Here is a 56,556-nt window from a genome sequence, read left to right on the forward strand (position 1 = left end):
GTCGCCGCGCGTCACGCCCACGCTGCGCAGATAGTTCGCCATGCGCGAAGAGCGCTCCGACATCTGCGCGTACGAAAGCTTGAGCCCTTCGCTTTGCGGGTCGTCGACGATCCATAACGCCGGGTTGTGATTGCCGCGAGCAATGACATCGAAGTAGTCGAGTGCCCAGTTGAATTCGTCCATCGCCGGCCATGCGAACTCGCGATACGCGCGCTCGTAGTCGGTGCGATGGCGCAACAGCAGATCGCGCGCCTCGATAAACCGCTTCGCTGCAGCTCCGTCGTTCATCGTCGTCTCCTGATCGGCGCGAATGTGCGCTCTGTGCCGCTTATTGTGCGCCCGCGTGGGGTCGTTTAGGGTGGCTTACGGTGGCTAAGGTCTCTTTGGGGCCTTTTTCCAAGGACCCTTCTTTTATACGTGTCGCGCAATCACCATCCGCTGCACTTCGCTGGTGCCTTCGTAGATCTGCGTGATGCGGGCGTCGCGGTAGTGGCGCTCTACCGGATAGTCGGCAAGGTAACCGTAGCCGCCGTGAATCTGCAGCGCCTTCGAGCACACCTCTTCAGCCAGCTCGGACGCATAGAGTTTCGCCTGCGAAGCCTCGGAAAGACAGGGCTTGCCCGCCGTGCGCAGCCGTGCCGCGTGATGCACGAGCAGACGCGCGGCGTTGAGGCGCGTGGCCATGTCCGCGAGCATGTTGGCGATGGTCTGATGCTCACGCAACGCCTTGCCGAACTGGATGCGCTCGCTCGCGTAGGCACGCGCCGCATCGAACGCGGCGCGCGCAATGCCCACCGCCTGCGCGGCGATGCCGATACGCCCGCCTTCCAGATTCGCGAGCGCAATCTTGAGCCCCTCGCCGCGCTCGCCCAGCAGGTTGGCCTGCGGCACCGCACAATCGTCGAGCGAAATGGGACAGGTGTCCGACGCACGAATGCCGAGCTTGTGCTCCGGGCGGCCCACGTTGAAACCGGGCGTGTGGGTGGGCACGATGAAGGCCGAGATGCCGCGCTTGCCGAGATCCGGGTCGGTCACCGCGAACACGATAGCCACACCCGCGCGCGCGCCGTTCGTGACGAACTGCTTGCTGCCGTTGAGCACCCACTGGCCGTCGCGCAGCACGGCGCGCGTGCGCAGGTTGTTGGCTTCAGAGCCGGCCTGCGGCTCGGTCAGGCAAAACGCGCCGATGGTGCGGCCCGTGGCGAGGTCATGCAGGTAGTGGTCTTTTTGCGCCGGCGTGCCGAAATTCAGGATAGGACCGCAGCCCACCGAGTTGTGCACGCTCATCATCGTGGCGCACGCGGCACAGCCCGCGGCAATTTCTTCGAGCGCGAGCGCATACGCCACGTAGTCGGTGTACGAGCCGCCCCATTCCGCGGGTACCATCATGCCGAGCAGACCCAGCTCGCCCATCTGCTTCACCACTTCGTCGGGCAAGACGCCGTCGCGATCCCATTGCGCGGCGTAAGGCGCGAGCCGTTCTGCGGCGAATTCGCGCGCCGCGTCGCGAATCATGCGTTGCTCGTCGGTATGGAAATCGTCCATCGGCTGGCTCCTGTCTCCTCGATGCTGCGGCGGTGTGCTTGATGTCGTGCTGGATATCGCGCTTGATGCAGCGCATGCGCGAACATGGCGCGGGCCGCGTCAGCGCTTTAAACTGTCTCGCCCTCGCGCACGCCTACGCGCCACGCGCCGTATTCGCCGCGTTATGTGTTTCCGGTTGGGAAGGAGTGTAGGCATGCTCGTGTGCCGCTTCGATGCCCGCTTCGATCAATCGGCGTGAGCGGATTTGCCATGCCCCGGGGCGCGCAGCAGCCCACGCACATCCTTACCCGAACACGATGAAGAAAAACGAAAAAGGCACGATCTCGATGAGCCTCGTGGAGGAAACGCTGGCGCTCGCACGCGAGGGCGGGCTCGACGTGCGGCCGCTCGTCGCCGCGGCCGGAATCGCTCCGCAGATGCTGGCCTCGCCGAAGAGCCGCGTGTCGTCGGCACAGTACGGCGCGCTGTGGGTAGGCATTGCGCGTGCGCTCGACGACGAGTTCTTCGGCCAGGACTCGCACCCCATGCGCTACGGCAGCTTCATCGCAATGACGCACGCAGCGCTCACGGCAAGCACGGGCAAGCAGGCGTTGCAGCGCGCCGTGAGCTTCATGCGCCTCGTGCTCGACGACCTCGCGGTTCGCGTGGAGGCCGACACCACGCGCGTACGTCTCGTCTTCGAGCATCGTCCGGGCACCCCGGAGCCGAAGATGTTCGCGTATGCCACCTGGTTCATCATCGTCTACGGCCTCGTGTGCTGGCTCGTGGGGCGCCGCATTCCGCTCCTGTGCGCGCGCTTTCGCTGTGCGGCGCCGCCCGCCGAGCACGAATACCGGCTGATGTTCTGCGACGACATGGCGTTCTGCCAGGACGCGTCGTACGTCGATCTTTCGCCTGCGTTTCTCGACCTGCCTGTGATCCAGACGGTGCGTTCGGTGAAGGCCTTCCTGCGCGACGCGCCCGCCAGCTTCGTGGTGAAGTACCGCAATCCGGGTTCGTTTGCGGCGCGCGTGCGCAAGACGCTGCGCGCGCTGCCCATGTCCGCGTGGCCCGACGCCGGGTCCATGGCGGAGCGGCTCAACGTGGCCGAAGCGACCCTGCGCCGGCGCCTCAAGCAGGAAGGCCACACGTATCAGTCCATCAAGGACGACCTGCGCCGCGACATCGCCATCGGCGAACTGCAGGACACGGCACGCACGATCGCGGACATTGCCGCCGCCGTGGGCTTCGCGGAACCGAGCGCCTTTCACCGCGCGTTTCGCAAGTGGACCGGCATGCGTCCCACGGATTACCGGCTGACACGCACGCAACGGGCCGAATCGGACTAAGCTTTAGAACATCACCTTCCCGGCCGGCACCGCCAAAAACGCATGCCGGCCGCCAGCGATGAACACGCTGCCCGTTTTTTTGCGCCGTTTGCTGTGCCTTGCGCGCTTCGCATGGGTCATGCGCACTGCGCCGTCGCGCCGCACGCTGCGGCTCGCGCGGCGCATCCTCTACGGGTTTTCACTCACGTGGCCGCTGCTGATCAGCGCTCCTGCCGGTGCGGCCGTTGATGCGCGCATTCATGCAACCACGGCGCCCGCGCCGGTCATCGTGATTCCCGTGGCCGGCGCCATCGGCCCGGCCAGTGCGGACTTCATCGTGCGCGGGCTCGCCCGCGCCGCGCACGACCACGCCCAGCTCGCCGTCATTCAGCTCGACACGCCGGGCGGGCTCGACACATCGATGCGGCAGATCATCAAGGCGATCCTCGCCTCGCCCGTGCCCGTTGCCGCCTTCATCGCGCCAGGCGGGGCGCGCGCGGCGAGCGCGGGCACCTATATCGTCTACGCGAGCCACCTTGCGGCCATGGCGCCCGGCACCAACCTGGGCGCGGCCACGCCCATCCAGATCGGCATGGGCGGCGCCGAGCCGCCGGGCCAGCGCCCGAGCGACGCGAAGCCACCGTCCGCCGGCGACGAACGCGCAACCGAAACACGCAAGCAGGTGCAGGACGCCGCCGCCTACATCCGCGGCCTCGCCCAGCTGCGCGGACGCAACGCCGACTGGGCCGAACGCGCGGTGCGCGAAGCGGTGAGTCTGTCGGCGAACGAGGCGCTCGCGCAAAAAGTCGTCGACGTCATGGCGCGCGACGTGCCCGATCTGCTGCGCGTGCTGAACGGCCGTCATGTCGCCACCGCCGCGGGCGAGGCCACACTCGCCACCGCACACGCGCCCGTGCTCACGCTCGCGCCCGACTGGCGCAGCCGTTTCCTCTCGGTCATCACGGACCCGAACGTGGCCCTCATCCTGCTCATGATCGGCATGTACGGGCTCTTCTTCGAGTTCGCGAACCCCGGCTTCGTGCTGCCCGGCGTGGCGGGCGCCATCAGCCTGCTGGTTGGGCTCTTCGCGCTGCAACTGCTGCCCATCAACTACGTGGGGCTCGGGCTGATTTTTCTGGGACTCGCGTTTCTGATCGCCGAGGCTTTTCTGCCCACCTTCGGCACGCTGGGTTTCGGCGGCATCGTGGCCTTCGTGATCGGCGCGCTGATGTTGATGGACACCGAGGCGCCCGGCTTCGGCATTCCGTTGCCCATGATCGCCGCGCTCACCGCGTTCAGCGTGCTCTTCGTCTTCACGGTATCGAGCGTCGCGCTCAAGGCGCGGCGACGGCCCGTGGTGACGGGCTCGGAAGCGTTGATCGGCAGCGTCGGCGTGGTGCTGGACGAGGGCCTCGCAACGAAGGACATGGACGGGACGGGGGCGGCGGCCGAAGGCTGGGCGCGCATTCATGGCGAGCGCTGGCGCGTGCGCTGCGCCGAACCGCTTGCCGCGGGAAGCGAAGTGCGCGTGACGGGCCGCCAGGGACTCATGCTCACGGCGGAGCCTGCGCGCGAAGCGACGCACACGGCGGGACCATCGCCATCGCCGGGCACGAACACGGGTGTCGGGTCCATGCAAGCCAGGGCGCACGCACAGGCACAGGCACCGGCACCCCATGCATCGCCTCTACAACAAGGAGAACGTTCATGATGGGATTCACCTTCGGCTTCGGCAGCATCCTGATCGTGCTGCTGATCCTGCTCGTCGCTTCATCGATACGCATCTTCCGCGAGTACGAACGCGGCGTCGTGTTTCTGCTCGGGCGCTTCTGGAAAGTGAAGGGGCCGGGGCTCGTGCTGATCGTCCCCATCGTGCAGCAGGTCGTGAAGATCGACCTTCGCACCGTGGTGTTCGACGTGCCGCCGCAGGACGTCATCACGCGCGACAACGTGTCTGTGAAGGTCAACGCGGTGGTCTACTTTCGCGTGGTCGACCCCGAACGCGCCGTGATTCAGGTGGCGCGCTACTTCGAGGCCACCAGCCAGCTTTCGCAGACCATTCTGCGTGCCGTGCTCGGCAAGCACGAACTGGACGAACTGCTGGCGGAACGCGAGCAGTTGAACGCGGACATCCAGAAGGTGCTCGACGCACAGACCGACGCCTGGGGCATCAAGGTCTCCAACGTCGAGATCAAGCACGTGGACATCAACGAAACGATGATCCGCGCCATCGCGCGCCAGGCCGAGGCGGAGCGCGAACGCCGCGCCAAGGTGATTCACGCCGAAGGCGAACTGCAGGCTTCCGAAAAGCTGCTGCAAGCCGCGCAGATGCTCGCGCAACAACCGCAGGCCATGCAGCTGCGCTATCTGCAGACGCTCACTACCATCGCTGCGGACAAGAATTCGACTATCGTGTTTCCGCTGCCCATCGACGTGCTGCAGCAGGTGCTGGACCGCTGGGGCCCCAAGCCGCCGCAGGCCTGAGCGCGTCGTCTTTCACGGCGTTGTTGCGTGCCGCTTACGCACGCCGCGCGCAATCCTGATTACAATGCCGCCCGTGACAGCGCGGCCCACCCTGCCGCGCGTGCGGCCGGCCGCAATGGCCGTGCCCGCAGTGGCGGCGGCCCCAGGCCTCGCTCGCGCGAGCCGCACGGCACGTTCGCATGGCCATATCAAGAATCCACGAAAACCAAACCAAGAGGCCCTTCTTCATGGACTCCATCAAACGCTATTTCGGCTTCGACGAAGCGGGCACCAATCTGCGCACCGAATTGCTCGCGGGCTTCACGACCTTTCTCACGATGGCCTACATCATCTTCGTGAATCCGGCGATTCTGGGCGATGCAGGCATGCCGAAAGAGTCCGTGTTCGTGGCCACCTGCCTCGTGGCCGCGCTCGCCTCGCTCGTGATGGGCCTTTACGCGAACTACCCGATTGCGCTTGCGCCCGGCATGGGTCTCAACGCCTACTTCGCCTATACGGTGGTGAAAGGCATGGGCTTCACGTGGCAGGCGGCGCTGGGCGCGGTGTTCATCTCGGGCTGCCTCTTCATGATCGTCACGCTGATCCGCGTGCGCGAGGTGATCGTGAACGGCATTCCCCATTCCATACGCGTGGCGATCACAGGCGGCATCGGCCTCTTCCTCGCCATCATTTCGCTGAAGACCTCGGGCATCGTGGTGGGCAATCCGGCCACGCTCGTTGCGCTCGGCGATCTGCACAACGCGCACGTGGTGCTCGCGATCATCGGCTTCTTCGCCATCGTGACGCTCGACTTCCTGCGCGTGCGCGGCGCGATCCTGATCGGCATCGTCGGGGTCACGGTGCTCAGCTTCTTCTTTGGCGGCAACCAGTTCCACGGCGTGTTCTCCGCACCGCCTTCCATTTCGCCCACGCTTTTTCAGCTCGACATTCGCGGCGCGCTTTCGTCGGGCATCCTGAACGTGATCCTCGTCTTTTTCCTCGTCGAACTCTTCGATGCAACGGGCACGCTGATGGGCGTCGCAAATCGCGCGGGCCTGCTCGTGCACGGCAAGATGCACCGCCTGAACCGCGCGCTACTGGCTGATAGCACCGCGATTCTCGCGGGATCGGTGCTCGGCACGTCTTCCACCACGGCGTACATCGAAAGCGCTTCGGGCGTGCAGGCCGGCGGCCGCACGGGCATGACGGCGATCACCGTGGCCGTGCTGTTTCTCGCGTGCCTCTTCGTGGCGCCGCTTGCAGGCGTCGTGCCGGGTTACGCAACGGCGCCCGCATTGCTCTACGTGTCGTGCCTGATGCTGCGCGAGATGGTGGAACTGCCCTGGGAGGATGCGACGGAAGCTGTGCCGGCTTCGCTCACGGCGCTGCTCATGCCGTTCACCTATTCGATCGCGAACGGCGTGGCGTTCGGCTTCATCTCGTATGCGGGGCTCAAGCTGCTGACCGGCCAGGCGCGCAAGGTCAAGCTCGTGGTGTGGATCATTGCCGCGGTGTTCCTGTTCCGCTTCTTCTATCTTGGCGCGGAGTAGGCATCGGGCCTGACCTCAGGCCGGATATCGACCCAGGCGTCGGGCAGACGCCGAATGCACAGAAGCACCCCACGGGGTGCTTCTTTTTTTGCTGCACTGCATTCAGGCGACCGGTCATGCCAGAGCCGGGACGCGGGACGAATCAAGGCGGATCAAGACGGCCGCACGTTCGCTTCATAGAACCGCACGTAGCCGCTTCGCAGCACCGCGCACCGCCCGCGCGTTTCGGAGAGTAGCCGCCGCGCAGCCGCTTCGATGCGCTCGCGGTGGGCGTCGAAGGCACCCAGCATGTCCTCTGCGCGCGTGGACTCCGCACCAAAATGATCTTCCAGCGCCTCAGCCGTAATCACGCATTCGAGCCGCTCGCCGTCCACCATCGCAGCAAACGCCAGCGTGAGTTCGGGCCCGCAATACTCAGGAGGTTCTTTCGGAAAAATGATCTGCATGGTGAGGTCGCCTTCGGTTCACGGGTCATCGGGGCTGCGCGCTTATGCTGCCTCGCTCCTCCTCGGTGCGCCGCGCGCGCACGCGGCTCGAACGGCTTGAACACTGCTCAAACATCACGCGCCGGGAATCGTGCCCGGCGCGTGATCCATTCACTTTAGACGAGTTGCGGCAACCCGCAAGTTTTACGTGATGCCCGGCCGGGAGGGGGTCATAGCCTCGCAAGCCAGGCGTCGATTTAGTGATGACCGGCGCAAAGGCGAGGCCATGGCGCACGCGGGAGCCAACCCAAAGACCAGGGCATACCCCGATCCCGCGCAAGGCCCGACGGGCCCGTGCCCGCCGGCTCGTCCTGTAAGATGAACGCTGACTTGCGCGCCCCTGCTGCGCCGACATTGCGCGGTGCACCACGCGAGACCGGACGAAGCCATGCACTTCGTCGCGCGCCCGGCGCCTGCGCGCCGCACGAACTGGAGACACGCAGTGACTCAACCGCCCGCGATATCGGCCAACCGTACCGACGTCATCGCGCAGGCCCACGCGCGTTCGCGCGAGGTCGGTCTGCGTACCGGCGAAACGCCCGACTTCCAGCCTCTCGCGCCGCTCGCTCTGCGCGAGTTGATCGAGCGCAATCAGTCGCTCTATGCGCACGCGCTGCCGGTCATGGAGACACTGCATGCGCAGATCGTCGATACCCAGAGCATGGTGCTGCTGACCGACCGCCACGGCGTGATCCTGCACAGCCTGGGCGACAACGACTTCATCGAAAAGGCCCGGCGCGTGGCGCTCTGTCCCGGCGTTTCGTGGGCCGAAAGCGACCGCGGCACGAACGCGATCGGCACCGCACTGGTCGACGGGCAGCCCACCATCGTTCACGGCGGCGAGCACTTCCTGCGCGCCAACCACATCCTCACCTGCTCATGCACGCCCATCGTGGACCCGTTCGGCCAGGCCATCGGCACGCTGGACGTGAGCGGCGACACGCGCGGCGCCCACAAGCACACGCTCGCGCTCGTGCGAATGTCGGCGCAGATGATCGAGAACCATCTGTTCGCGAACCAGTTCGCCGACGCTGTGCGCGTGCGCTTTCACGCGCACGCCGAATTCATCGGCACCCTCTACGAAGGGCTGGCTGCGTTCACGCCTGACGGCACGCTGCTTTCGGCGAACCGCAGCGCGCTGTTCCAGTTGGGCCAGCCGCTCGCCACGCTCCAGCGGCAACCCTTCGCCGCGCTGTTCGGCGTACCGTTCCCTGTCCTGCTCCAGCACGCCGCACAGACGCCCGGCGCCTGCCTCACGTTGACGCTGCCGAGCGGCGTGCGCGTGATCGCCCGCGGCGAATTCGCCGCGTCGCGCGCCACGGCAGCGGCGCCGCGCGTCGTTTCGCCTCAGGCCGCGGTGCGGCCCGCGGGGTCTGCGGCGCAGGGCTCGCCGGGAGGGCCCGCCGTCACGCTGGCCTCGCTCGATACCGGCGATGCCCGCATGGCCGATGTCCTGCGCCGCGTCGAAAAGGTGCGGGGACGCGACATTCCGGTGCTGGTGCTCGGCCGCACCGGCACGGGCAAGGAATGGCTGGCCCGCGCCATCCACCAGGATTCGCCGCGCGCGGACGGCCCGTTCGTCGCAGTGAACTGCGCGTCGCTGCCGGACACGTTGATCGAAGCCGAGCTGTTCGGCTACGAAGACGGCGCCTTCACGGGCGCAAGGAAGCGCGGCAACACCGGCAAGATCGTGCAGGCCGACGGCGGCACTTTATTTCTCGATGAAATCGGTGACATGCCGCTCGCCCAACAGGTACGCCTGATGCGAGTTCTGCAGGAACGCACCGTCGTGCCGCTCGGCGGCACGCGGGCGGTTCCCGTGGACCTGCGCATCGTCTGCGCCACGCACCGCAATCTGCGCGAGATGATTGCGGCCGGCACCTTCCGGGAAGACCTCTATTACCGGATCAACGGCCTTGCCGTGACGCTGCCGGCCTTGCGCGAACGCACCGACCTGCCGGTGCTGGTCACCCGCATTCTGGAAAACCAGTGCACGCACCCGCATGCACCGGAACGCGTCAGTGCAGATGTACTGGATTGCTTCGCACGCTGCCGCTGGCCCGGCAACCTGCGCCAGCTCGCCAACGTGCTGCGCACGGCGAGCATCATGGCCGAGGGCGAGCACGAAATCGGCCTCGAGCATTTGCCCGAAGATTTCTTCGAGGACTGCGAGCCTGCGGCCAGCCCCGCAGCCGCCGTCGCCCCCGCCGCCGCCGCCGTTGCCGTTGCCGTGAATGGCAACGAAACACCTGCGCCCGGACGCCTCCAGGACTGGCAGGCGGCGCTCATCGAAGCCACGCTGACACGGCTGGGCGGAAACGTGTCGGCGGCGGCACGGGAACTCGGGCTCGCGAGAAATACCGTCTACCGGCATCTGCGCAGGCGCACGACGCACTGAAGCCGCAGGCGCGGGCGAAGCACCGTAGCAGCGGGTTTGCGGCACGTGGGTTAAGCTTGCGCCCGAACCTGCCCGAACCCACGCCATGGCCTCCCGACACGAACTCAAGCGCTATCGCAAGAATCTCGCCGACGAACTCGATAGCGCCGCCGTCTACGAAACGCTCGCCCACGTCGAAAAGGACGCCGCGCGCCGCAGCGTGTTCGAACAGCTCGCGGCGTCGGAGCGCGAGCACGCGCAGCTCTGGTCGGACAAGCTGCGCGCCAACGGCGTGCGTGTGCGGCCGCATCGGCACAGCATCAAGACGCACCTGATGCGCACACTCACCCGCACGTTCGGCCCCGCCTTCGTGCTGCCCACTCTGGCCGCGGCCGAGTACGCCGACCGCAACAAATACGCGCACCAGCCCGGCGCCGAAAAGCTCTCCGCGGAAGAACAGCATCACGCCGACGTTGTGCGCGCCGTGGTGGAGGGCCAGCATGCCGAGGGTATGTCGAAGGGCGCGCAGATTGCGAGTGCCGAGTCGTGGCACAAGGGCGTGACCTCGGGCAACGACCTGCGCGCCGCCGTGCTGGGCGCCAACGACGGCCTCGTCTCCAACTTCTGCCTCATCATGGGCGTGGCCGGCGCAGGCGCGGCCAATCGCACGATCCTGCTCACCGGGCTCGCGGGGCTGATCGCGGGCGCGTGCTCGATGGCGCTTGGCGAATGGCTCTCGGTCACGAACGCACGCGAACTGGCGCGCACGCAGATTGCGAAGGAATCCGATGAAATCGAGCAGACGCCCGACGCCGAACGGCACGAACTGGCGCTGATCTATCAGGCCAAGGGCGTAGAGGCCGAAGAGGCGCGCCGCGTGGCCGCGCAGATCATGCGCGACAAGGACAAGGCGCTCGATACGCTCACGCGCGAGGAACTCGGGCTCGACCCCGCGGAACTGGGCGGCAATCCGTGGACGGCGGCGGGCGTCTCGTTCTGCCTCTTCTCGCTGGGCGCCATCTTCCCGGCCATGCCGTTCCTGTGGGCGCACGGCATGTGGGCCATCGTGCAATGCGTGGCGCTGGCGGGCTTCGGGCTGGCCGCCGTGGGCGTCTTCACCTCGCTTTTCAACGGACGCGGCGCGATGTTTTCCGCCGGTCGGCAGATCGTGATCGGGCTCGTCGCGGCGGCCTTCACGTTCGGCGTGGGACGCTTGCTGGGCGTATCCATTTCGTGAACGGGCAAAGCGTCATTGAACAGCAACGATGTGAAGCAAGCCATGAGTGCGCATGACGTAGACGGTTCCGCGAGCGCAGACGTGAGCGCACATGCCGCCTCGACGAACGCCACGACGAACGAGCATCGCGACGCGGTGGTCCCACGCGTTCGCATAGAACCGCTCGGCCGCACCTTCGAGGCGCCCGATACGCTCACCGTGCTCGAAGCCGCCGGCTTCGCGAATCTGCGGTTGCCACGCTCCTGCCGCAACGGCACCTGCCGCACGTGCCTGTGCCGCGTGATCGAGGGCACGGTGCGCCATACGATCGAGTGGCCGGGTCTTTCGGCCGAAGAAACGGCGCAGGGCTACATCCTGCCTTGCGTGGCTGTTGCGCAGACGGACCTCGTGATCGAGGTGCCCGATGCGGTGGATCTCGATGCGAACCCGCAAGGCAAGCGAAACGAAAACGGCCGGTAGCGCCGGGCGTCTTGCCTGAGCGATCACGCTCCGGTGCTTTGGTACAGCCATGCTGTTGTTTGCGGCGAACCGTGTTCAGACGGCAACCACATGAGTCATCGTTACGTTGCCCGCCGGGACGTCGTGCCAGCGATGGCCGACTGCACCAGGCAGCGCGGCTTGCTCGCACACACATTCGAGTCTTGCGACCGCGCAAATCGCGTCGCCGTGCTGCACGTTCCACATCCGGTGGGCCTGTGAGCGCAGCGTGACCGCGCTGCCTGATCGACTGTCGGACTGTCGGACTGTCGCCATCGTCAACGCCCCATCAAAGGAGTTTGCATCATGAATCGGAATGGCTTTACGTCTGCCGTTTTGTCGTTGCTCGTCGTCGCGCTTCCTGCGGCGTATGCGCAAACAGCGGCAGCGGCCCAGCGCTTTACCGACGGCGATCAGCAGGAAGTCAGAACGCTCTTCCTGCGTCAGGCACATGCCGCGACCACGCATGATCTCGCCGAGTTCGCCAGCGTCTTCGTCGCTGCTGGGCCCAGCGAACCCGACCCCGTGGCCCTGGTGGCGCGTCCCTATCGGATCTGGGGCAAAACCGCCCTGCTGGACCACTTCCGCGAAACTTTCAAAGGCGTGTGGAAGTTCGAACCGGAGGCGGACAACATCAAGATACTTCCCATCAGCGATGACGTCGCCCAGATCTACGCGCCAACAATGATCACTTCCGGAAAGTCGCAAGCGTCCGCCACAACGGGGCGATTCCTCATGTACGAAGTAGCGCTTCGCACCGGCGCGGGCTGGCGTATTTCATCGATTGTTCCGGTGCCGGCGGAGTAGACGGCCGGATAGTCCGTCATCGAATCCGCCTTCACATCGTCATGCCGCGATGGAGACATGCCGCATAAAAATGCGGCGTCCCCAGGCAGGATCTCTCGCCAATTCGAGAGCCCTCCATTTTTTTCCGTTTGTCTCCTGACTATTGACGTGCGATAAAGCGCGGATCGCATCGCGGTCCGCGCGCACGCATGCTGTTTCTCGCCTGCGCGCGGCCACAACAGCAACAGGAGCAACAACCATGGCCACGCTCGAAGCGTTCCGTGCGGTGCTAGACGACCAGCGCACGCCCGAGATCATCCGCAACCACATCATCGATTCGCTGCAGTACGCCCTGCGCAATTACGGCCAGGTCTTCACCGCCCGTGAAGTGGAATGGCTGCGCGAGTGGGACGACGCGCGCATTCCGCTCGCCGCATCGCGCGAACTGAAAAAGCGCATGCCCGAGACCACGAGCTGACGACCCGGCTCATCGAGATCGATCACCCCGCGCGCGCGGCACGATCGTGCCGCGCGCTTCACGCTTCCCCTGCTTTCGCTGCTTCCGCGTGCATCTCGTGGCAACGGAATGCACGTCCCGCCGCTTCATTCCTTCCCGCCCTTCATGCGCTTGGTGCAGCACGATTCATGTTCCGTCACTGCATGCGCTCGCCTGCACTTCACTGCAACGCACCGCACCGCAGCAGTGCCTCTGGCCGGTGCGGCGCACTGCTGCGGTGCAATATCCCATTCTCGACCGATCTCCTCAAACCCTTATCCAGTAAGGCTTTGCGCGTTTTCATGCAAGGTGGCACGGCCGTTGCATAGCGAGGCTCGCACCCTGCAACGGCGCAGGGCAGCATGAGCCCCACACGCGACGCGGCACACAGCCGGCGCACGCGGCTCATCCAGAAACACTTCGGTCGGGCAATGGCGTTCGACGTTCGTCGCAACCGGTGCAGCGCGTTCAAGAGTCTGAACACGCACACGGCGAGCGATCCAACGACGGAACTCACATGGACCGCAGCTTCTGGCGCAATGGCCACACCCCCACGCTCATCTCGGCGTTCCTGTACTTCGACCTGAGCTTCATGGTCTGGTACCTGCTCGGACCGCTCCAGATCCAGATCGCTCAAACCCTCGCGCTGTCCACGCAGCAACGCGCGCTGATGGTCGCCACGCCGATTCTCGCGGGCGCCATTCTGCGCGTGTTCATGGGTCTGCTCGCCGATCGCGTCGGCGCCAAGCGCGCGGGCCTGCTCGGCCAGGCCATCGTGATCGCGACGCTGGTCGGCGCATGGCAGATCGGCGTGCACTCGCTCGGCCAGGCGCTGTTCCTCGGCGTGCTGCTCGGCGTAGCCGGTGCATCGTTCGCCGTGGCGTTGCCGCTCGCGTCGCGCTGGTACCCGCCGCATCAGCAGGGCACGGCGATGGGGATTGCCGGCGCCGGCAACTCCGGCACGGTGCTCGCGGCCCTGTTCGCGCCCGCGCTGGCTGTCGCGTTCGGCTGGCAGAACGTATTCGGCATCGCCTGCATTCCGGTCGTGGCCGTGCTGATCTACTACACGGCCTTCGCGAAAGACGCGCCCGGCGTCGTCGTGAAGAAGCAACTGGGCGACTACGCGCGCATGCTCGGCAACCGCGATTCGTGGTGGTTCATGTTCTTCTATTCGCTCACGTTCGGCGGCTTCTCCGGCTTCGCGAGCGCCCTGCCCGGCTACTTCCACGATCAGTTCGGCTTCGACCCGAAGATCGCCGGCTGGGCCACGGCCGCCTGCGTGTTCGCGGGTTCGGCGATGCGCCCCATCGGCGGGCTGATGGCCGACCGCATCGGCGGTACGCGTTCGCTGCTCACGGTGTTCGCCTCCGTGGCCGTGCTGATCGGCACCGCGGGCTTCAACGTGGGCGGCCCGCTGCCCACGGTGCTGCTGTTCATCGCCGCAATGCTCTGCCTCGGCGCGGGCAACGGCGCGGTGTTCCAGCTCGTGCCGCAGCGCTTCGGCAAAGACATCGGCGTGATGACCGGCCTCATTGGCATGGCGGGCGGCGTGGGCGGCTTCGCCCTGGCCGCGAGCCTCGGCTCCATCAAGCAGGCCACCGGTTCCTACTCCACCGGTCTTTGGCTCTTCGCGTGCCTCGCCGCGCTTGGCTGGGCCGGCATGAGCAACGTGAAGCACCGCTGGCGCAACGCGTGGTCCGTTGCCGCCGCGCGCGTCTGATGCATACCTGATACGCGAAGACACGAAGCGGAGTGCATGTGCATCGACACACGGCACCTGCACTCCGCCTCTGTACCCGAATGCATTCCGTCAAGCATCGAGCCGTTCCACCCGCTCCCCCCGCACTCGCAGGAGATTCAGCATGAACAAGCCCCGACTCGTCGTGATCGGCAACGGCATGGCCGGTATCCGCACGCTCGAAGAGCTGCTTGCGATCGCCCCCGACCAGTACGACATCACGGTGTTCGGTGCGGAGCCGCATCCGAACTACAACCGCATCCTGCTTTCGCCCGTGCTCGCCGGCGAGCAGACGTTCAAGGACATTGTGCTCAATCCGCTCGAATGGTATGCGGAGCAAGGCATTCGCCTGCATCTGGGCAAGACCATCGAGCGCATCGACCGCGTGCGCCGCATCGTGTTCGCGGACGACGGCACCGAAGCGCCCTACGACCGCCTCCTGATCGCAACGGGTTCCGTGCCGTTCATCCTGCCGGTGCCGGGCAATACGCTGGAAGGCGTGATCACCTATCGCGACATTCGCGACACGCAGGCCATGATCGACGCCGCCGAGGTCAAGCAGCACGCGGTCGTGATCGGCGGCGGCTTGTTGGGGCTGGAAGCAGCCAACGGCCTCAAGCTGCGCGGCATGGACGTGACCGTGGTGCATCTGGCCGACACGCTGCTGGAACGCCAGCTCGACGCCACCGCGGGCAAGCTGCTGCAACGTTCGCTGGAAGCACGGGGCCTCGCCTTCAAGCTTTCGAAGGCGACCACGGAGATTCTCGGCAATGAGGCCGGCCACGTGAGCGGCGTGAGGTTCAAGGACGGCGAAACCATCGCGGCCGACCTCGTCGTGATGGCCGCCGGCATTCGCCCCAACACGACGCTGGCCGAATCGTGCGGCCTGCACTGCAATCGCGGCATCGTCGTGAACGACACGCTGCAGACCTACGACCCGCGCATCTACGCCGTGGGCGAATGCGTGAGCCACCGCGGCATTGCGTACGGTCTCGTCGCCCCGCTCTTCGAGCAGGCGAAGGTCTGCGCGAACCACCTCGCGCTGATGGGCATCGGCAGCTACAAGGGCTCGGTGCTCTCCACCAAGCTCAAGGTGACAGGCATCGACCTCTTCTCCGCCGGCGAATTCAACGGCGGCGACGGCTGCGAGGAAATCGTGCTCTCCGACCCCGCGGGCGGCGTCTACAAGAAGCTCGTCATCAAGGACGACCAACTGGTGGGCGCGTGCCTCTACGGTGACACCGCGGACGGCGCCTGGTACTTCAAGCTGCTGCGCGAAGGCCGCAAGCTGGGCGAGCTGCGCGACCACATCATGTTCGGCGAATCGAGCGTGGGCGACGCGGGCGTGCAAGGCCAGAGCCGCGCGAGCGCGATGGCCGACAGCGACGAAGTCTGCGGCTGCAACGGCGTGTGCAAAGGCACCATCGTCAAGGCGATCACCGAAAAGGGCCTCTTCACCGTGGACGACGTGAAGAAGCACACCAAGGCCGCGAGTTCGTGCGGCTCGTGCACGGGCCTCGTCGAGCAGATCCTGATGAACACGGTGGGCACCAATTTCCAGGAAACGCCGAAGACGAAGGCCGTATGCGGCTGCACGGACCGCAACCACGGCGAAGTACGCAAGGCGATTCGCGAGCACCGTCTGCTCACGCACCGCCAGGTCTACGACTTCCTCGAATGGCGCACGCCCAACGGCTGCGCGACCTGCCGCCCCGCGATCAACTACTACCTGATCTCCACGTGGCCGCGCGACGCCGTGGACGACCCGCAAAGCCGCTTCGTGAACGAACGCGTGCACGCGAACATCCAGAAGGACAACACGTTCTCCGTGGTGCCGCAGATGAAGGGCGGCGTGACGAACCCGAGCGAGCTGCGCCGCATCGCCGACGTGGCCGAGAAATACAACGTGCCGATGGTGAAGGTGACGGGCGGCCAGCGTATCGACCTGCTCGGCGTGCGCAAGGAAGACCTGCCCAATGTGTGGCGCGATCTCGGTATGAAGTCGGGCCACGCTTACGGCAAGTCGATCCGCACCGTGAAGACGTGCGTAGGCAGCGAGTTCTGCCGCTTCGGCACGCAGAACAGCACGCAGATGGGCATCGACCTCGAAACGATGCTCGCCAACATGTGGTCGCCGCACAAGGTGAAGCTCGCGGTTTCGGGTTGCCCGCGCAACTGCGCTGAAGCCGGCATCAAGGACGTGGGCGTGATCGCCGTGGATAGCGGCTGGGAACTCTACGTGGGCGGCAACGGCGGCATTCGCACCGAAGTGGCGCAGTTCCTCGTCAAGGTGAAGAACGCCGAGGAAGTGAAGGAGTACACGGGCGCGTTCCTGCAGCTTTATCGCGAGGAAGCGTATTACCTCGATCGCACGGTGCACTACATCGCGCGCGTGGGTCTGGACTACGTGAAGAAGAAAGTGGTGGAAGACGAAGCGAGCCGCAAGGCGCTCTACGAGCGGCTGCTGTATTCGCTGGAAGGGTTGCCCGATCCGTGGGAAGCGCGCATTGGCGGCGCCCGCAAGCACGAATACATTCCGCTCAAGGTAATCGCTTAATAGTCGCCTAATGCACGCAATGACGTACGAGGAACACACGATGGAAATCCAGATCATGGCGCGCGAAGCAGCAAGCGAACACGGCAAGCGGGACGGCTCGGCGTGGACACCCGTTTGCCGCGTCGAAGACATTCCGCAACTGGGCAGCCGCGTGCTGCAACGCGACGAAAGCCTGGGCGGCAACATCGCCCTCTTTCGCACGGCCACCAACAAGGTCTTCGCGCTGCGCGACCGCTGCCCGCACAAGGGCGGTGCGCTTTCCGAAGGCATCGTGCACGGCGAGACGGTGACGTGCCCGCTGCACGCATGGAACATCGACCTCGCGAGCGGCGAAGCACGCGCGCCGGACGAAGGCTGCGCGGGGCGCTTCCCGGTGAAGGTGGACGAAGACGGGCTCGTGCATGTCGATCTCGGCCAGGCTTAAGCGCGTACACGTCATGAAGACCGTCACCCGTTCCACCTGCTGCTACTGCGGCGTCGGCTGCGGCGTGCTCATCGAGTCGGAAGGCGGCCGCATCACGGGCGTGCAAGGCGACCCCGAGCATCCCGCGAATTTCGGCAAGCTCTGCACGAAAGGGCTCTCGCTCGCGCTTACGGCGCAAAGCGAAACGGGCCGCGCGCTCGTGCCCGAAATGCGCGCGCATCGTTCCGAAGCACGCCGGCCGGTAAGCTGGGACGTCGCGCTCGATACCGTGGCTGAGCGCTTCGCGCGCGTGGTGGAACGGCACGGGCCAGACGCGGTGGCGTTCTACGTGTCGGGCCAGTTGCTCACCGAGGACTACTACGTCTTCAACAAGCTCGCGAAAGGGTTGATCGGCACCAACAACATCGACACCAATTCGCGGCTCTGCATGTCGAGCGCCGTGAGCGCCTACAAGATGGCGCTCGGTGCGGACGGTCCGCCCACCTGCTACGAAGACCTCGAAGCGGCACGCACGGTGCTGTTCGCGGGCAGCAACATGGCCTGGGCGCACCCGGTGCTGTTTCGCCGGCTGGAAGCGGCGAAGGCAGCGAACCCGGCGATTCGCTGGATCGTCGTCGATCCGCGCCGCACCGACACGGCGGCTCTCGCCGACCTGCATCTCGCCATTCAGCCGGGCACGGACGTCGCGCTCTTCAACGGCATGCTGCATCACCTGATCTGGGAAGGGCTGATCGACCGCGCGTACATCGAGCGCCACACCGAAGGCTTCGCCGCGTTGAAGGCGATGGTGCGCGAGTACACGCCGCGCGTGGCAGCGGGCCTGTGCGGCATTCGCGAAGAAGACCTGATGCAGGCCGCCGAATGGTTCGGCGCGAGCGAGGCCGCGCTTTCGCTCTATTGCATGGGCCTCAACCAGTCGAGCCACGGCACCGACAAGAACCTCGCCCTCATCAATCTGCATCTGGCCACGGCGCAGATCGGCCGGGCCGGCGCGGGTCCGTTCTCGCTGACGGGCCAGCCCAACGCCATGGGCGGTCGCGAAGTGGGCGGCATGGCGACCATGCTCGCGGCGCATCGCGAGATCGGCAACGCCGCGCATCGCGAGGAAGTGGCGCGGCTGTGGGGCGTGCCGTCCGTGCCCGCCACGCCGGGCCTGCCCGCTGTCGAGATGTTCGAGGCCGTGCGCAGCGGCAAGATCAAGGCGGTGTGGATTGCCTGCACGAACCCCGTGCATTCCATGCCCGACATCGCGAAGGTACGCGAAGCACTCGCCACGGCGGAATTCGTCGTCGTGCAGGACGCGTTCACGCAGACCGACACCGTGCCCTTCGCCGACGTGCTGCTGCCTGCGGCCACGTGGGGCGAGAAGTCGGGCACGGTCACGAATTCCGAGCGGCGCATTTCGCGCGTGCGGGCCGCCGTGCCCGTCGCGGGCGAGGCGAAGCCCGACTGGTGGATCGCGGACCAGGTGGCGCAGCGCATGGAGCAACGCCTTGCGGCCAGGCACGGCGAACGCGGCGCAAACGCCGCGCCGCTCTTCGGTTTCGCCTCGCCCGAAGCGGCGTTCGACGAGCATCGCCGGCTCACCGTAGGCCGCGATCTCGACATCGGCGGGCTCAGCTACGCGGTGCTCGAAGCGCAGGGTCCGCAGCAGTGGCCGTTTCCGGCGGATTGCACGCAAGGCGCCGCGCGCCGCTACACGGACGGCCTCTTCGCCACCGCCGACGGTCGCGCCCGCTTTCACGCGCCGCGCTACCAGCCCGTGGCCGAACCCACGGACGCGCGCTTCCCGTTCCGGCTCATCACGGGCCGGCTGCGCGACCAATGGCACGGCATGAGCCGCACGGGCCGCGTCGCCAAACTGCTCGCCCACGCGCCCGAGGCCGCCGTCAACCTCGCCCCCGCCGACGCCGCGCGGCGCGGCTTCGCGGAAGGCGACCTCGTGCGCGTGAAGAGCCGCCGCGGCAGCCTCGTGCTGCCCGTGCAGTTCTCGGACGACGTCCAGTCCGGCACCGCGTTCGTGCCGATGCACTGGAACGGCCAGTTCCTCGCGAGCGGCGGCATCAACGAAGCCACCATCGGCGCCACCGATCCGCACTCGCGCCAGCCCGAACTCAAGCACGCGGCCGTGCGCATCGAGGCTGCGCCGCTGCCCTGGCGGCTCGTGGCCGCGCGTCGCGGCAACGTGCTCGCATTGCAGGCGGCGCTGCAGCCGCTGCTCGCTTCGTGTACCTACGCGTCCATCCGCATCGAGGCCGACGACGTGATCGTGCTGCGCGCGGCTCACACGGCAGCGCCCGCTATCGCGGGAACTTCCGAAGAGAGCGCTCAGCCCCCCGCAAGCTGGCTCGACCGCCTGCACGCCGCGCTCGACCTGCCCGCGGGCGAAGACGTGCTCGAATACCGCGACGCACGGCGCGGGCTTGACAAGCGCGTGCTGTGGCGAGACAACGTGATCGACGGTTTCGTGCTCGCGGGCGACGCGACGGGCGGCGACGCGCTGCTCGCGCGGCTCGCGGACGCGACGCCGTGGACCGGTCCGCGCTTTGCCGTCTTCAGCGCCCAGCGCGACAACCTGGCGCCGCGCGACCCGGTGGTGTGCACCTGCATGCAGGTACGCCGCTCGCGCATTGAAGCGGCGATCGGGCGCGGTGCGACGGTGGTCGAACTGAAGGCGACGCTGGGCTGCGGCACGGTGTGCGGATCGTGCGTGCCGGAATTGAAACGGCTGTGTGAGAAGCCGGCGGCAACCGCCGTGCCGTCCGCCGAAACACAGCACGCGGCCGCACTGCAGGCGCCGCCGCGTGCCAGGCTGCGCTAAACTCGCGTCCACCATGCTGCGTGTACTGCTCGTTACCGACACCGAAAAGCCCATCGGCGATCTACGCGACGCGCTCGCGCGGCTCGGCTGCGAGATGCTGCCCGCCACCGCGACGCCGCAGGCGCTGCACCACGTGGTCGCCACGGAGCGGCCGGACGTCATCATCATCGATACCGAATCGCCCTCGCGCGACACGCTCGAACAGCTCGCCGTCATGAACGCCACGGCGCCGCGGCCGGTGCTGATGTTCAGCAACGACGCGAACCAGCAGCTGATTCGCGACGCCGTGGGCGCGGGCGTGACGGCCTATCTCGTGGAAGGGCTCGCGAGCGAGCGCCTCGCGCCCATTCTCGAAGTCGCGCTCGCGCGCTTCGCCCAGGAGGCGCAGTTGCGCGAGCGCCTCGCGCAGGCCGAAAACGAACTGGCGGAGCGCAAGCTGATCGATCGCGCCAAACGCCTCTTGATGGACCGCCGCAAGATGACCGAGCACGCCGCCTACGCCACGCTCAGAAAGCGCGCGATGGACCAGGGCGTGAAAGTGGCCGAGGCGGCGCGCCAGATCGTCGATGCAGACGGCCTGCCGACATGACGGAACCGCAATGAACGAACCCTCCTCCCTCGCCGCGGACGCGAAGCCACGCGCGGCGGGCGCGCCCGAAAAGACGCATCTGCGGCTGGGCTACGTCGCGCTCACCGACGCGGCGCCGCTCGTGGCCGCGAAGATGCTCGAATTCGGCCACGCCTACGGCCTCACGCTCGAACTGTGCCGGCAGCCTTCGTGGGCCGCCGTGCGCGACAAGCTGCTGTGCGGCGAACTGGACGCGGCGCACGCGCTCTACGGCCTCGCCTACGGCGTGCAACTGGGCATTGGCGGGCCGCAGGCCGACATGGCGGTGCTGATGGTGCTCAACCGCAACGGCCAGGCCATCACGCTGTCGAACCGCCTGGCCGACGCCCTCGACGAGCACCGCACGCTGCACGATGCGCTCGCCACGCTGGGCCGCAAACCCGTCTTCGCACAGACGTTTCCCACCGGGACGCATGCCATGTGGCTTTACTACTGGCTCGCATCGGAACGCGTGCATCCGTTGCGCGACATCGAAAGCGTGGTGATTCCGCCGCCGCAGATGGGCGACGCGTTGACGGCGGGGCAACTCGACGGCTTCTGCGCCGGCGAGCCGTGGAACGCAGCGGCGCAGGCGCGCCATGCGGGCCGCACGGCGCTTTTCACGAGTGAAATCTGGCCCGACCATCCCGAGAAAGTACTGGCTGCCACGCGCGAATTCGTGACGCGCCATCCGCGCACGGCACGCGCACTCGTGCAGACCATGCTGGATGCGTGCCGCTGGCTGGATGACCCCGGCCATCGCGACGACACGGCGCAATGGCTCGCGCAACCCGAGTTCATCGGCGTGCCGCATGAACTGATCGCACCGCGCCTTGCGGCCACGCTGCCCGACGAGGTGCGCGACGGCGTCTACGGCAAGCGCCTGCCCGTGCGCTTCTTCGACGGCGGCAACGTCAACTACCCGCGCGCCTCGGACGGCGCATGGTTCCTCACGCAATACCGGCGCTGGGGGCTCATCGACACGGTGGACTATCTGGCGGTGGCGGCCGCGATCAATCAGACCGCGCTCTATCGCGAGGCTGCGGCGGCCATGGAGATCGCGGTGCCTGCGCATGAAGCGGCGCCGGTACTGGTGGACGGCCGGCTCTGGGACGACAGCGATCTGGACGCGTACGCAGAAGGGTTCGACATCCACGTCTGAGCGTGGATGTCATCGTATGAGAGACGTGCGAGGCGCACGAGACACACGAGGCGCACGGCGTGAAAGCCGTGCACCTCGCCACATGCTTAATGCGCCGCGATATACGCCTTCACCGCGGGCAGCCCGTCTTTGCCGTCGAACGTCTTCACGCCCGCGAGCCACTGGTCGAGCACCTGCGGGTTCGCTTTCAGCCAGTCGAGCGCGGCCTTGTTCGCGTCTTCCTTGTTCATGATGGGCGCCATCACGCGGTTCTCGATCGCCGTGGTGAACTGCAGGTTCGACACGAGCTTCGCCGCGTTCGGGCAACGCGCCGCGTAGTCAGGCGGCGTGGCCGTGAAGACCTTCGCTTCGCCATAGTTCGGGCCGAATACGTCGTCGCCGCCCGCAAGATAGTCGATCTTCATCTGCACGTTCATGGGGTGCGGTTCCCAGCCGAGGAACACGATCCACTGCTTGTCGCGAATCGCGCGGTTCACTTCGACCAGCATGCCCGCCTCGCTCGATTCCACGAGCTTGAATTTGCCGAGCCCGAACTGATTGCCGTCGATCATCTTCTTGATGAGCGCGTTGCCGTCGTTGCCAGGCTCGATGCCGTAGATCTTGCCGTTGAGCTTGTCGGCGAATTTCTGGATGTCCGCGAACGACTTCAGGCCGCCGTTATAGACGTAGTCCGGCACCGCGAGCGTGTATTTCGCGCCCGTGAGGTTCGGCGTGGCGAGCACCTTGATCGTGCCGGCCTTCACGAACGGCGTGATGATCGGGTCCATGGTGGGCGACCAGTAGCCGAGGAACACGTCGATCTGTTTGCTCTTGATGCCCGCGAACGTGATGGGCACCGACGCGATGGTCTTCGTCGCGTGATAGCCGAGCCCGTCGAACACGGTCGACGCGAGGCCCGTGGTGGCCGCGATGTCGGTCCAGCCCACGTCCGCGAAGCGCACGTTGCGGCAGGCGGCCGGCTCTGCCGCGTGAACCATCGTGGCCGCTGCGGCGAATGCGCAGGCGGCAGCAAACAGCTTCAATTTCATTGTGATTCTCCTCGGGTTATCGATTGGTCTGTCATGAACTCGGGTCTTTCCGAACGGGCGTGTTGAATCGGCGTCCTGAGGCTGCTTCGGGCTTCAGCTTGCGAGCCGCCGTTCGGCGCTCGGCGCGTGGCCGAACTGCGCGCGATAGGCCTTGCTGAAGTGGCACGGCGAATGAAAGCCGCACACCGTGGTGACGCGCGCAATGGTGGCGTCGGTGGTGCGCAGCAGATCGCGCGCGCGTTTCAGGCGCAACGACAGGTAGTAATGCGTGGGCGATACGTTCAGATAGACCTTGAACATGCGCTGCAGATGCCGCGTGGAAAGCTGCACGAGCCGCGCAAGCTCTTCGAGCGAAAGCGGCTCTTCGATGTTGGCTTCCATGAGCCGCACCACTTCGACCAGCTCGGCGCGCGAGAAGCCCACGCGCGCATCGACGGGAATGGGCTGCGGATCGCTCGCGCTGCGGATGCGCTCCAGGATGAACTGCTCCGACACCTGCGCGGCAAGCCGCTGGCCGAGGCGCGCTTCCACGAGGTTCAACATGAGATCGAGCGGCGCGGTGCCGCCCGTGCAGGTGAGCCGGTCGCGATCCACCACGAAGAGTTCGTCGGCGAAATGCACGCGCGGAAATTCCTTGTGCAGCGCCGAGAGGTCTTCCCAGTGCACGGTGCAGCGGTAATCGTCGAGCAGGCCCGCGGCCATCAGTGCATAGGCACCTGTGCAGAAACCGCCGAGCGGGACGTCGCTTGCCGCCACTTCGCACAGCAGCGTGGTCACGTTCGTGTTCACCGCGTTGCGGATCTGCGTGCCGCCGCAGACGATCAGCACGTCCGGCATACCCGTCTCTTCGATGGTGCGTGTGGGCCGCACGCTGATGCCGTTGCTCGAGCGCACCGGCACGCCGTCGGGTGTAATCACGGACCAGCGGTAGTGCTGCTCGCGGCTCACGTAGTTCGCCATGCGAAGCACTTCCACGGCGCTCGTGAACGCGATCATGGAAAAGCTGGGCAGCGTGAGAAAACCAAAATGCGCAGCGCTCGACAACGGCGCAGTACGGGTGGCCAGCTCCATCACGGCGGTCGTCACGTCGCTCTCCTGATGCAAGTACAGGCACGGGTTGGGCCACGCGCCGCACGAAACGTGCGGCGCGCTTGTCTGCTGGAACGATCTTCTATTGCTAAATGGCAGGTGCGGAAGGTCAGGCAGGTGTGGCGACTGCCGCCGCCAACCTCAGCTCTGCGCGGCCATCGGCTGGTCGCGGCGCACGCGCATCACGTTGCGCAGGCCGGCGAAGCGCGGCGCGGGTGCGGAACCCGGTGTGCGACCGAAGCTTTCCGTGATGCGGTCCAGAATGATGGCGAGCAGCACCACCGAGAGCCCGCTCTCGAAACCGAGCCCGATATCGAGACGTTGAATACTCGCGAGCACGTCGTTGCCGAGGCCGCCCGCGCCCACCATCGAGGCGATGATGACCATGGAGAGCGCCATCATGATGGTCTGGTTGACGCCCTGCATGATGGAGGGCAACGCGCTCGGGAATTGCACCTTGTAGAGCAGCTGCCACGGCGTGCAGCCGAACGCCTGGCCCGCTTCCACGATTTCGCGATTCACGTGGCGAATGCCGAGGCTCGTAAGGCGCACCGCGGGCGGCATGGCGAAAATGACCGTGGAAAGAATGCCCGGCACGCGGCCCAGACCGAACAACATTGCAGCCGGAATCAGGTAGACGAAGGCCGGCATGGTCTGCATCAGGTCGAGCACGGGACGCACCACGAGGGCGACGTGCCGGTTCTTCGCAGTCCAGATGCCAAGCGGAATGCCGAACACGAGACTGATGAGCGTGGACGACAGCGTGAGGCCAAGCGTGACTACCGTCTGGTCCCAGAAGCCCGTGGCATAGATGAGCAGCAGCGAGAGCGTGACGAAGATCGCAAAGCGCCAGCCCACGCGCCACAGGCCGATGCCGATGAAGAGGGCCATCATGGCCCACATCGGCACAGCTTGCAGGCCGTGTTCGATCAGCGCGGCGAAGCTCTCGATGCCCTTGCCGATGGCGTCGAACGTGCTGGCGTCGTGGTCGAGCAGATAGTGGACGGAGTCGTCCACCCACCGGCCAAGCGGAATGATCTCAGACATGGGAACCTCGGCTGCGCGTGAGCACCTTCAACACAACGGATTGATTGACGGAACCGCAGTAGCAGCCCTCGTCGTCGACCACGGGGAGCGCCGTCGCGCTCGCGCACACGCGCGACACGACCTGTTCGAGCGATGCACCGCGCGAAATGGGTTCGAGCTGACGCAGCGCAGGCGTCGCGGTGCCCAACGCGTCGCGCGTAACGAAGCCGCGAATCTTGCGCGCCTCGTCGAGCACGAACGCGTAGTCCGCACTGCCGTTGAGCGACTCGGCCACGCTCGACGCATCGAGATTGCGCACGAGCGGCACCGCGTTGGTCTGCATGAGATCGCCCGCCGTGAGATAGCGGCTCGTGTCCACGCCTTCGAAAAACGCGCGGACGTAGTCGTCGGCGGGCTGGCTGATGATTTCCTGCGGCGTGCCGATCTGCACCACGCGACCGCCTTCCATGATGGCGATGCGGTTGCCGATGCGCAGCGCCTCTTCGAGATCGTGCGAAACGAACAGGATGGTGCGGCGCTGCTCCTTCTGCAATTGCAGCAGCACGTTCTGCATTTCCTTGCGCTTGAGCGGATCGAGCGCGGAGAACGCCTCGTCCATGATCATGAGCGACGGATTCACGGCAAGCGCGCGGGCGAGACCCACGCGCTGCTGCATGCCGCCCGACAGTTCGGAGGGCAGCTTCTGGGCGAACGCCGCGAGACCCACCTGCTCGAGCACCTCGAGCGCGCGCCTGTCGCGTTCCTTGCGCGACACGCCGGCCACTTCCAAACCGAACGACGCGTTGGCGAGCACGGTGCGCTGCGGCATGAGCGCGAACGACTGGAACACCATGCTCATGTCGGTGCGGCGCAGCGCGATGAGTTCGGAACGGCGCACGGCGGCCACGTCGCGGCCGTCGATCAGCACCTTGCCCGCGGTGGGCTCCACGAGTCGGTTGATAAGACGGATCAGCGTGGATTTGCCGGAGCCCGAGAGGCCCATCAGCACGAAAATCTCGCCTTCCGGCACCTCGAACGACACGTCCTGCACGCCGACCACCTGACCGGTCTTCGCGAAGATGTCGTCCTTCGTTGCGCCGCCCGACAGCATATCGAGCGCGAGTTTCGGATTGTTGCCGAAGACCTTGTACAGCCCTTCGACCACGACTTTTGGGGAATTCATTGAATTCATCTCCTCGTCGGGCAGGCGTCGGCCCGCTCACAGTGTGCATACATGGTTGCCAGAAAAAACCCCTGTGGGCCGACGATTTACGACAAACGCTTGCGCAAATGCGACACATGCGCAAAGCGAACAGCCGTGCGGTGAAGCGCAAAGGCTTGCCGGATAAGGCTTTGGCGGGTCTGGGCGAAGCGTGGCGCCGGACGGCCGCGCGGGCGGCGCTACGCGGGCCAATGTCGGAATTTGTCGGATCGGCGTCCGATTGGGCACACCGGCCGGCACGCCTCGCCGGCCTGACGAATCAGGGTTGTCCCTGGTCTGCCGGCCGCGCCTGGCCTGCGCGGCATCGGAGGCGCGCCATCGCCCTTTCGCGTTACCCGAAAACTACCACCCAACGCGCGCCCTGCCATGACACCCCGCGACATAGTTTTCGCATGGTTTTTAACCGTGCCGATGGCTACATTGCCGCTCAAGGAACGCGAACGGTGCCGTGCACAACGAAGCAACCGGCCGCTGCGCGAGTCCACGAGCCGGCATTGCCCGTGCCGCCCCACATCGCTTTATCGCAGTCCGTCAGGTCGACATCATGTTATCTACCGAACAATTCACGCTCCTGGGCCTTGCCGTTTCGGCGGTCGTCGTCAGCGCATCGCTTGTGGAAGCAGGCGTACTCAGCATCAGGAACCGGCACACCGATACGCCGTTCGACTGGCACGAATTCATGCTCTCGCTCGCGGACCTGGTGGGCCGCAAGCTGATCGCGCTGTTGCCGCTACCGCTCACCACCGCCGTTCTCAATGTCGTGTGGCATTACCGCATTCACACGTTGGCGCTCAGCAGCGTCGTCGCGGTACCGCTGCTCTTCCTCGTCCAGGAGTTCTGCTACTACTGGTATCACCGCGCGTCGCACCGCATCCGTTTCCTCTGGGCCACGCACGCGGTGCACCATTCGCCGAACCAGCTCACGCTCTCCACCGCATTCCGGCTCGGCTGGACAGGCAGACTCACCGGCGCCGTGCTGTTCTTCACGCCGCTCGTCTGGCTCGGCATGCGGCCCGAAGTCGTGCTGGCCACGCTCACGCTCAACCTGCTCTATCAGTTCTGGCTGCACACCACGTGGATACCGAAGCTCGGCTGGCTCGAGTACGTGTTCAACACGCCTTCCGCGCATCGCGTGCATCACGCGTCGAATCTGGCTTATCTGGATGCGAACTACGGCGGCGTGCTCGTGGTGTTCGACCGCCTGTTCGGCACCTATGTGGAGGAGCGTGCCGAGGAACCGTGCCGCTACGGGCTGGTTACGCCTACGCGCTCGCACAACCCGTTCGTCGTGGAACTCGAACATTGGGCGAGCCTCGCACGCGACATCGCGTCGGCAAAGGATGTGGGAACGGCGGCGGCGTATCTGCTGCGCCCGCCGGGCTGGAAGCCCGGCGGTGCAAGTGAAACGACGGAAGACCTGCGCCGGCGTGCCGGCATGAAGACAGCAGTAGCGGCCGGCGCGGATTGAGGGGCGAGTGCGTGTCCGCGGGGCCGCGGGGCCGCAACCGCCACGCGCTGAGAAGCCCTGCGATCAGAAGTTGAAGTTGTCGATATTGGCCGCGTCGAACGTGGTGGGCGGCCCGAGAATGACTTCGCCGCTCTTGCCGATGGTCCGCTTGCCGAGCTTGCCCGCCTCGAACGATTCGCCTTCCTTGCCGGTGATCGTGCCCGAAGCCAGGTTCGCTGCGGCATAGGCGGCGAGATAACCGAGCTGGCCCGGATCCCACAGCTGGAACGCCTTCACGGTGCCGTTCTTCACGAACGCGCGCATCTGGTTCGGCGTGCCGAGACCCGTCACGGCCACCTTGCCCTTGCTCGACGACGAGGAGATGTAGCGCGCCGCCGCGGCAATGCCCACCGACGTGGGCGCCACGATCGCCTTGAGATTCGGGTACGCCTGCAGCAGCCCCTGCGTTTCCACGAACGACTTCTGGTCGTCGTCGTTACCGTAGGCGATCTTCACGAGCTTCATCTTCGCGTACTCGGGCTTTTTCAGTTCTTCCTGCATCCACTTGATCCACGTGTTCTGGTTCGTGGCGTTCGGCGTGGCCGACAGAATCGCGAACTCGCCCTCGCCGCCCATCAGTTTCGCCACGAGTTGAATCTGCCCGCGCCCGATGCTCTCCGCGTTCGCCTGGTTCACGAACAGCGTGCGGCCTTCGGGCGCCGTGTCCGAGTCGAACGTGACCACCTTGATGCCTTGCGACATGGCGCGTTTCAGATACGGCACGAGCGCGTTCGCGTCGTTGGCGGCGATCACGATGGCGTCCTGGTGCTGCGTGGTGAGCGTGTTGATGTACTGCACCTGCGACGAAGCACCGGCATCCGACGGCCCCACCACCTTGCCGTCGCCCTTGAACTCCTTGATGGCGGCCATGCCGCCGTCGTCGGCAATGACCTCGTACGGGTTGTTGATCTGCTTCGGAACGAACGCGATCTTGAGCCCATCCTTGATACCGGCGGCGCTTGCCAGCGCGCTGGTTCCGAGAAGCGCCGCGCACAGCAGCGCGGCACTGGCCTGACGTAATGATCTCGACATGAAGCGTCTCCTCTATTGACCGGACGGGTGTCCGGAGTTGTTGATGTTTCTGGTGCGGTGCGCGGTATTGCGGCTGTGTATTGCGGCTGCGCATTGAGTCTATGTATCGACTCTGCGTATTGCGCCCGCACTGCGGGCACTTCAGTTCGAGCGCGCGAGCAACCGCCTGTCGCGCATCGCCCGCATACGCGCCGCGAGATTTGGCACGAGCACCGATGCGAGCAGCAGCGCGCCCGTGACGATGGTGAGCGTTTCGCTCGATACGTCGACGAGCGTCAGCGCATTGCGCAGCACGCCTACGATCAGGAGCGAGAGCAGCACGCCGTACATCGATCCGCGTCCGCCGAAAATGCTGACGCCGCCGAAGAGAACGGCCGCGATCACCGAAAGCTCGAAGCCTTCGCCGTTGTCGCCGCGTGCGCTCGTGAAGCGCAGCGTGTAGACAATGCCCGCGAGCGCGCTCATGGCCCCCGAGAGCACGAAGAGGCGCAGCCGGATCTTCGCGACGTCGATGCCCGAAAACGCCGCTGCGGTGGCATTCGCGCCGATGGCGAAGAGGCTGCGCCCAAACGCGGTGGTCTGCAGCAGCACGGTGAACAGCACCGCCGCGGCGATCACGATCAGAAACGGCAGCGGAACGAACGTGCCGCCCAACGTGTTCATGCCGAACAGCGTCCATGCCTGCGGAAAATCGGCCACCGCCTGGTCGCCCAGCAGCACGTAGGCAAGTCCCCGAAAGAGCGCGAGCGTGCCGATCGTCACCGCAAGCGAAGGCAAGTTGAGCTTCACGATGACGAGCCCGTTGATGAGCCCCGCGAGCGCGCCGAAGACGATGACGAGCGCCACCACTGCCGGCATCGGCAACCCCATGTGCCAGAGCACGCCCATCAATGCGCTCGATGCGCCGAGTACCGACGCCACGGAAAGGTCGATCTCGGCGGCCACGATGATGAGCGTCATCGGCAGCGCCATCAGCGCGACTTCGGTGAGGTCCGCCAGCACATTGCCGAGATTCGCGCCGGAGAGAAATACCGGCGACAGCACGCGCCCCAGTACGAGGCAAAGCACGAGAATCACCGCGAGCAGCATTTCCCAACTAAGCGCAACAGTGCGGCTGCGCGTGAGCAATCCGGAATCCGGCTTGACCGCTGCCTTAGCCATGGTCGCGTTTCCTCATCATGCGTTTGGCGACGGAGCGGGCGAGCAGCGTATCCGCGGCGATGGCGGCCACAATCAACGCGCCTTCAATGGCCTGCTCCCAGAACGGCGAGACGTGCAGCACGACGAGCGCAATGCTGATCACGCCCAGCACGAGCGCGCCCAGCGTGGCGCCGAGTATCGTGCCCACGCCGCCCGTAATCGCCACGCTACCCACCACGGCGGCCGCCACGACCTGAAGCTCGATGCCCTTCGCGGTGCTCGCGTCCACGGTGCCGAAGCGCGCGAGCCACAGCGCGCCCGCGAGCCCCGCGATGCTTCCCGAGATCAGGAAGCCCGTCATCACGCGCCGCTCCACGTTCACGCCGGCAAGGCGCGCGGCCTCGGGGTTCGAGCCGATCGCGTAGTACTCGCGGCCGGGGCGGAACTGCTTGAGATACACGGCGAGCGCGAGCAACACGAACGCGGAGAGCAGCACCAGCGTGGGCAATCCGAATACGGCACCCGTGGCGAGCCGCGAAAACGCGTCCGGCAGGCTCGTGGCATTGATCTGTCCGCCGTGCACCCACGCGTAATCCGCGCCGCGAAAAATATAGAGCGTGGAAAGCGTGGCGACGAGCGACGGCACGCGGCCCACCGCGACGAGCAGCGCATTGATCGCCCCGCCCACGAAGCCGATGCCGATCCCCGCCGCGAGCGCAACGACCACCGGCATGTGCGGAAACGCGACGTACAGACTGCCCACGGCGTACGCGCTGATGCCGACCACCGACCCCACCGAGAGATCGATATGCCGCATCAGGATCACCACGGTCATGCCCGCCGTGAGCAAGGCCACAATCGAAACATTGAGCAGCACGTCGCGCAGATTCTGCAGATTGAGAAACTGCGGCCGCGCGAGCGCCGTGCCCACGATCAGCAGCACGAGCACGATGAAAAGTGTGGTTTCGCGGCTCTTCGCAAGCACGCCGACGATGCCGCCCGGCGCGCCGCGGCTGGCAATCGCAGCGACCTTGGCCGCGCCCTCGGCATGCGGCAGCGAATGACTGGGCGTGGTCGAATGGCGCATCATGCGGCCCGCCCCAGATGAATGTCGCGCTCGCCCAGCGCCGCGCTCATGATCCGCTCTTCGGTTGCTTCCGCCCGCGCGATGGCGGCCGTGATGCGCCCTTCGTGCATCACGAGCACACGGTCGGCCATGCCCAACACCTCGGGCAGCTCGCTCGAAATCATCAGCACCGCCATGCCCTCGCGCACGAGTTCGGCGAGCGCGCCGTACACCTCGGCCTTCGCGCCCACGTCGATGCCGCGCGTGGGTTCGTCGATGATGAGCACGCGCGGCCCCGTAGCGAGCCATTTGCCGAGCACCACCTTCTGCTGGTTGCCGCCCGAGAGCGTGCCCACTGGTGCGTTGAGGTCGCCGGCCTTGAGTTGCAGCCGCTTGCCCCACTGGCTTGCGAGCTGCATTTCGCGGCCCGCCGAAATCAGACCGTGGCGTACGAGCCTACCAAGCACCGTCATCGACGCGTTGCGCGCGATGCTGAGTTCCAGCGCCAACCCCTGCTGACGGCGGTCTTCGGGCACGAGCGCGAGGCCCGCCTTGACGGCCGCCGCCGGCCGCCCCGGCGCGAGCGGCTTGCCCGCAATGCGAATCTCGCCGGCATCGAGCGGGTCGATGCCGAAGATGGCACGCGCCACCTCGCTGCGCCCCGCGCCCACGAGTCCCGCGAGGGCCACGATCTCGCCCGCGCGCACCTCGAACGAAATGTCCTTGAACACGCCGATGCGCGTGAGGCCGCGCACCGCGAGCAGCACGTCGCCAGGCGCCACGTCGGCCTTCGGATAGAAGCTTTCCAGATCGCGGCCCACCATCTTCGCGACGATCGCGCCCGTGGAAAGCTCGCCGGTGGGCGCGTCGAACACCTTTTCGCCGTCGCGCATGATGGTGACGTGCTGCGTGAGCGCGAACACCTCTTCGAGCCGGTGCGTAATGAACAGAACGGCCACGTCGCGCTCGCGCAGCTTGCGCACGATGGCGAAGAGCCGTTCGACTTCCGGCAGCGAAAGCGCGGCAGTAGGTTCGTCCATGATCAGCACGCTCGCGTTCAGCGAGAGCGCCTTGGCGATCTCCACCACCTGCTGGTCCGCGATGGAAAGCCCGCGTACGAGCTGCTCAGCCGTCAGTTCGACGCCGAGCGAAGCGAGCAGCGCATCCACTTCGCGGTGCATGGCGCCGTAGTCGATGCGCCCGAACCGGTCCACGGGTTGACGCCCCATGTAGATGTTCTCGGCGATCGAGAGGTCGAAAAATAGTGTGGGTTCCTGATAGATCACCGCGATGCCGGCGTCGCGCGCTTCACCGGGTGTCGCAAAGCGGCACACGGTGCCGTTCATGCGCAGTTCACCGCTATCGGGCTCGTGCACGCCCGCGAGAATTTTCACGAGCGTCGATTTGCCCGCCCCGTTCTCGCCCAGCAACGCGTGCACTTCGCCGGGCCACAGCACGAGGCTGCCGTCGATCAGCGCGCGCACGCGGCCGAACGACTTGCTCGCCTGGCGTAGCTCGAGGCGCGGCACGCGGCCGTCATGTCCTTTCGTCTCCAAACCGTGTCTCCATGTTGGGGCCGTCGTGTTGCTCTCGTGTTATGCGCGGCCTCGGCGTGCTGCTCAAATCCGATAGATCTTTTCCGCATTGGTGCGAAAGAGCGCGGCCCGCTCGCTTTCGCTGGCACCGCTCACGATGTCCGCATATGCCCGCCACAACGCGCCATACGAACCGAACAACCGGTCCACCGGAAAATTCGAGGCAAACATGGCGCGCTCCACGCCGAACGTGTCGAGCGTTTGCAGCACATAAGGGCGCAGGCTTTCCACGGTCCATTCGTGATCGAACATCGCGAGCCCGCTGATCTTCACGGCCACGTTCGGGCACGCAGCCAGCGCGCGCATGCCTTCACGCCATGCGCGATAGCCGGCCACGCTGTTGCGGTCCACGAACATGCCCGCGTGATTCACGATGACCGGAATGTCGGGATGCGCCCGCGCAAGCGCCGCAGCCTCTTCCATCTGTGACGGATACAGTTGCAGATCGAACGAGAGCCTGTGTCTGGCTAGCAGCGCGAAGTGACGACGCCACGTGTCGTCGCGCAGGTAGTGGCGCCCCACATAGTCGTAGAGCGGGTTCGCGTGCACGTTGAGAATCTGGCGGATGCCGCGCGTGTTGGCGAACGCGGCGTGCGCGGCGAGAATCTCGGGCGCGTCGGGGCGGCTCAGGTCCGCCGCGGCCACGATGCCGTTGGGCCAGCCTCGGCCTGCACGGCCCTCGTGCTCGCGCGCATCGTCGGCGAGCGATTGCAGCCAGCGCGTTTCCTCCACCGGATCCGCAGGGTCGTGATTCGCCTCGACGTGCACGACCTTCAGCACTTCGAGGCTGCCTGTCTCGTCAGCATCACGCACGAGGTCGGCTACGACATAGTTGTGCGCAAGCTCGCGTGCGTCGCCAACGAACGAAACGCCCGGTTTCGCGAGCCACGGGTAATGGTGCGTATCGATGTCCCAGAAATGAACGTGCGGATCGACAACCTGCAAGGTCTGCGGCATGGCGCTCTCCCTTGGTCCGTTCAGGGCAGGTGGAACAGCGGTTCGAGCGACGTTTGCAGCGGCGCGCCGTCGGGCGCGGTCTGCATGATGTCGGCCATGTAATCCCACCATTTGCGCATAATGGCGAGCTCCGGAAGCTGCTCCATGGTGTGGCCCGCGCGGCGCTTGAGCACGGCGAAGAGATGGTGGGTGCTTTCGTCGAAGAAAATCCAGTAGTCGCTGATGCCGGCTTCGCGCAGCGCGTCGGCAAGCGCGGGCCAGATCTCGCGATGACGTCGCTCGTATTCGTCGCGTTGACCGGGGTTGAGCACCATCCGGAAGGCGATAGTCTCCATGCTCTGTTTCTCCTCACGTGCGGGTTTTGGCGGGCCCGGCGCCGTGTTTTGAGCGACTATAATTCGTGCACCGATAGCCAACCAATCCGTTGTTGGGATCGGCCGATCCACAAACCGAATCGCACATGGCCATGAACCCTCAGGCAGTGGCAGTCGCGCTCGTCAACCGGCTCAAATTCAAACACCTTGCACTGCTCGTCGCGCTCGACGACGCACGCAACGTCCATCAGGCCGCCGAGGCCGTCAACGTCGCGCAGCCCAGCGCGAGCCGCATGTTGAGTGACATCGAAGAGGCATTCGGCTTTCGCCTTTTCGAGCGCAGCGCGCGCGGCATCGAACCGACGACGCTCGGCACCGTGACCCTCGCCTACGCGCGTCGCGCGCTCGCGGAACTCACGCGCTTTGCCGAAGACCTCGACGTGAAGCGCAAGGGCGGGCACGGGCAACTCACGGTAGGCGCCATCATGGGCGCCGCACCCGACGTGCTCGCCATGGCCGTGGCCGCGCTCAAGACCGAACGCCCGTTGCTCAACGTGCGCATCCTCGGCGAAACCAGCGACCAGCTCGTGCAGCTCCTGCATCGTCGCGAAGTGGATCTGGCGCTGGGGCGCCTCACCACGCCGCTGCAACATAACGACTTCCACTTCGAACCGCTTGCACGCGAACCGCTGCTGCTCGTGGTGCGCGCACGTCATCCGCTGGCGCGCAGCACGAGCGTGACGCTGCCCGAACTGGTGGACTGGCCCTGGGTCGCGCAGCCCATTACGAGTCCGGCACGCGTGCTGTTCGAAGAAGAGCTTGCGCGCGCGGGGCTCGCTACGCCGGTGAATCTGACCGAATGTGCGTCCGTGTTCGCCACGCTCCAGTTGCTCGAAAAATACGATGCGGTTGCGATGCTGCCGGAATCGGTGGTGCGCGACCACGTGCGCGGCAAGCTGCTCGTGGCGCTGCCGCTCGAAATCGGCAAGAGCCTGCCCGGCTTCGGCGTGCTCACACGCAAGAACGAGCCGCTCGCCGAACCGGCCGAACACTTCGTGAGCCTGCTGCGCCGCTTCTCGCAGCCGCTCGCCGACGCACGCACGGGCGACCCTTCCAGTGCGTCGGCCGGGCACGTCTATGAGGGCGTTGCGGCGCCCGGCGCGTCTTCGCTGCCGGTTCACTGAAGATTGACGAAGAGGCCGCCGTCCACGAGCAACGCGGCGCCGGTCACATAACGCGCGCGGTCGGAGGCGAGAAACACGACGCAGTCGGCCACGTCTTCCGGCGTGCCCAGGCGGCCCAGCGGAATGCGCTTTTCGAAGTAAGCGCGCTTCGTATCGTCGGCGAGATCTTCTGCGTTGAGGTCCGTCGCGATGGTGCCCGGCATCACCGAATTGCATCGGATCCCGAACGGACCCAGCGCGATGGCGCACGACTGCATCAGTGAATGCACGCCGGCCTTGGTGGGCGTGTAATGCGTCTGCATGCCGCCGCCCACGAGCGCACTGATGGAACTGGTGGCCACGATCGCGCCGCCCGTGCCCTGCTCCTTCATCTGCCGCGCCACGGCCTGGGTCACGTAGAACGCGCCGTTCAGGTTCACGCCCACGGTGCGTTCCAGCACCGAAGGCGGCATGTCGAGAAACGCATGAAACGGGCAGATGCCCGCGTTGCTCGCGAGCACGTCCACCTTGCCGAACGATTCCACGGTGTGACGCACCAGATCGATGCCTGTCTGCGGTGCGGCCACGTTACCCTCGATGGCAATCGCGCGGCGGCCCAGCTTCTCGATCTCGGCCACTACTTCCGAGATGGCCGTGCGGCGGCCGTACGAGGCGTCGTTGTCACCCCAGTAGTTGATCGCGACATCGGCGCCTTCGCGCGCACTCGCTAGTGCAATCGCACGGCCAATGCCGCGCGAACCGCCGGTGACAATCACCACCTTGTCCTTGAGCAGCACATTGTTCTCCTTGCGAGGATGGGCATTTCAGGCCCTATCTGAAGGCCTCATTGCAATGCACTTCGACACACCCGTCAATGCGTATGCGGCCGTTCGAGCGCGCATTCCGGATTCAGCCGCACGCCGAACCCCGGCGTATCGGGCACCTTCATGCGGCCGTTCACGGGAACAGGTTCGTCGAGCAGGAGCGGCGTGAACATCGGCACCACCTGGTCGGCCTTCGGCGCCATCATCAGGAACTCCGAGAACGGCGAGTTGTGGCGCGTCACGACGAAGTGATAGCTGTACACGGACGACCCATGCGGCACCACCATCACGTTGTGCGCATCCGCCAGCGCCGAAATCTTGATGAGTTCCGTGATGCCGCCGCACCAGCCCACGTCGGGCTGGATCAGGTCGCAGCAGCCCATTTCCAGCAGCATACGAAAGCCCCAGCGCGTCGCCTCGTGCTCGCCGGTGGACACGAGCATGCCGCGCGGCACGTTGCGGCGTAACTCCGCGTAGCCCCAGTAGTCGTCGGGTGGCAGCGCTTCCTCGATCCATTTGAGGCCGTACTCGTGCGCGGCCTGCGCGAGTCGCGTGGCATAGCGCACGTCGAGGCTCATCCAGCAGTCGTACATCAGCCAGAAATCGTCGCCCACGCGATTACGCATGTCCGCGAGCTTCTCGATGTTCTGCCGCAAACCCTCCTCGCCTTCCGCGGGGCAGTGCTGCAACGGCAGCTTGCCGCCGATGAAGCCCATCTGCTTCGCGAGATCCGGGCGCGCGCCCGTGGCGTAGAACACGAGTTCGTCGCGCACGGGGCCGCCCAGCAGCTGATACACGGGCTCTTCGCGAATTTTCGCGAGCAGGTCCCACAGCGCGAGGTCCACGCCCGAAATCGTGTTGAGCACCACGCCCTTGCGGCCGTAATAAAGCGTGGCGTAGTACATCTGATCCCACATCTTCTCGATGTCGGTTACAAGCTGGCCTTCCAGAAAACGCGCGAGGTGCTTTTCGACGATGAACGCGCCCATCTCACCGCCCGTCGTCACGCCGAAGCCGACGCTGCCGTCGCTCGCCTCGATCTCCACCACCAGCGTGCCGAGCACGTTGATGCCGAACGACTGCCGGCTCTGCCGGTATTCGGGATAGCGCGCCATCGGCGTGGCGATGTGGTCGTCTATCCAGTGCCCGTCGCCCTGGTCGTGATAGTCTGCGCCGCCGCCGCGAACGATGAAGGCACGCACCTGCTTGATGGTGGGCATGGCCATGGGTAGTCGCTCCCTTTGCTTGATGAGCTTGTTCGATGAACTCGCTTGATGATGAGATCAGCGCGCGCGGTGGGCGCGCGGCTCGAAGGTATCGGGTGTGGGCCCGGCTTCGCGCGGCACCAGCGTGCCGACCAGCAGCGCCGCGACAAGGCTCGCCGCTCCGAGCACGGCGAGGCCTGCGGCTGAGCCGCTCGCCGGCGTACCCGCTGCCGCAAGGTTCTGGACCAGCGCACGCAGACTGGGCGCGATGAAACCACCCAGGCTGCCCAGCGAATTGATGAGCGCGATGCCGCCCGCCGCAGCCACGCCCGTGAGATAGCGCGTGGGAAACGTCCAGAAAAGCGGCTGCGCGGCGATAAAGCCGCTCGCGGCACAGCACAGCGCCAGCAGTGCGAGCAACGGGTTGTGCGTCGTGCCCGAGAGCGCAATGCCCAGCCCCGCAAGAACGAGCAGCGCGACGGCCCACCCGCGGTGCGAGCCCGTACGATCGGCATGGCGCGGCACGATCCACGTCACCGCGAGCGCGCACAACCACGGCACCGCCGTGACGAGTCCAACCTTCAGACCCACGCGCGTACCGAGCAACGACGCCACCTGTTGTGGCAGAAAGAAGATCACGCCATACACGCTCACCTGGATCAGCGCATAGATGCCGGCGAAGAGCAGCACGCGTGCGTTGAACAACGCAGCGAGCACCTGCTGCGGGCCGTGGGCGGCGGCATGGCGCGCATCGCGCTCCACCGCCTCCGTCAGCACGCGGCGCTCGGCATCGTCGAGCCAGCGCGCGTTGGCGGGCTTGTTGTCGAGATACCAGAACGCCCACACGCCCACAGCCGAGGCCAGGCCGCCTTCGATCAGGAACAGCCACTGCCACCCCGCGAGTCCGACGAGGCCGTGCATGTCGAGCAACAGCCCCGAGAGCGGGCTGCCGAAAATGAACGCAAGCGGTGCGCCGAAATAGAAGACGCCGATGGCACGGCCGCGCGCCGACTGCGGAAACCAGTGCGTGAGGTAATAGATGATGCCGGGAAAGAAGCCCGCCTCGGCCACGCCGAGCAGAAAGCGCAGCGCGTAGAACGACGTAGGCGTGCTCGCGAAACACATCGCGCTCGAAACGAGGCCCCACGTCACCATGATGCGGCACATCCATGCGCGCGCGCCCACGCGATGCAGCAACAGATTGCCTGGCACCTCGAACAACGCATAGCCCGCGAAAAACACGCCCGCGCCGAAGGCGAACGCCGCGTCGGAAAGACCCGTGTCGTGTTGCAACGCCTTCTGCGCGAAGCCCATATTCGCGCGATCGAGAAACGCGAGCACGTACATGAGCAACAGGAACGGCAGCAGCCGGCGCATCGCCTTGCTCACGATGCGATCCACGGACGGCATTGAAGTCGTCGGGTTCATCTTGTTTCCCCTACGTCTGATTCGCAACGCGGCCGTCAGTACGTGGCGCGGCCACCCGACAGATCGAATACGGAACCCGTGCTGAACGCGCAGTCTTCCGAGGAGAGCCAGACGATCAGCGAGGCTGCCTCGTCCGGCATCAGGAAGCGGTTCATCGGGATCTTCGAGAGCATGTAGTCGATGTGCTGCTGCGACATCGAGTTGAAGATCTCGGTCTTCGCCGCCGCGGGCGTGACGGCGTTCACGAGAATGTTCTTCGCAGCGAGTTCCTTGCCGAGCGACTTCGTAAGCCCGATGAGCCCCGCCTTCGAGGCGCTGTAGTGCGAGGCGTTCGGGTTGCCTTCCTTGCCCGCCACCGACGCGATGTTCACGATGCGGCCATAGCCCTCTTTCAACATGTGGGGCACCACGGCGCGGCAGGTCAGGTATGGTCCGATCAGATTCACGTCGATGACGCGGCGCCAGACCTCGGGCTCCAGTTCCCACGTCACGCCGTTGCCGCCCGTGATGCCCGCGCAGTTGATGAGGACGTGAATACCGCCGTGGTCCCGCACCGTCTGCTGCGTTGCGGCGTCGACAGAGCGCTCGTCCGTGAGTTCGACCGTGACGGCCGATACCGTGCCCAGTTCGGCGAGTTCGCGCCGGCTGCTTTCGAGGCGATCGGCGTCGATGTCCCACAGCGCGACGGCCGCACCCGAACGCAGCGCGCGCTCTGCGACGGCATAGCCGATGCCGCGCGCGCCGCCCGTGATTACCATGACCCGGCCGTTCAAGTCGATCTGATTCATTGCTCCTCCAATAGGGCCGCACGTGGGACGTGCGCGGATGTCTCGTTTGTCTTTTTTTTGGCCGGCCGTGGGAAGGCGCCCGAATTACTGGCGGCCATGCTGGAGAGCACTATAGGCGAGCGGTGATAGCCGAACAATCCGGAAGCGGCATGGGGTGATAGCAAAGACGGATCGCACGGATGGCGGGTCGAGTGAAGTTGAATAGCGGGTTGGACGGCGCGGGCGGGATCATCGACAATCCGCGCTGGTGCCGCTCAGGTGCCACCCAGGTGCCGCTCAGGTGCCGCGCTGGACCACGCGTGAAAGCGACCACCGCCCCGCGCGGGCCGCGAGCCGGCACGCCAACAACATTCAACGAACAGACGAACGCCCATGATCGAGCGTCACAGCGCGTTAGCGCTTCGTAAAGTAGCGGCCGTTATGTGGGGGCTATGTGTCAGCCTCAGTGCGCCTGTTGCGCATGCGGCCGGCTTGCCGGCCGCCGTTGCCGCGCAACTGCCCAAGGGTTACGTGCCGATGGTGTATCAGGCGGGTCCGCACATCGAGGGCGGACGGCAAAGCCTGCTCGTCGTGGCTCACCGGCCCGACGACTCGACAGACAAGCCCTCACCGCGTCCGCTCTTCATCTTCGAGGAACAGGCGGGCGGCCAGTACCGGCTCTCGGCGCGCAACGACACGGTCGTATTGCGGGCCAACGAAGGCGGCCAGTGCGATCCGTTCGAAGACGGCTACGATGAGCTCGCGGTCAAAGGCCGCTACTTCACGGTGCAGAACGCCGTGGCGTGCGGCGCGCACTGGACCGACTTCATCACGTTCCGCTACGACGCGACGCAACGTGCGTGGTTCTTCGACAGTGAAATCTTCACGTCGTCCGATCCGCTCAACGACACGCCGGACAAAACCCACATGACGCGCGCGAATCGCGCAAAGCCGGTCACGTTCGAAGCCTGGCGTCCCGATCGCTGAGACGCCGCCGCTGAGGTCATGCAATGAGAGACAACCTTCCTGCACCGAAACGAAGAACGCTCGCTACGCTCCTGTGCCTCGCCATACTCACGGGCAGTGCGGCGGCGGAGCAAATGCCAAGGCCGCCAAGCCCCGTCATGATGGTCCACTTCGATTACTACCCGAAGGACCGCACGCGACTCCATGCGCTGGAACATCGGCTCGCGACGGCGATAAAGCGTGCGGGTGCAGGCGAGCTTGGCGAGACCGAGTTGCACATCGACGGCAACGACGGCTATCTGTACATGTATGGGCCGGATGCGGACAAGCTGTACGCCGTGACGGGTCCGATTCTGAGAGCGTCCCCGATGATGGCGGGTGCCGAAGTTACGACACACCATGGTGCGCGCGCGCAGACGTTCGGCTTGACCGATCAGCGCGCGCGGTAGAGAAAGGCATGGCGAATGTTGCCATGCCGCACATCACACCTTCCTGACGAATTCCGATTTCAGACTCATTGCGCCAAAGCCATCGATCTTGCAATCGATATCGTGGTCGCTGTCCACGAGCCGGATATTCTTCACCTTGGTGCCCATCTTGATCACGCCACCGGAACCCTTCAGCTTCAGGTCTTTGATGACGGTGACGGTATCGCCGTCCTGCAAGACGTTGCCTGCGGAATCCCGATAAACGCGCGCGGCCGCTTCAGTAGGCGCCGCCGCTTCTGCGGACCATTCATGTGCGCATTCCGGGCAGATGTAGACGCCCCCGTCTTCATACGTGAATTCGGAATGGCATTTCGGACAGGGCGGTAACGTACTCATATGTAATCCTTGGTACCTGACAAAATCGATGAAAAGCGCGCCAGTATAGCGCCCCGCACTGCGTCGATTCGATCCTGTCGTCCCATGATCGGCTGTCGATAACGAACCGCGGGTTATCGAACAGGGCCTCGCGACCTAAGATGCGTCCACGGTTTGGCACATCAAGAAAGGGAGCATCGCCATGCACATTCAGACAAGCGGCACGACCATTCACGTAAGGCAACAGGGAGACGGCGACTTCGCGCTCGTGTTTCTCCACTATTGGGGCGGCTCGTCGCGCACGTGGGATATCGTCGCCAGCGAACTCAAGAGCCGCTACAGGATCATCGCAATGGACCATCGCGGCTGGGGTGAGTCGGACGCGCCGGCGCACGGCTACGCCCTTGCCGATCTGGCAGACGATGCGGCGGAAGTGATCGAAGCCCTGAACGTGCGGCGTTATGTCGTGGTCGGTCATTCGATGGGCGGCAAGGTCGCGCAACTGCTGGCATCGCGTCGGCCCGCGGGGCTGCTGGGGCTCGTGCTGGTCGCGCCGTCCCCTCCTTCGCCCATGGCTCTTACCGATGAACAGCGCGCCGCGATGACTGCCACGTACGATTCACGCGAATCGATCGAGTGGGTACTGGACCATGTGCTGACTGCGAAGCAGCTTGCGCCCGAGCTTCGCGAACAGGTCATTGCGGATAGCCTGCGCGGCGCGGCGCAGGCCAAGGTCGCGTGGCCCAACGCCGCGATGCTGGAAGACATCACCGCCGACGTCGCTTCCATCGACGTGCCGGTGCTCGTGATTGCAGGCGAGCGCGACCAGGTGGATCGCGTCGAGACATTGCAGCACGAATTGCTGCCTCGCCTTCGCGGCGCGCGTCTGCATGTATTGCCGGACACGGGGCACCTGTCACCGCTCGAAGCACCGTATGAACTTGCGAGCGTGATTGAAGCATTCGTTCGCGAGCGGTAACAGCGACTTGGACTTCACGGCGCGAGCCGTGAGCGTGGCGATTCAACGCGTCTTCACGCGAGGCCCGCTCGTGCGTCTACGGGTCAACTCGATCAACGCGGCCACGCGAGCGCTTCGTGCCGCTCTTGCGCGGCCGCGCGACGCTGTCCCAAGGCGGTTCGTCCCCGAATGCCGCCACGAGATGATCGATCAGGCTTCGAACCTTCAGCGGCATGTGGCGCGCGCTCGGATAAACCGCCTGAATCACCAGTTCGGACGTGCTGTATTCGGGCAGCAAAGCGACGAGGTGCCCCTGCGCGATCTGCTCTCCGAACACGAATGTCGGACCGTAGACGATGCCTGCGCCTGCAAGCGCCGCATCAAGCAGCATCTGCGTATTGTTTGCCGCCATCCGGCAAGGGCCATCGATGACGTGCGCACGGCCCTTCGCATCGACCAGCGTCCAGTCTCCAACGGAAACGGCCTCGCTGAACGTGAGCCGCGGCGCCTGCCGCAGATCGTGCGGCGTACGCGGCGTACCGTACCGCTCCAGATACGCCGGTGACGCACAGATCACCATTCGGCACGGCGCAAGGCGCCGCGCAACAAGTCCTGAATCGGGCAGGCGTCCAATTCGTATCGCCACGTCGACGCCCGCTTCGAGCAGATCGACATAACGGTCGCTCAACGACACTTCGACGTTGACGTGCGCATGCGCTTCCAGATAGCGCGCCAGAACCTTGCCAAGATGCATTGCGCCGAACGTGACGGGGGCCGCAATACGCAGCACACCGCGGGTCGTTCCTTGCGCGTCGCTGGCTTCGCGGTTGGCCTCGTCCCAAGCGTGCAGAATCTGTTTGCAGCGCTCGTAATAGCGCGCGCCGATATCAGTGAGACTCAGGCGGCGCGTGGTGCGGTGGAGCAGCCTCGCGTTGAGTTCCGACTCGACGGCACTCACGTACTTGCCCGCCATCGCGGCGGATAAACCAAAGCGTCGCGCGGCCGCGGCAAGGCTGCCTTCCTCGACCGCGGCGACGAATACTCCCAGGGCAGTCAGCCGGTCCATTCGTTCCTCGATTCGATCGCATCGTGACGGGAGCCGTGAGCATAAACCAGTCGCCGCGTGGGACAAAGGCGCAATGAACGAAGGGACAGCGTCAATAGCGGCGCGGCCTCAGCAATTCCGACAGGCCCACGCGATGCAGCATCTCGGCCCTCAGCCGGTCGAGCACGGCGAAGCCTACGTCCGCGCCGTCTTGCGTCGGGTCCACGTGCACGCGGAACGGCCGCTGACCGAACGGCGCGTTCACGATATCGACCAATGCCTGAGCGACGAGCGCCACGTCGGCGTGCGGCGGTACGATCGCGGCGAAGGCCTTCTGGATACGCTCGCCCAGCCCCGCGTTCGGTCCGCTCTCATAGGCCTCGAGCACCTGTTCGTCGGCAGGACGGCCGGCATGCGCGAAGTGATTCGTGCCGGAGGTGAAAGCGCCCGGCACCACGATCGAAGTCTCGATACCCCAGCCCGATAGCTCGCGCGCGTATTGAACCGCGATCGAATCCATCGCCGCTTTCGCCGCGAAATAAGGCGCGAGATACGGCGGTGTGCCGCCCGCCGAACTGCTGCTCGACACCCATACGAGCAGGCCGCGCTTCTGCTTGCGCATCTGCGGCAGCACCGCTCGATTCACGCGCTGCGTACCGAGCACGTTGATGTCGTAAAGCTCAGCGTATTGCTCCGGCGTGAACGCCTCTGCGGGTCCAAAGGCCATGTGGCCCGCGTTATGAACGATGACGTCGATGCGGCCCTGCTCGCGAGTCACCTGCGCAATGCCCGCGTCCACGGACGCCTGCGAAAGCACGTCGAGTTCGACAGTGCGCAGATCGACACCGTGCTCCGACGAGAACTGCGCCATCTGCCCGACGACGGGGGCGTTGCGCCCCGCCGTGTCGCGCATCGACGCGTAGACAATGTGGCCGGCTCTTGCCAGCGCTTCGGCGCTCAGGCGTCCAAAGCCGCTCGATGCGCCAGTCACGACGATGACGTGTTTCATGTTGGCTCCTTTGATTTGCGACGGGTTCGAATGAAGGGAAGTGGCTCGGCGTTAAACGATGCCGCCGTTCACACGCAGCGTTTGGCCGTCGATCCAATCGGCCGCGCTGCTCACGAGAAACGCCACCACCGACGAGATGTCCTCGGGTTGACCCAGACGTTCGAGCGGCGGCATCTTCGCGAGCCGCTCGACCTGCTCGGGTGTCTTGTCCTTGAGAAAGAGTTCGGTGGCCGTGGGTCCGGGCGCGACCGCATTCACGGTGATGTTGCGGCCGCGCAATTCCTTCGCGAAGATGTTCGTCATCGTTTCGACCGCGGCTTTCGTGGCGGCGTAGACGGAATAGCCCGGCGTGGCGAGTTCCTTGATGCTGCTGCCGAAATTGACGATGCGCCCGCCGCTGCGCAGCTTCTTCGCGGCCACGCGCAACGTGTTGAACGTGCCCTTCAGGTTGATGGCGACGAGCCGGTCGAACAGCGTGTCGTCGGTATCGGCCAACGGCACGAGGCCCGGCTGCATGATGCCGGCGTTGTTCACGACGATATCGACGCCGCCGAACAACGTGATGGCCTGGTCGAACATCGCGGCAACCTGGGCCGGCACGGCCACGTCGGCTTGAACGGCGGCAGCGCGACCGCCTGCGGCTTCGATCTCGGCGACAACTGCTTGTGCGTCGGCCGCGCGGCCCGCGTAATTCACGACGACGGCGATGCCGTCCGCGGCGAGGCGCTTCGCGATGGCTGCGCCGATGCCGCGCGAGGCGCCGGTGACAATTGCGACCTTCGATGCAAGCTTGACTGCGTTGGTGCTGATTTGTGTGCTCATGGTGGTTCTCCGTTCGGGTGGGTAGTGACGCGATGGGTTCATCATCGTCCCGACCTGCCTACGACGGAAGCCGTATAGCCGTCATATCGCTTATACTCAACGCGTATGACCCTCTTCAACGACCTTACCCTGCTGCGAACCTTCGTCGCCATCGTGGGGAGCGGCAGCATCTCCGCGGCGGCGCGCAAGCTACACCTGAGTCAGCCCACGCTGAGCCGTCAGTTGCGCGCGCTCGAAGACCGGTGCGGCGCACCGCTGCTGCGCCGTGACACGCACCGCATGAGTCTCACCGACATGGGGCATCAATTCCTCGCGGACGCACAGGCGCTACTCGCGCTCGCAGAGGAATCCGAACAGCGGCTGCGCAACGACCAGAGCGAATTGAGCGGCAATATCCACATGTTCTCGACCATCGACTTCGGTCAGTCCGCCGTGAGCCGGCTCATCAGCAGCTTCATTCAGGCGCATCCAGGCGTGCGCATCGAACTGGGCTATTCGAACCGGCCGCTGCACATGATCGAGGAAGGCTGCGACGTAGGCATCCTGGCGGGCACGCTGACCGACGATCGCGTGGTGGCCCGCTCGCTCGGCGAGATCGCGCGATACGTCGTCGCGTCGCCGTCGTTTCTGAAGGATCACAAGATTCGCGGCACGCCGGAATCGCTCGGCAAGCTGCCGTGGATCGCGCTGTCCAGCCGGCAGTTCGGCGGTTCGCGAGACGTCACGCTGCACTCGGGCAATGCGACGCACACGCTACAGATCGAGCCCGTGTTCGTGACAGAAGGCGTAACGAGCATTCGCGAATCGGTGCGCATGGGACTCGGCATCGCGGTGTTGCCGGAATGGCTTGTTGAGGAAGACCTGCTCTCGGGACGACTCGTGCGAATTCTGCCGAAGTGGCATGCGAAGCCTCTTCCCGCGCAGATCATTTTCCCGGTGCAACGCCGGCTGCCGTTTCGCGTGAGGGCGTTTATCGAGTTTGCGACGGAATATATGCGGACGGTTTTGAAGCCGACGGACAACAAGCGCTAACGTGGCGAATCCCGGTGTGGCGCGCTCGTCGATGCGCGCAACGCAGCATGCGAAGTCACCCGCGCGTCATTCGCCGCAAGCGCATCACGTGCAACCGGTGGCTGAGGCCCTTGAACATGCTGCGCTCGTGCGGGTCGCCGAAATGCAGCAGCACGGTGCAGCGGACACGGGACGGCGCGCCGGCCTGGTTCGCATGCAGCGAACGCATACCCCAGAAAAAGTACAGATTCCCCGGCGTCAACGTGACGACCTTCGCCGACAGCCATTTCTGGACAAACGCTAAACGCCACACGGGCGCGAGCAGCTTTTCGATCAATAGCTTTTCGAGAATGTTCACCATCGACGATCGCCTTGCATTGCGCAAGTTCGGAAACATCACGAGATGGCCCGGCGGCTCGCCCGGGTCGCACGGAATCAATACCGGCAGCAGGATCGAGACGACATACGAGTCGTAGTGAAAGTTGCACGAGTGACGCCGCCCCTGCTCACCAGCCAGTACGCGCATGACGGGCAAGATCCGGTCGCTGGGCGGCGACACACCCATCTTGAGCATATAAAGCTGGCGTACCAGGGCGAGCAGTTCGACGTCGTCGAAAAGTGGGCCCAGGCAGGTATTCACGCACCACGCCGCGCCGTTGAAGGCGAAGTATTTGAAGCCGTTCTGTTCGATCAGTTCGGATACCGTGCGGCGCAGCTTTGCCAGTACGGACGCCGACACAACGTCGTTCAGCACGCCGAACCCGGATTCGTCCATCGACACGGCGAGCGCGCGAGCGCTCTGCGCGCTTATAGGCCCGAACGCGCCGGAGGGTGCTCCATCATTCGACACATTCATCGCAGCTCTCTCTGGATGATTGGGAATATCGTCCACGCGCTACAGAACGCACGCTAAAGAAAAAATATGTCGTATTCCGTGCGCCCGCGTACAGTGATCGAAATAATGAAGGCGCTTAAAAAACGCTTTAAATCCGTTTCATCGGATAAACAAACACTCGGTCAGATTGACACAAATCAATAGCAGCAGCGCGGGCGTCGAATAGGTTCCGATAGCGCAGAACGAACCAGTCACCACCACGCACGGGGAAGCGAACATGAACAGGCGTACTTTCTTCCTCGGCGCGGGGGGCGGCTTGATGCTGGCTGCCGGCGCGACGGCGTGGATGTCGTCCACGGGATCGATGGCCGATTACGACGCCTACGCAGGGCGCCTGCGTGCAGCGCCCGTTGTGCCGCCCAACATGCGCGACGTCATCCGCTACGCCACGCTTGCCGCCAACAGCCACAACACGCAGCCCTGGCGGTTTCGCGTCGGCGACCGGTTCATTGAGATTGCGCCGGATGTTTCGCGCCGAACGCCCGCGGTCGACCCCGACGATCATCATCTGTTCGTGAGCCTCGGATGCGCGGCGGAAAACCTCGCTATCGCGGCGACCTCGCTGGGATGGCCCGGGGAACTCCAGATCGCGCCGGACGGAGACCTCATACGCTATGCCTTCGTCAAGGGGCCGATGATCGCGAGTCCGCTCTACGCAGCCATTCCGAAACGGCAATCCACCCGCGCCGAATACGACCGACGCTCCGTTCCTGCCGCGCACCTTGCGCTCCTGGAACAAACGGCCGACACCTCCAGCGTTCATCTGGCTATCCTGACCCATCGCATGGATATCGACCGAATGAAGGAACTCGTGGTTGCCGCCAACAGCGCTCAAATGGCGGACATGGCGTTCATGCGGGAGTTGAAGCGGTGGATCCGGTTCAACCCACGCAGTGCCATGACGTCAGGCGATGGCCTTTTTTCGGCGGCAAGCGGCAACACGGCGCTGCCGGACGCCATTGGACGGTTCGCGTTCGAGCGGTTCTTCAACGCGCGCAGCGAAAGCGACAAATACGCACGTCAGGTCGATTCTTCAGCCGGCGTCGCCGTGTTTGCCGGCGACCGCGAAGACAAGGCGCATTGGATCAGGGTGGGCCGCGCTTGCCAGCGCTTCGCATTGACTGCGACGAGCCTCGGCATCAAGGTGGCCTTCATCAATCAACCTGTTGAAGTGGCGCGGTTCCGTCCTGAGTTGGCGGCTCTTGTCGGGATGGCCGGGCGCCGCCCCGACATCGTCCTGCGCTTTGGCTACGGGCCGACGCTGCCGTTTTCTCCCCGCCGGCCCGTGGAAGCGGTGCTGACTCGATAACGCGAGGGATGGGAAGCGGCCGGCGCAGCGGCATCACGCAAGGTCGCGTGAAAGCACGGCAGCCGCGTGTGAGGCCTGCTCGAACCTCACGCCCCTCTCACCACCCCGATACTCAACGGCTCCGCGCCCGCCACGATCGCCAGCAAACGGTCCACGTTTGGATGTGCCCCAGGCCGCTTGCGTGCGTCCTCGGTGTGTTCGGCGAATACGGCGAGTCCGTGCTCGGCGGCCCTGGCGTCCAGCGTGCCGAACACCGTTTGCAGGTAGTGGTAGACGGCCACCGATCCCTGCTTGCCGGGCACGTTGTCGATGCTGGCCACCACCGCGCCCTTGCCGTCGATCAGATCGATGCGCGTGATGCCTTCAATGCCCGGCAGGCGGGCGAGGTTGTCCTTGAATACGTTGCCTGGTTGAATCACTGACTACACTCCGTGGGTCTGAAAATTCGAAACGGATGAGGGAATATCGGGCAGCGAGCTCTCACTGCGCCGCGCGCGGCGCCAGCGCCCGCAGCACGTCGCGCCAGCTTACGATTCCCACGGGCCGCATGCCGTCGCGCACGATGGGAATGCACGACACGCCCTTCTCGAGAAATATCTCGACGGCCGCTGAAACGTCCGCGTCCGGGCCCAGCGTCACGGGCTTGCGGCCCATGATCTGGTGCACGCGCCGGTTCAGCGTCGCCACGTCGCGCGGCGCCTCCACCACGCTGTCGATGAACGGGCTTAGCGCGCGCAGCAGGTCGCGGTCCGAGACAACGCCCTGCAATTCGCCGTCTTCCACCACGAGCACGTGATGAAACTTCGCCGAATCGAAGATGTGTTTGACGGTCGCGAGGGTGTCGTCGAAGCTCACCGTCACGACGCGTGTGGTCATGATTTCCCTGATTTCCATGAGTGGTCCCCTGTGCCGCCGATGCTCGCCGCGCCTCTAGCCGTGCGGGCGCATCGCGATGGCGCGAATAATAGCGCGTTCCGGGGCGGCTCAAACAGGTCGCGTTCCAGAAAGAAACACGTGGCGCGATGTCGATTCCCGCCCGGCTCGTTCGTCGTCCATGAGAAGCGGCCGATCGAATCCGTCGACGCCGCACTCCCTGAACCCGACACGGTGAACCGCCATGCCCCTGGAACTCTATGCCCACCCCTTTTCGTCTTATAGCCAGAAGGCGTTGATCGCGCTCTACGAGAACGGCACGCCCTTCGAATGGCGCCCGCTCGGGCCCGAGCATCCCGAGAACGGGCAAACGCTTGCCACGCTCTGGCCGATGCGGCGCTTTCCGCTGCTGGTGGACGGCGAGCGCGTCGTCACAGAAGCCAGCATCATCATCGAGTACCTGCAGCTCAACTATTCCGGCCCCGTGCGCCTCTTGCCCGACGACCCGCACGCGGCGCTGGAGGTGCGCGGCATGGACCGCTTCTTCGACAACTACGTTTCCACGCCGCAGCAGAGAATCGTCTACGACAGCCTGCGGCCGGAGGCGGAGCGCGATCCGCGCGGCGTGACGGACGCGCGCGCGATGCTCGATACGGCGTACGCCTGGCTCGACAAGGTCATGGCAGAACGCGAATGGGCCACGGGCGACGCGTTCAGTCTTGCGGACTGCGGCGCCGCGCCTTTCCTGTTCTACGCGGACTGGACGCATCGCATCAATGCGTCGTTCGCGAACGTGATCGCCTACCGGAAACGGCTGCTCGCGCGGCCGTCGTTTGCGCGCGCGGTTGAAGACGCGCGTCCGTACCGGCCGCTGTTTCCGCTCGGCGCACCGGATCGCGATTGAAGAGGGAGAGAGAACGTGCGACCGCCGCGCGCCAGGACACGAGCGCGGGCGGCAGCCACGAACCAGAAAGCGGGATAGCCTGGAAGGCAGAAATCCGGAACGGCGGCAAAACAACAATCAACGCCGGTTCGACCCCGACACCACATCGATCCATACCGCGAGCACGAGGATGGTGCCCTTCACGATCATCTGCCAGTACGCATCCACGTCGAGCATCGACATGCCGTTGTCGAGGCTCGCCATCACGAGCGCACCGATCAGCGCGCCGTAGACAGTGCCCGAGCCGCCGCGCATCGAAGTACCGCCGATGAAGCACGCCGCGATCGCATCGAGTTCGCCCATCGAACCCGCCGAAGGCGATCCCGCCGCGAGCCGTGCGGTGTTCACGATCCCGCCGAACGCGCACATCAGGCCCATCAGCGCGAAGATGGCGAGCTTCACGCGATCGGTGTTCACGCCCGAGAGCCGCGTGGCCTCCAGGTTGGACCCCACCGCATAGATGCGCCGGCCGAACACGGTCTGCGTGGCGATCCACGTAAAAATGCCGAGCAAAGCAAGCAGCAGCAGCACCGGCACCGGAATACCGCCGTACTGGTCGAGCATGGCGACGAACGCGAGCAGCACGGCGCCCGCCGCGACCACCTTGGTCACGTCCTGCCACATCGGCACCACGGCAAGCTGATAGTGCTGCCGATTGCGCCGGTTGCGCACCGTGAGCAGCGCCACCACGGCGAACAGCACGACCGCGAGCGTATCGCCCACCACGCGCGGCAGGTAGCCCTGGCCGATGAACACGAGGTTGTCGGAAACGGGCGCGATGGTGGAGCCGCCCGTGATGCCGAGCAGGATGCCGCGATACGCGAGCATGCCGCCCAGCCCCACGATGAACGACGGCACGCGCCGCCACGTGGACCACCAGCCGTTGAACATGCCCACCAGCACGCCGAGCACCATCACGGCGGGCACGGTCGCGGCCACGGGCCAGTGGTGATTCACGTCGAGAATCGCAGCCACGCCGCCCAGCAGACCGAGCAGCGATCCGACGGAAAGGTCGATCTCGCCCGCGATAATGACGAACACCATGCCGCACGCGAGCATGCCCGTGATCGACATCTGCCGAAGCAGGTTCGAGACGTTGCGCGGCGTGACGAACGCACCGTGCGTGAGCACCGAGAAGAAAATCCAGATGGCTGCCACCGCGAGCAGCAGCGCGAGCACCTTGTAGCGCGCGAACAGTTGCTTGATGCGTTCGGCGCCATACGGCGACGGCGCGGGCGATGAAGTGAGGTCGGGAGTCATGCTGCACTCGCTCCGGTATGAGTGATGAACGGACCGGCGCCGGCCGCTTCGGCTGGGCGCCGCGCGGGCTGAATGGCCGCGGTGAGAATGCGTTCCTGCGTGAGGCCGTCGTTGACGAAATCGCCGCGCAACTCGCCTTCGCCGATCACCAGCACGCGGTCGCTGATGCCCAGCACTTCGGGCAGCTCCGACGACACCATCACGATCGCCATGCCGCGCTTCGCGAGTTCGAAGATGAGCCGGTAGATCTCGTACTTGGCGCCCACGTCCACGCCGCGCGTGGGCTCGTCGAGAATCAGCACCTTCGGCTCGGTCATCAGCATCTTCGTGAGCACGGCCTTCTGCTGATTGCCGCCGGAAAGGCTCGCAATAGAGAGCATCGGGTGCGCCGTGCGGATCGACAAGCGCCGGATCTGCGCGTTGATGGCGTCGAGTTCGGCTGCGGCGTCGATGCGCCCGCGCTTTACAAAGCGTTCCAGCACCGCAAGCGTGATGTTGTGCCCCACGCCGAGCGCGGGCACGATGCCGTGGCGTTTGCGGTCCTCGGGCACCATCGCGATGCCGGCGCGAATCGCGTCGAGCGGCGAGCGCACCTTGAGCGGCTTGCCTTCGAGTATCACGGTGGCGCTGCTCGTGCCCGGATATGCACCGAACACGGCCTGCATGAGCTCGGTGCGCCCCGCGCCCACCAGACCCGCCACGCCCACGATCTCGCCGCGCCGCACCGCGAACGACACGTCGTCCACGCGCTTTCTGCGCGGGTTGGTGACGTCGAAGCACGTGACGTTGCGCGCCTCGAACACGACCTCGCCCACCGCATGTTCTTCACACGGAAAGAGCTGCGTGATCTCGCGGCCCACCATCATCTGGATGATGCGTTCGGTGGTGAGCGTGCTCATGGGCGCCGTGCCCACATGCCGGCCGTCGCGGATCACCGTGATGGTGTCGCACACGGCCTCCACTTCGTCGAGCTTGTGCGAGATGTAGACGCATGCCACGCCGCGCCGCTTCAGGTCGCGCACGATGTCGAGCAGGATGCGCGTTTCCGACGCCGTGAGCGACGACGACGGCTCGTCCAGAATCAGCAGCTTCGCGCGCTTGTTGAGCGCCTTCGCGATCTCGATGAGCTGCTGGTGGCCGCCGCCGTAGTTCATGACGGGCTGCGCCACGTTGATGCCTTCTATGTTGAGGCTGCGCAGCAGTTCGTCGGCACGTTGATACATAGCCGCATAGTTCATGCGACCGCCCGGCAGCGTGATTTCGTTGCCGAGGAAGATGTTCTCGGCCACCGAAAGCTCGGGTACGAGCATGAGTTCCTGGTGGATGATGACGATGCCCGCGTGCTCCGTATCGCGCACGTTCGCGGCTTTGAGCGGCTTGCCTTCCCAAAGGATCTCGCCTTCCCATGTGCCGTGCGGATACACGCCCGAAAGCACCTTCATGAGCGTCGATTTGCCGGCGCCGTTCTCGCCGCACAGGCCGACGCATTCGCCGGCATGCACGGTGAGATCGATACCCGACAGCGCCTTGACGCCCGAGAAAGCCTTGACGATGCCGCGCATCGTCAGCAGTGGTTGCTCCATTCGCTTTTGCCTCACTGAGGGGATACGACAGCAGCATCAGGCTCGCTGCAGGCACGCAACGGCGCGCCTGCAGCGAGTGCCTGCCCCCTGCCCGCTTATTGCCTTGCTTATTGGCTCGCGAGTTGTGCCTGCGTATAGAAGCCGTCCTTCACCACCACATCGACGTTGCTCTTCGTGAGCAGCGTGGGTTGCAGCAGGACCGTATCCACCTTCTTCTTGCCGTTGTCGTACTGCGCGTTGTACGCGGGCTTTTCGCCCTTCGCGAGTTGCACGGCGAGCTTCGCGGCTTCGCCTGCAATCAGCTTGAGCGGCTTGTAGACCGTCATGGTCTGCGTGCCCGCGATCACGCGCTTCACGGCGGCAAGATCCGCGTCCTGGCCCGAGACGGGCACCTTGCCCGCCAGGTGTTGCGCGGCCAGTGCCTGGATCGCGCCGCCCGCGGTGCCGTCGTTCGAGGCGACCACGGCGTCGATCTTGTTGTTGTTCGCGGTGAGCGCGTCTTCCATGATGCGCAGCGCGGTGGACGCGCTCCACTCCGGCACCCACTGCTGGCCCACCACCTTGATGTCACCGCGATCGATAGCGGGCTTCAACACCTTGAGCTGCCCTTCGCGCAGCATCTTCGCGTTGTTGTCGGTGGGGGCGCCGCCCAGCAGGAAGTAGTTGCCCTTCGGCTTCGCGTTATAGACGCCCTGCGCCTGCAGTTCGCCCACCTTCTCGTTGTCGAACGAGATGTAGGCGTCCACGTCGGCATCCAGAATCAGGCGGTCGTACGACACCACCTTGATGCCGGCCTTCTTCGCTTCGGCCACCACGTTGCCGAGCGTCTTCGAGTTGAACGGCACGATCACGATCACGTCGACGCCGCGCGAAATCAGGTTTTCGATCTGCGAGATCTGGCGCTCTTCGCTCGCATCCGCGGACTGCACGGAAACGGTGGCGCCCAGCTTCTGCGCGGCGGCCACGAAGTAGTCGCGGTCGCGCGACCAGCGCTCCACGCGCAGATCGTCGATGCAGAAGCCGATTTCGGGATGGTCTTTGCTCGCATGCGCAAGCGGTGCGACGAGCGACAGGCTCGCGGCCATGACGGTGCATAGCAGCGAAGCCAGAACGGAACGACGGGTAGCACGCAGTACGGGTTTCATGTCTCACTCCTGTTTATGGTCGTTGATGTAATGCCGTCTTGCGGCGCCGCGCGGCCCTTCGCGCGACGCGTTACTGCTTCTTCACTGCTGCGGTGGTTATGCCGTCGCGGCGAACACCGGCTCCAGCGCGCGATACAACGCACGAAACACGGGCCGGCGCGTGTCGCTGTACCAGGCATGGCGGCTCGCGTTGGGCTCGCGCACCGCGGTAACGGGCGGCGTGGGACACACCGCTTCGAGCGACGCACCCGGCTCCACGGCGAGATGCGCGAGGCGCGCCGCGCCCAGCGCCGGACCCACCTCGCCGCCCGCGCGCAACGTGAGCGTGCGGCCCGCGATGTCGGCGAGCATCTGCGTCCAGTACGGGCTGCGCGAACCGCCGCCCACCAGCGTGATCTCGTCGGGCACGAGGCCGGCCGCATGCAAGGCATCCATGCCGTCGAGCAGCGCGAACCCGACGCCTTCCAGCGTGGCGTTGGCGAGGTCGGCGCGGTTCGTGTCGGGTGTCATGCCGTGATACACGCCGCGCGCGTTCACGTTGTTCCAGGGCGTGCGTTCACCGCTCAGATAGGGCAGGAACCAGGGGTGCGCACGGCTTGCATGCGCCTCGGCATCGGCGAGCAGCGCGGCTACGTCGGCGTAGCCCGTCAGGCGCGCGCAGAAGTCGAGACAGCCCGCCGCATTGAGCATCACGGACATGAGATGCCACGTGCGCGGCAACGCATGACAGAAGCTATGCACGGCCGACGCCGGGTTCGCGAGAAAACCGTCCGACACCGCGAAATAGACGCCGGACGTACCCAGCGACAGCATGGCCTGCCCCGGTTTCACGATGCCCACGCCCACGGCGCCCGCGGCGTTGTCGCCGCCGCCCGCCGCCACCGGCACTTCGCGCAGCCCCCATGCGCGCGCAAGCTCGGGCGTGAGCGTGCCCGTCACGCGATTGCCTTCGAACACGTCCGGCATCTGCTCGCGCGAAAGCCCGCAGGCCGCGAGCAGCACGTCGCTGTAATCGCGCTTCGCCACGTCGAGCCAGAGCGTGCCCGCTGCATCGGAGGGATCGGTTGCGAAGCCGCCCGTAAGGCGATAGCGCAGATAGTCCTTCGGCAGGAGCACTTTCGCGATACGCGCAAAGCAATCGGGCTCGTGCTTGCGCACCCACAGCAGCTTGGGCGCCGTGAAACCGGGCATCGCGAGGTTGCCTGCGATCTGATGCAACTGCGGCACCGCGGCTTCGAGTTCGACGCATTCGGTATCCGAGCGGCCGTCGTTCCAGAGAATCGCGGGGCGCAGCACGTCGCCGTTCGCATCCAGCAGCGTGGCGCCGTGCATCTGGCCCGTGAGCCCGATGGCTTCGATGCCGGCGCGCTCGATGCCGGCTGCCTGCGCCTGCGCGAGCAGGTCTTCCATCGCCGCGGTAGTCGCGGCCCACCAGTCGTGCGGCGACTGCTCGGACCAGCGCGGCTGCGGTCGCGACACGGCGAGCGCATGCGTCGCCGTGCAGCGCACGTGCCCGTCGCGGTCGAGCAGCACGGCCTTTACGCCCGACGTGCCGAGGTCGATGCCGATGAACATGGTGTCTCGCCCAGTGTCTTGTTTTGCCGCGCGGGTTGCGCCTGATTCGCTTGAAGATCGCGTTCGGACAGACTCAACGCACGCCGTAGATGGCCTGGTTCACGATGTTCTCGAGCTGCTCCTGGCGCCCGCTCACGTGTACGGGATGAATGCCGCGCTGCTGCGCCTCGGCCGCGAGGCTTTGCAGCGTGTAGCCGCCCGAGAGAATCTTGCGGCCGAACTCCGTGTCCCAGCCCGCGTAGCGTTGCTGCCTGAACTGTTCGAGCCGGTCATTCTCCACGAGCGCCGCCGCGCGTTCCAGCGCGAGCGCGAGCAGGTCGATGGCGCCCACGTGGCCGTAAAACAGGTCTTCGGCGTCCACGCTCTGGCGGCGCACCTTCGAGTCGAAGTTCATGCCGCCCGTGGTGAATCCACCATGACGCAGGATCTCGTAGAACGCGAGCGTCATTTCTTCGACGCTGTTGGGGAACTGGTCCGTGTCCCAGCCGTTCTGCGGGTCGCCGCGGTTCGCATCCACGCTGCCGAAAATGCCGAGCGCGAACGCCATCGCAATTTCGTGATGGAACGAGTGGCCCGCGAGCGTGGCGTGATTCGCCTCGATGTTCACGCGAATTTCGTTCTGCAATCCGTACTGGGTGAGAAAGCCGTGCACCGTGGCCACGTCGTAGTCGTACTGGTGCTTGGTGGGTTCCTGCGGCTTCGGCTCGATGAGGAGCGTGCCCTTGAAGCCGATACGGTGCTTGTGCTCCACCACCATGTTGAGAAAGCGCGCGAACTGCTCGCGTTCGCGCACGAGGTCGGTGTTGAGCAGCGTGTCGTAGCCTTCGCGGCCGCCCCACAGCACGTAGTTGTCGCCGCCCAGCTTGTGCGTGGCGTCGAGCGCGTGGCTCACCTGGGTCGCGGCATACGCGAACATCTCGGGGTTCGGGTTCGTCGCGGCGCCCGCGGCGTAGCGCGGATGCGA

Annotated in this window: 52 protein-coding genes and 1 pseudogene (2 of these 53 running past the window's edge); 23 read left to right on the forward strand and 30 right to left on the reverse strand. The window is 65.5% G+C overall.

Features of this window, described 5'->3' with window-relative positions; translation table 11 throughout:
- On the reverse strand, window positions 1-288 hold the beginning of the coding sequence (locus PKKP23_RS13015) for an AMP-binding protein (RefSeq protein ID WP_126877188.1). It extends 1,422 nt beyond the left edge of the window; the window shows 288 of its 1,710 coding nt (coding positions 1-288); it begins with the start codon at window positions 286-288; the stop codon falls past the left edge of the window.
- Window positions 289-411: 123 nt separating this feature from the next.
- Window positions 412-1,545 carry an acyl-CoA dehydrogenase family protein gene (locus PKKP23_RS13020; protein ID WP_017775588.1) on the reverse strand — a complete coding sequence of 378 codons (1,134 nt, stop codon included), beginning with the start codon at window positions 1,543-1,545 and terminating at the stop codon, window positions 412-414.
- Window positions 1,546-1,841: 296 nt separating this feature from the next.
- Here PKKP23_RS13020 and PKKP23_RS13025 point away from each other — a divergent pair, with 296 nt between their 5' ends.
- From PKKP23_RS13025 to PKKP23_RS13040, 4 genes are all read left to right on the forward strand, one after another.
- Entirely contained in the window at window positions 1,842-2,873 is a 1,032-nt protein-coding gene (locus PKKP23_RS13025; RefSeq protein ID WP_126877189.1) for an AraC family transcriptional regulator, read from the forward strand.
- 58 nt (window positions 2,874-2,931) lie between these two features.
- Complete coding sequence (locus PKKP23_RS13030; protein ID WP_126877190.1) at window positions 2,932-4,563, forward strand: NfeD family protein; 1,632 nt, start codon at window positions 2,932-2,934, stop codon at window positions 4,561-4,563.
- The gene (locus PKKP23_RS13035) at window positions 4,560-5,336 is read left to right on the forward strand and encodes a slipin family protein (protein WP_017775585.1); all 777 of its coding nucleotides are present in this window, start codon (window positions 4,560-4,562) and stop codon (window positions 5,334-5,336) included. Before PKKP23_RS13030 ends, PKKP23_RS13035 begins: the two co-directional genes overlap by 4 nt.
- A 227-nt stretch (window positions 5,337-5,563) precedes the next feature.
- The gene (locus PKKP23_RS13040) at window positions 5,564-6,865 is read left to right on the forward strand and encodes an NCS2 family permease (protein ID WP_126877191.1); all 1,302 of its coding nucleotides are present in this window, start codon (window positions 5,564-5,566) and stop codon (window positions 6,863-6,865) included.
- Between the two features lie 152 nt (window positions 6,866-7,017).
- On the opposite strand, the gene PKKP23_RS13045 is transcribed toward PKKP23_RS13040, so the two are convergent.
- Window positions 7,018-7,311 (reverse strand): DUF1488 family protein, encoded by a 294-nt coding sequence (locus tag PKKP23_RS13045; protein WP_017775583.1) that lies wholly within the window; start codon window positions 7,309-7,311, stop codon window positions 7,018-7,020.
- Window positions 7,312-7,738: 427 nt separating this feature from the next.
- Between PKKP23_RS13045 and PKKP23_RS13050 the strand changes: the two genes are divergently transcribed.
- The 11 genes from PKKP23_RS13050 (at window position 7,739) to PKKP23_RS13100 (ending at window position 22,032) form a co-directional block, all read left to right on the forward strand.
- Complete coding sequence (locus PKKP23_RS13050; RefSeq protein ID WP_126877192.1) at window positions 7,739-9,748, forward strand: sigma-54-dependent Fis family transcriptional regulator; 2,010 nt, start codon at window positions 7,739-7,741, stop codon at window positions 9,746-9,748.
- 85 nt (window positions 9,749-9,833) lie between these two features.
- Window positions 9,834-10,964, forward strand: coding sequence for a VIT1/CCC1 transporter family protein (locus PKKP23_RS13055; RefSeq protein ID WP_126877193.1), 1,131 nt, complete (start codon window positions 9,834-9,836; stop codon window positions 10,962-10,964).
- A gap of 135 nt (window positions 10,965-11,099) precedes the next feature.
- Complete coding sequence (locus PKKP23_RS13060) at window positions 11,100-11,423, forward strand: 2Fe-2S iron-sulfur cluster-binding protein (protein WP_126877257.1); 324 nt, start codon at window positions 11,100-11,102, stop codon at window positions 11,421-11,423.
- Window positions 11,424-11,747: 324 nt separating this feature from the next.
- On the forward strand, window positions 11,748-12,248 hold the full coding sequence (locus tag PKKP23_RS13065) for a Cif family virulence factor (RefSeq protein ID WP_126877194.1): 501 nt from the start codon (window positions 11,748-11,750) through the stop codon (window positions 12,246-12,248).
- A gap of 238 nt (window positions 12,249-12,486) precedes the next feature.
- Window positions 12,487-12,705 carry a hypothetical protein gene (locus PKKP23_RS13070; RefSeq protein WP_017775579.1) on the forward strand — a complete coding sequence of 73 codons (219 nt, stop codon included), beginning with the start codon at window positions 12,487-12,489 and terminating at the stop codon, window positions 12,703-12,705.
- A gap of 535 nt (window positions 12,706-13,240) precedes the next feature.
- The gene (locus PKKP23_RS13075) at window positions 13,241-14,443 is read left to right on the forward strand and encodes a nitrate/nitrite transporter (RefSeq protein ID WP_126877195.1); all 1,203 of its coding nucleotides are present in this window, start codon (window positions 13,241-13,243) and stop codon (window positions 14,441-14,443) included.
- 142 nt (window positions 14,444-14,585) lie between these two features.
- Entirely contained in the window at window positions 14,586-17,018 is a 2,433-nt protein-coding gene (gene nirB / locus PKKP23_RS13080) for a nitrite reductase large subunit NirB (protein WP_126877196.1), read from the forward strand.
- Between the two features lie 55 nt (window positions 17,019-17,073).
- A complete protein-coding gene (gene nirD / locus PKKP23_RS13085) occupies window positions 17,074-17,442 on the forward strand; it encodes a nitrite reductase small subunit NirD (protein WP_126877258.1) in 369 nt (122 codons plus the stop codon).
- A gap of 13 nt (window positions 17,443-17,455) precedes the next feature.
- Window positions 17,456-20,263, forward strand: coding sequence for a nitrate reductase (locus tag PKKP23_RS13090; protein WP_126877197.1), 2,808 nt, complete (start codon window positions 17,456-17,458; stop codon window positions 20,261-20,263).
- Window positions 20,264-20,276: 13 nt separating this feature from the next.
- On the forward strand, window positions 20,277-20,852 hold the full coding sequence (locus PKKP23_RS13095; protein WP_017775574.1) for an ANTAR domain-containing response regulator: 576 nt from the start codon (window positions 20,277-20,279) through the stop codon (window positions 20,850-20,852).
- A 10-nt stretch (window positions 20,853-20,862) separates the two neighbouring features.
- A complete protein-coding gene (locus PKKP23_RS13100; protein WP_126877198.1) occupies window positions 20,863-22,032 on the forward strand; it encodes a CmpA/NrtA family ABC transporter substrate-binding protein in 1,170 nt (389 codons plus the stop codon).
- 86 nt (window positions 22,033-22,118) lie between these two features.
- Here PKKP23_RS13100 and PKKP23_RS13105 read toward each other — a convergent pair whose 3' ends face one another.
- The 4 genes and pseudogenes from PKKP23_RS13105 to PKKP23_RS13120 all read right to left on the reverse strand — a co-directional run.
- Window positions 22,119-23,060 carry a choline ABC transporter substrate-binding protein gene (locus tag PKKP23_RS13105; RefSeq protein WP_017775572.1) on the reverse strand — a complete coding sequence of 314 codons (942 nt, stop codon included), beginning with the start codon at window positions 23,058-23,060 and terminating at the stop codon, window positions 22,119-22,121.
- Between the two features lie 93 nt (window positions 23,061-23,153).
- A complete protein-coding gene (locus tag PKKP23_RS13110) occupies window positions 23,154-24,131 on the reverse strand; it encodes a GlxA family transcriptional regulator (RefSeq protein WP_126877259.1) in 978 nt (325 codons plus the stop codon).
- A gap of 159 nt (window positions 24,132-24,290) precedes the next feature.
- Complete coding sequence (choW, locus tag PKKP23_RS13115; protein WP_017775570.1) at window positions 24,291-25,196, reverse strand: choline ABC transporter permease subunit; 906 nt, start codon at window positions 25,194-25,196, stop codon at window positions 24,291-24,293.
- Window positions 25,189-26,557: pseudogene (locus tag PKKP23_RS13120) on the reverse strand (quaternary amine ABC transporter ATP-binding protein); the annotation flags it as partial. The gene choW and the pseudogene PKKP23_RS13120, both read right to left, overlap by 8 nt.
- Window positions 26,558-26,941: 384 nt before the next feature.
- Here PKKP23_RS13120 and PKKP23_RS13125 point away from each other — a divergent pair.
- Window positions 26,942-27,865 carry a sterol desaturase family protein gene (locus tag PKKP23_RS13125; RefSeq protein ID WP_126877200.1) on the forward strand — a complete coding sequence of 308 codons (924 nt, stop codon included), beginning with the start codon at window positions 26,942-26,944 and terminating at the stop codon, window positions 27,863-27,865.
- 63 nt (window positions 27,866-27,928) lie between these two features.
- Here PKKP23_RS13125 and rhaS read toward each other — a convergent pair whose 3' ends face one another.
- From rhaS to PKKP23_RS13155, 6 genes are all read right to left on the reverse strand, one after another.
- Window positions 27,929-28,936: a rhamnose ABC transporter substrate-binding protein gene (gene rhaS, locus PKKP23_RS13130; protein WP_017775567.1), complete on the reverse strand. Its 1,008-nt coding sequence runs from the start codon at window positions 28,934-28,936 to the stop codon at window positions 27,929-27,931.
- Window positions 28,937-29,077: 141 nt separating this feature from the next.
- On the reverse strand, window positions 29,078-30,097 hold the full coding sequence (locus PKKP23_RS13135) for an ABC transporter permease (RefSeq protein WP_126877201.1): 1,020 nt from the start codon (window positions 30,095-30,097) through the stop codon (window positions 29,078-29,080).
- Complete coding sequence (locus PKKP23_RS13140) at window positions 30,090-31,166, reverse strand: ABC transporter permease (RefSeq protein WP_126877202.1); 1,077 nt, start codon at window positions 31,164-31,166, stop codon at window positions 30,090-30,092. The genes PKKP23_RS13135 and PKKP23_RS13140 overlap by 8 nt, the downstream gene beginning before the upstream one ends.
- Window positions 31,163-32,698, reverse strand: a complete 1,536-nt coding sequence (locus PKKP23_RS13145) for a sugar ABC transporter ATP-binding protein (protein WP_420873221.1) — start codon at window positions 32,696-32,698, stop codon at window positions 31,163-31,165. Before PKKP23_RS13145 ends, PKKP23_RS13140 begins: the two co-directional genes overlap by 4 nt.
- 63 nt (window positions 32,699-32,761) lie before the next feature.
- Window positions 32,762-33,682 (reverse strand): amidohydrolase family protein, encoded by a 921-nt coding sequence (locus PKKP23_RS13150; RefSeq protein WP_126877261.1) that lies wholly within the window; start codon window positions 33,680-33,682, stop codon window positions 32,762-32,764.
- Window positions 33,683-33,714: 32 nt separating this feature from the next.
- Entirely contained in the window at window positions 33,715-34,029 is a 315-nt protein-coding gene (locus PKKP23_RS13155; protein ID WP_126877203.1) for an L-rhamnose mutarotase, read from the reverse strand.
- Window positions 34,030-34,160: 131 nt separating this feature from the next.
- On the opposite strand from PKKP23_RS13155, the gene PKKP23_RS13160 reads away from it, so the two are divergent.
- Window positions 34,161-35,192, forward strand: coding sequence for a LysR family transcriptional regulator (locus tag PKKP23_RS13160; RefSeq protein ID WP_126877262.1), 1,032 nt, complete (start codon window positions 34,161-34,163; stop codon window positions 35,190-35,192).
- On the opposite strand, the gene PKKP23_RS13165 is transcribed toward PKKP23_RS13160, so the two are convergent.
- From PKKP23_RS13165 to PKKP23_RS13180, 4 genes are all read right to left on the reverse strand, one after another.
- Entirely contained in the window at window positions 35,186-35,968 is a 783-nt protein-coding gene (locus PKKP23_RS13165; protein WP_126877204.1) for an L-rhamnose 1-dehydrogenase Lra1, read from the reverse strand. The two genes, PKKP23_RS13160 and PKKP23_RS13165, sit on opposite strands and share 7 nt — an antisense overlap.
- A gap of 74 nt (window positions 35,969-36,042) precedes the next feature.
- Window positions 36,043-37,221 carry an L-rhamnonate dehydratase gene (gene rhmD, locus PKKP23_RS13170; RefSeq protein WP_126877205.1) on the reverse strand — a complete coding sequence of 393 codons (1,179 nt, stop codon included), beginning with the start codon at window positions 37,219-37,221 and terminating at the stop codon, window positions 36,043-36,045.
- Between the two features lie 57 nt (window positions 37,222-37,278).
- Window positions 37,279-38,628 (reverse strand): MFS transporter, encoded by a 1,350-nt coding sequence (locus tag PKKP23_RS13175; RefSeq protein ID WP_176048965.1) that lies wholly within the window; start codon window positions 38,626-38,628, stop codon window positions 37,279-37,281.
- Window positions 38,629-38,663: 35 nt separating this feature from the next.
- On the reverse strand, window positions 38,664-39,416 hold the full coding sequence (locus tag PKKP23_RS13180) for an SDR family NAD(P)-dependent oxidoreductase (protein WP_126877206.1): 753 nt from the start codon (window positions 39,414-39,416) through the stop codon (window positions 38,664-38,666).
- A 420-nt stretch (window positions 39,417-39,836) separates the two neighbouring features.
- Here PKKP23_RS13180 and PKKP23_RS13185 point away from each other — a divergent pair, with 420 nt between their 5' ends.
- Entirely contained in the window at window positions 39,837-40,382 is a 546-nt protein-coding gene (locus tag PKKP23_RS13185) for a hypothetical protein (protein WP_168724567.1), read from the forward strand.
- Window positions 40,383-40,495: 113 nt separating this feature from the next.
- Window positions 40,496-40,810: a hypothetical protein gene (locus tag PKKP23_RS13190; RefSeq protein ID WP_240658977.1), complete on the forward strand. Its 315-nt coding sequence runs from the start codon at window positions 40,496-40,498 to the stop codon at window positions 40,808-40,810.
- Window positions 40,811-40,843: 33 nt separating this feature from the next.
- On the opposite strand, the gene PKKP23_RS13195 is transcribed toward PKKP23_RS13190, so the two are convergent.
- On the reverse strand, window positions 40,844-41,185 hold the full coding sequence (locus tag PKKP23_RS13195; RefSeq protein WP_017775554.1) for a zinc ribbon domain-containing protein YjdM: 342 nt from the start codon (window positions 41,183-41,185) through the stop codon (window positions 40,844-40,846).
- Between the two features lie 181 nt (window positions 41,186-41,366).
- On the opposite strand from PKKP23_RS13195, the gene PKKP23_RS13200 reads away from it, so the two are divergent.
- Window positions 41,367-42,143, forward strand: coding sequence for an alpha/beta fold hydrolase (locus tag PKKP23_RS13200; RefSeq protein WP_126877208.1), 777 nt, complete (start codon window positions 41,367-41,369; stop codon window positions 42,141-42,143).
- 76 nt (window positions 42,144-42,219) lie between these two features.
- Here PKKP23_RS13200 and PKKP23_RS13205 read toward each other — a convergent pair whose 3' ends face one another.
- The 3 genes from PKKP23_RS13205 to PKKP23_RS13215 all read right to left on the reverse strand — a co-directional run bounded on the left by PKKP23_RS13205 (window position 42,220) and on the right by PKKP23_RS13215 (window position 44,998).
- Window positions 42,220-43,188, reverse strand: a complete 969-nt coding sequence (locus PKKP23_RS13205) for a LysR family transcriptional regulator (protein ID WP_126877209.1) — start codon at window positions 43,186-43,188, stop codon at window positions 42,220-42,222.
- A gap of 91 nt (window positions 43,189-43,279) precedes the next feature.
- Window positions 43,280-44,176: an SDR family oxidoreductase gene (locus PKKP23_RS13210; protein ID WP_017775551.1), complete on the reverse strand. Its 897-nt coding sequence runs from the start codon at window positions 44,174-44,176 to the stop codon at window positions 43,280-43,282.
- Window positions 44,177-44,227: 51 nt separating this feature from the next.
- Window positions 44,228-44,998, reverse strand: coding sequence for an SDR family oxidoreductase (locus PKKP23_RS13215; protein ID WP_126877210.1), 771 nt, complete (start codon window positions 44,996-44,998; stop codon window positions 44,228-44,230).
- A gap of 105 nt (window positions 44,999-45,103) precedes the next feature.
- On the opposite strand from PKKP23_RS13215, the gene PKKP23_RS13220 reads away from it, so the two are divergent.
- Entirely contained in the window at window positions 45,104-46,030 is a 927-nt protein-coding gene (locus tag PKKP23_RS13220; protein ID WP_126877211.1) for a LysR family transcriptional regulator, read from the forward strand.
- Between the two features lie 55 nt (window positions 46,031-46,085).
- On the opposite strand, the gene PKKP23_RS13225 is transcribed toward PKKP23_RS13220, so the two are convergent.
- Both PKKP23_RS13225 and PKKP23_RS34105 read right to left on the reverse strand, forming a co-directional pair.
- Window positions 46,086-46,865: a hypothetical protein gene (locus PKKP23_RS13225; protein ID WP_126877212.1), complete on the reverse strand. Its 780-nt coding sequence runs from the start codon at window positions 46,863-46,865 to the stop codon at window positions 46,086-46,088.
- A 138-nt stretch (window positions 46,866-47,003) separates the two neighbouring features.
- Window positions 47,004-47,201, reverse strand: a complete 198-nt coding sequence (locus tag PKKP23_RS34105; RefSeq protein ID WP_168724562.1) for a hypothetical protein — start codon at window positions 47,199-47,201, stop codon at window positions 47,004-47,006.
- Between the two features lie 7 nt (window positions 47,202-47,208).
- Between PKKP23_RS34105 and PKKP23_RS13230 the strand changes: the two genes are divergently transcribed.
- Window positions 47,209-48,213, forward strand: a complete 1,005-nt coding sequence (locus tag PKKP23_RS13230; RefSeq protein ID WP_240658979.1) for an Acg family FMN-binding oxidoreductase — start codon at window positions 47,209-47,211, stop codon at window positions 48,211-48,213.
- Between the two features lie 86 nt (window positions 48,214-48,299).
- Here the strand turns inward: PKKP23_RS13230 and PKKP23_RS13235 are convergent, their stop codons facing one another.
- Both PKKP23_RS13235 and PKKP23_RS13240 read right to left on the reverse strand, forming a co-directional pair.
- Window positions 48,300-48,632, reverse strand: coding sequence for a DUF2322 family protein (locus PKKP23_RS13235; protein ID WP_126877214.1), 333 nt, complete (start codon window positions 48,630-48,632; stop codon window positions 48,300-48,302).
- Between the two features lie 61 nt (window positions 48,633-48,693).
- Complete coding sequence (locus PKKP23_RS13240; RefSeq protein WP_017775545.1) at window positions 48,694-49,107, reverse strand: CBS domain-containing protein; 414 nt, start codon at window positions 49,105-49,107, stop codon at window positions 48,694-48,696.
- A 223-nt stretch (window positions 49,108-49,330) separates the two neighbouring features.
- Here PKKP23_RS13240 and PKKP23_RS13245 point away from each other — a divergent pair, with 223 nt between their 5' ends.
- Window positions 49,331-49,990: a glutathione S-transferase family protein gene (locus PKKP23_RS13245; protein ID WP_126877215.1), complete on the forward strand. Its 660-nt coding sequence runs from the start codon at window positions 49,331-49,333 to the stop codon at window positions 49,988-49,990.
- A 117-nt stretch (window positions 49,991-50,107) separates the two neighbouring features.
- Here the strand turns inward: PKKP23_RS13245 and PKKP23_RS13250 are convergent, their stop codons facing one another.
- The 5 genes from PKKP23_RS13250 to xylA all read right to left on the reverse strand — a co-directional run.
- The gene (locus PKKP23_RS13250; protein ID WP_017775543.1) at window positions 50,108-51,289 is read right to left on the reverse strand and encodes a sugar ABC transporter permease; all 1,182 of its coding nucleotides are present in this window, start codon (window positions 51,287-51,289) and stop codon (window positions 50,108-50,110) included.
- Window positions 51,286-52,872, reverse strand: a complete 1,587-nt coding sequence (xylG, locus tag PKKP23_RS13255) for a D-xylose ABC transporter ATP-binding protein (protein ID WP_126877216.1) — start codon at window positions 52,870-52,872, stop codon at window positions 51,286-51,288. Before xylG ends, PKKP23_RS13250 begins: the two co-directional genes overlap by 4 nt.
- A 107-nt stretch (window positions 52,873-52,979) precedes the next feature.
- Entirely contained in the window at window positions 52,980-54,017 is a 1,038-nt protein-coding gene (gene xylF / locus PKKP23_RS13260; protein ID WP_126877217.1) for a D-xylose ABC transporter substrate-binding protein, read from the reverse strand.
- Window positions 54,018-54,113: 96 nt separating this feature from the next.
- The gene (gene xylB, locus PKKP23_RS13265; protein ID WP_126877218.1) at window positions 54,114-55,592 is read right to left on the reverse strand and encodes a xylulokinase; all 1,479 of its coding nucleotides are present in this window, start codon (window positions 55,590-55,592) and stop codon (window positions 54,114-54,116) included.
- A 73-nt stretch (window positions 55,593-55,665) separates the two neighbouring features.
- On the reverse strand, window positions 55,666-56,556 hold the 3' portion of the coding sequence (gene xylA / locus PKKP23_RS13270) for a xylose isomerase (RefSeq protein ID WP_126877219.1). Its footprint extends 432 nt past the window's final position; only the last 891 of its 1,323 coding nucleotides appear in the window; the start codon falls outside the window, past its right edge; the stop codon is at window positions 55,666-55,668.

Source organism: Paraburkholderia kururiensis JCM 10599 = LMG 19447 (assembly GCF_003986935.1).
Lineage (GTDB): Bacteria > Pseudomonadota > Gammaproteobacteria > Burkholderiales > Burkholderiaceae > Paraburkholderia > Paraburkholderia kururiensis.

What these genes read in the sequence shown, in the direction of transcription:
- PKKP23_RS13055 (WP_126877193.1), top strand. Translation starts at nt 9,834, where the DNA reads ATGGCCTCCCGACACGAACTCAAGCGCTATCGCAAGAATCTCGCCGAC.
- PKKP23_RS13220 (WP_126877211.1), top strand. Translation starts at nt 45,104, where the DNA reads ATGACCCTCTTCAACGACCTTACCCTGCTGCGAACCTTCGTCGCCATC.
- PKKP23_RS13160 (WP_126877262.1), top strand. Translation starts at nt 34,161, where the DNA reads ATGAACCCTCAGGCAGTGGCAGTCGCGCTCGTCAACCGGCTCAAATTC.
- PKKP23_RS13180 (WP_126877206.1), bottom strand. Translation starts at nt 39,416, where the DNA reads ATGAATCAGATCGACTTGAACGGCCGGGTCATGGTAATCACGGGCGGC.
- PKKP23_RS13140 (WP_126877202.1), bottom strand. Translation starts at nt 31,166, where the DNA reads ATGATGCGCCATTCGACCACGCCCAGTCATTCGCTGCCGCATGCCGAG.
- PKKP23_RS13205 (WP_126877209.1), bottom strand. Translation starts at nt 43,188, where the DNA reads ATGGACCGGCTGACTGCCCTGGGAGTATTCGTCGCCGCGGTCGAGGAA.
- nirB (WP_126877196.1), top strand. Translation starts at nt 14,586, where the DNA reads ATGAACAAGCCCCGACTCGTCGTGATCGGCAACGGCATGGCCGGTATC.
- PKKP23_RS13135 (WP_126877201.1), bottom strand. Translation starts at nt 30,097, where the DNA reads ATGGCTAAGGCAGCGGTCAAGCCGGATTCCGGATTGCTCACGCGCAGC.
- PKKP23_RS13250 (WP_017775543.1), bottom strand. Translation starts at nt 51,289, where the DNA reads ATGACTCCCGACCTCACTTCATCGCCCGCGCCGTCGCCGTATGGCGCC.
- PKKP23_RS13190 (WP_240658977.1), top strand. Translation starts at nt 40,496, where the DNA reads ATGCCAAGGCCGCCAAGCCCCGTCATGATGGTCCACTTCGATTACTAC.
- xylF (WP_126877217.1), bottom strand. Translation starts at nt 54,017, where the DNA reads ATGAAACCCGTACTGCGTGCTACCCGTCGTTCCGTTCTGGCTTCGCTG.
- PKKP23_RS13230 (WP_240658979.1), top strand. Translation starts at nt 47,209, where the DNA reads ATGGCCGATTACGACGCCTACGCAGGGCGCCTGCGTGCAGCGCCCGTT.
- PKKP23_RS13215 (WP_126877210.1), bottom strand. Translation starts at nt 44,998, where the DNA reads ATGAGCACACAAATCAGCACCAACGCAGTCAAGCTTGCATCGAAGGTC.
- xylG (WP_126877216.1), bottom strand. Translation starts at nt 52,872, where the DNA reads ATGGAGCAACCACTGCTGACGATGCGCGGCATCGTCAAGGCTTTCTCG.
- rhaS (WP_017775567.1), bottom strand. Translation starts at nt 28,936, where the DNA reads ATGTCGAGATCATTACGTCAGGCCAGTGCCGCGCTGCTGTGCGCGGCG.
- PKKP23_RS13200 (WP_126877208.1), top strand. Translation starts at nt 41,367, where the DNA reads ATGCACATTCAGACAAGCGGCACGACCATTCACGTAAGGCAACAGGGA.
- PKKP23_RS13025 (WP_126877189.1), top strand. Translation starts at nt 1,842, where the DNA reads ATGAAGAAAAACGAAAAAGGCACGATCTCGATGAGCCTCGTGGAGGAA.
- PKKP23_RS13030 (WP_126877190.1), top strand. Translation starts at nt 2,932, where the DNA reads ATGAACACGCTGCCCGTTTTTTTGCGCCGTTTGCTGTGCCTTGCGCGC.
- PKKP23_RS13075 (WP_126877195.1), top strand. Translation starts at nt 13,241, where the DNA reads ATGGACCGCAGCTTCTGGCGCAATGGCCACACCCCCACGCTCATCTCG.
- PKKP23_RS13210 (WP_017775551.1), bottom strand. Translation starts at nt 44,176, where the DNA reads ATGAAACACGTCATCGTCGTGACTGGCGCATCGAGCGGCTTTGGACGC.
- choW (WP_017775570.1), bottom strand. Translation starts at nt 25,196, where the DNA reads ATGTCTGAGATCATTCCGCTTGGCCGGTGGGTGGACGACTCCGTCCAC.
- PKKP23_RS13240 (WP_017775545.1), bottom strand. Translation starts at nt 49,107, where the DNA reads ATGGAAATCAGGGAAATCATGACCACACGCGTCGTGACGGTGAGCTTC.
- PKKP23_RS13020 (WP_017775588.1), bottom strand. Translation starts at nt 1,545, where the DNA reads ATGGACGATTTCCATACCGACGAGCAACGCATGATTCGCGACGCGGCG.
- PKKP23_RS13095 (WP_017775574.1), top strand. Translation starts at nt 20,277, where the DNA reads ATGCTGCGTGTACTGCTCGTTACCGACACCGAAAAGCCCATCGGCGAT.
- xylB (WP_126877218.1), bottom strand. Translation starts at nt 55,592, where the DNA reads ATGTTCATCGGCATCGACCTCGGCACGTCGGGCGTAAAGGCCGTGCTG.
- PKKP23_RS13155 (WP_126877203.1), bottom strand. Translation starts at nt 34,029, where the DNA reads ATGGAGACTATCGCCTTCCGGATGGTGCTCAACCCCGGTCAACGCGAC.
- PKKP23_RS13050 (WP_126877192.1), top strand. Translation starts at nt 7,739, where the DNA reads ATGCACTTCGTCGCGCGCCCGGCGCCTGCGCGCCGCACGAACTGGAGA.
- PKKP23_RS13045 (WP_017775583.1), bottom strand. Translation starts at nt 7,311, where the DNA reads ATGCAGATCATTTTTCCGAAAGAACCTCCTGAGTATTGCGGGCCCGAA.
- PKKP23_RS13100 (WP_126877198.1), top strand. Translation starts at nt 20,863, where the DNA reads ATGAACGAACCCTCCTCCCTCGCCGCGGACGCGAAGCCACGCGCGGCG.
- PKKP23_RS13225 (WP_126877212.1), bottom strand. Translation starts at nt 46,865, where the DNA reads ATGAATGTGTCGAATGATGGAGCACCCTCCGGCGCGTTCGGGCCTATA.
- PKKP23_RS13175 (WP_176048965.1), bottom strand. Translation starts at nt 38,628, where the DNA reads ATGAACCCGACGACTTCAATGCCGTCCGTGGATCGCATCGTGAGCAAG.
- PKKP23_RS13195 (WP_017775554.1), bottom strand. Translation starts at nt 41,185, where the DNA reads ATGAGTACGTTACCGCCCTGTCCGAAATGCCATTCCGAATTCACGTAT.
- PKKP23_RS13245 (WP_126877215.1), top strand. Translation starts at nt 49,331, where the DNA reads ATGCCCCTGGAACTCTATGCCCACCCCTTTTCGTCTTATAGCCAGAAG.
- PKKP23_RS13125 (WP_126877200.1), top strand. Translation starts at nt 26,942, where the DNA reads ATGTTATCTACCGAACAATTCACGCTCCTGGGCCTTGCCGTTTCGGCG.
- nirD (WP_126877258.1), top strand. Translation starts at nt 17,074, where the DNA reads ATGGCGCGCGAAGCAGCAAGCGAACACGGCAAGCGGGACGGCTCGGCG.
- PKKP23_RS13110 (WP_126877259.1), bottom strand. Translation starts at nt 24,131, where the DNA reads ATGGAGCTGGCCACCCGTACTGCGCCGTTGTCGAGCGCTGCGCATTTT.
- PKKP23_RS13065 (WP_126877194.1), top strand. Translation starts at nt 11,748, where the DNA reads ATGAATCGGAATGGCTTTACGTCTGCCGTTTTGTCGTTGCTCGTCGTC.
- PKKP23_RS13070 (WP_017775579.1), top strand. Translation starts at nt 12,487, where the DNA reads ATGGCCACGCTCGAAGCGTTCCGTGCGGTGCTAGACGACCAGCGCACG.
- PKKP23_RS13040 (WP_126877191.1), top strand. Translation starts at nt 5,564, where the DNA reads ATGGACTCCATCAAACGCTATTTCGGCTTCGACGAAGCGGGCACCAAT.
- PKKP23_RS13105 (WP_017775572.1), bottom strand. Translation starts at nt 23,060, where the DNA reads ATGAAATTGAAGCTGTTTGCTGCCGCCTGCGCATTCGCCGCAGCGGCC.
- rhmD (WP_126877205.1), bottom strand. Translation starts at nt 37,221, where the DNA reads ATGGCCATGCCCACCATCAAGCAGGTGCGTGCCTTCATCGTTCGCGGC.
- PKKP23_RS13035 (WP_017775585.1), top strand. Translation starts at nt 4,560, where the DNA reads ATGATGGGATTCACCTTCGGCTTCGGCAGCATCCTGATCGTGCTGCTG.
- PKKP23_RS13185 (WP_168724567.1), top strand. Translation starts at nt 39,837, where the DNA reads ATGTGGGGGCTATGTGTCAGCCTCAGTGCGCCTGTTGCGCATGCGGCC.
- PKKP23_RS13090 (WP_126877197.1), top strand. Translation starts at nt 17,456, where the DNA reads ATGAAGACCGTCACCCGTTCCACCTGCTGCTACTGCGGCGTCGGCTGC.